The organism is Mesorhizobium sp. B2-3-11 (genome assembly GCF_006442215.1).
Lineage (GTDB): Bacteria > Pseudomonadota > Alphaproteobacteria > Rhizobiales > Rhizobiaceae > Mesorhizobium > Mesorhizobium salmacidum.
On record NZ_VFVS01000019.1, the window covers coordinates 113343 to 158242 of the forward strand.

51 protein-coding genes (1 of these 51 only partly in view) are annotated in these 44900 nt (G+C 62.4%); 35 read left to right on the forward strand and 16 right to left on the reverse strand.

Going from position 1 to position 44900, the window contains the following annotated elements; translation table 11 throughout:
- From dapA to FJ960_RS23585, 3 genes are all read left to right on the forward strand, one after another.
- Nucleotides 1–544, forward strand: the 3' portion of a protein-coding gene (dapA, locus tag FJ960_RS23575; RefSeq protein ID WP_140717180.1) for a 4-hydroxy-tetrahydrodipicolinate synthase. 338 nt of this gene lie to the left of the window's left edge; 544 of the gene's 882 nt are visible here — the last part of the coding sequence; the start codon falls outside the window, past its left edge; its stop codon occupies nt 542–544.
- A 247-nt stretch (nt 545–791) separates the two neighbouring features.
- Entirely contained in the window at nt 792–1271 is a 480-nt protein-coding gene (smpB, locus tag FJ960_RS23580; protein ID WP_027144197.1) for an SsrA-binding protein SmpB, read from the forward strand.
- Nucleotides 1272–1345: 74 nt separating this feature from the next.
- A complete protein-coding gene (locus tag FJ960_RS23585) occupies nt 1346–2110 on the forward strand; it encodes a GH25 family lysozyme (RefSeq protein WP_140717126.1) in 765 nt (254 codons plus the stop codon).
- A 6-nt stretch (nt 2111–2116) separates the two neighbouring features.
- Here FJ960_RS23585 and FJ960_RS23590 read toward each other — a convergent pair whose 3' ends face one another.
- Entirely contained in the window at nt 2117–3040 is a 924-nt protein-coding gene (locus FJ960_RS23590) for a DMT family transporter (RefSeq protein WP_140717128.1), read from the reverse strand.
- A gap of 136 nt (nt 3041–3176) precedes the next feature.
- On the opposite strand from FJ960_RS23590, the gene FJ960_RS23595 reads away from it, so the two are divergent.
- Nucleotides 3177–3650, forward strand: coding sequence for an Lrp/AsnC ligand binding domain-containing protein (locus FJ960_RS23595; protein WP_015318584.1), 474 nt, complete (start codon nt 3177–3179; stop codon nt 3648–3650).
- Between the two features lie 33 nt (nt 3651–3683).
- Here FJ960_RS23595 and FJ960_RS23600 read toward each other — a convergent pair whose 3' ends face one another.
- Nucleotides 3684–4340 (reverse strand): uracil-DNA glycosylase, encoded by a 657-nt coding sequence (locus FJ960_RS23600; RefSeq protein ID WP_140717130.1) that lies wholly within the window; start codon nt 4338–4340, stop codon nt 3684–3686.
- 11 nt (nt 4341–4351) lie between these two features.
- Nucleotides 4352–4933, reverse strand: a complete 582-nt coding sequence (locus FJ960_RS23605; RefSeq protein ID WP_027144193.1) for an NYN domain-containing protein — start codon at nt 4931–4933, stop codon at nt 4352–4354.
- A gap of 282 nt (nt 4934–5215) precedes the next feature.
- Between FJ960_RS23605 and rpoZ the strand changes: the two genes are divergently transcribed.
- The 19 genes from rpoZ to FJ960_RS23700 all read left to right on the forward strand — a co-directional run bounded on the left by rpoZ (nt 5216) and on the right by FJ960_RS23700 (nt 24243).
- Entirely contained in the window at nt 5216–5617 is a 402-nt protein-coding gene (rpoZ, locus tag FJ960_RS23610) for a DNA-directed RNA polymerase subunit omega (protein ID WP_027144192.1), read from the forward strand.
- A gap of 259 nt (nt 5618–5876) precedes the next feature.
- On the forward strand, nt 5877–8105 hold the full coding sequence (locus tag FJ960_RS23615; protein WP_027144191.1) for a bifunctional (p)ppGpp synthetase/guanosine-3',5'-bis(diphosphate) 3'-pyrophosphohydrolase: 2229 nt from the start codon (nt 5877–5879) through the stop codon (nt 8103–8105).
- A gap of 24 nt (nt 8106–8129) precedes the next feature.
- Nucleotides 8130–8708 (forward strand): orotate phosphoribosyltransferase, encoded by a 579-nt coding sequence (pyrE, locus tag FJ960_RS23620; RefSeq protein WP_140717132.1) that lies wholly within the window; start codon nt 8130–8132, stop codon nt 8706–8708.
- A gap of 10 nt (nt 8709–8718) precedes the next feature.
- Nucleotides 8719–9099, forward strand: a complete 381-nt coding sequence (locus tag FJ960_RS23625) for a VOC family protein (RefSeq protein ID WP_181174297.1) — start codon at nt 8719–8721, stop codon at nt 9097–9099.
- A gap of 261 nt (nt 9100–9360) precedes the next feature.
- Nucleotides 9361–9960, forward strand: coding sequence for a DUF2062 domain-containing protein (locus tag FJ960_RS23630; protein ID WP_140505999.1), 600 nt, complete (start codon nt 9361–9363; stop codon nt 9958–9960).
- On the forward strand, nt 9957–10370 hold the full coding sequence (acpS, locus tag FJ960_RS23635; RefSeq protein ID WP_015318576.1) for a holo-ACP synthase: 414 nt from the start codon (nt 9957–9959) through the stop codon (nt 10368–10370). The genes FJ960_RS23630 and acpS overlap by 4 nt, the downstream gene beginning before the upstream one ends.
- A gap of 78 nt (nt 10371–10448) precedes the next feature.
- A complete protein-coding gene (lepB, locus tag FJ960_RS23640; RefSeq protein WP_027144187.1) occupies nt 10449–11198 on the forward strand; it encodes a signal peptidase I in 750 nt (249 codons plus the stop codon).
- 4 nt (nt 11199–11202) lie between these two features.
- Nucleotides 11203–11928, forward strand: a complete 726-nt coding sequence (rnc, locus tag FJ960_RS23645) for a ribonuclease III (RefSeq protein WP_140505997.1) — start codon at nt 11203–11205, stop codon at nt 11926–11928.
- Nucleotides 11925–12845, forward strand: coding sequence for a GTPase Era (era, locus tag FJ960_RS23650; protein ID WP_140717136.1), 921 nt, complete (start codon nt 11925–11927; stop codon nt 12843–12845). The genes rnc and era overlap by 4 nt, the downstream gene beginning before the upstream one ends.
- Before the next feature lie 40 nt (nt 12846–12885).
- Nucleotides 12886–13776, forward strand: a complete 891-nt coding sequence (locus tag FJ960_RS23655) for an aminoglycoside phosphotransferase family protein (RefSeq protein ID WP_181166771.1) — start codon at nt 12886–12888, stop codon at nt 13774–13776.
- 510 nt (nt 13777–14286) lie between these two features.
- Nucleotides 14287–15459, forward strand: coding sequence for a porin (locus FJ960_RS23660; RefSeq protein ID WP_140505993.1), 1173 nt, complete (start codon nt 14287–14289; stop codon nt 15457–15459).
- A gap of 134 nt (nt 15460–15593) precedes the next feature.
- Complete coding sequence (gene recO / locus FJ960_RS23665; RefSeq protein WP_140717140.1) at nt 15594–16370, forward strand: DNA repair protein RecO; 777 nt, start codon at nt 15594–15596, stop codon at nt 16368–16370.
- A complete protein-coding gene (locus FJ960_RS23670) occupies nt 16367–16885 on the forward strand; it encodes a PaaI family thioesterase (protein ID WP_140717142.1) in 519 nt (172 codons plus the stop codon). Before recO ends, FJ960_RS23670 begins: the two co-directional genes overlap by 4 nt.
- An 82-nt stretch (nt 16886–16967) precedes the next feature.
- Nucleotides 16968–19706: a DUF2339 domain-containing protein gene (locus FJ960_RS23675; RefSeq protein WP_140717144.1), complete on the forward strand. Its 2739-nt coding sequence runs from the start codon at nt 16968–16970 to the stop codon at nt 19704–19706.
- Between the two features lie 172 nt (nt 19707–19878).
- On the forward strand, nt 19879–20397 hold the full coding sequence (locus FJ960_RS23680) for an RNA polymerase sigma factor (RefSeq protein ID WP_027144179.1): 519 nt from the start codon (nt 19879–19881) through the stop codon (nt 20395–20397).
- Nucleotides 20394–21185 (forward strand): anti-sigma factor, encoded by a 792-nt coding sequence (locus FJ960_RS23685; protein WP_027144178.1) that lies wholly within the window; start codon nt 20394–20396, stop codon nt 21183–21185. Before FJ960_RS23680 ends, FJ960_RS23685 begins: the two co-directional genes overlap by 4 nt.
- 208 nt (nt 21186–21393) lie before the next feature.
- On the forward strand, nt 21394–22491 hold the full coding sequence (locus FJ960_RS23690) for a GNAT family N-acetyltransferase/peptidase C39 family protein (protein WP_140505981.1): 1098 nt from the start codon (nt 21394–21396) through the stop codon (nt 22489–22491).
- On the forward strand, nt 22491–23954 hold the full coding sequence (locus FJ960_RS23695) for a RimK family protein (RefSeq protein WP_140717146.1): 1464 nt from the start codon (nt 22491–22493) through the stop codon (nt 23952–23954). Before FJ960_RS23690 ends, FJ960_RS23695 begins: the two co-directional genes overlap by 1 nt.
- Nucleotides 23955–23970: 16 nt before the next feature.
- Nucleotides 23971–24243, forward strand: a complete 273-nt coding sequence (locus FJ960_RS23700) for a DUF3303 family protein (protein WP_027144175.1) — start codon at nt 23971–23973, stop codon at nt 24241–24243.
- Between the two features lie 16 nt (nt 24244–24259).
- On the opposite strand, the gene FJ960_RS23705 is transcribed toward FJ960_RS23700, so the two are convergent.
- A complete protein-coding gene (locus FJ960_RS23705) occupies nt 24260–25177 on the reverse strand; it encodes a LysR substrate-binding domain-containing protein (protein ID WP_140717149.1) in 918 nt (305 codons plus the stop codon).
- Between the two features lie 112 nt (nt 25178–25289).
- On the opposite strand from FJ960_RS23705, the gene FJ960_RS23710 reads away from it, so the two are divergent.
- A complete protein-coding gene (locus FJ960_RS23710) occupies nt 25290–26180 on the forward strand; it encodes a fatty acid desaturase family protein (protein ID WP_140717151.1) in 891 nt (296 codons plus the stop codon).
- 15 nt (nt 26181–26195) lie between these two features.
- Here the strand turns inward: FJ960_RS23710 and FJ960_RS23715 are convergent, their stop codons facing one another.
- The 3 genes from FJ960_RS23715 to FJ960_RS23725 all read right to left on the reverse strand — a co-directional run bounded on the left by FJ960_RS23715 (nt 26196) and on the right by FJ960_RS23725 (nt 29892).
- Nucleotides 26196–28331: an EAL domain-containing protein gene (locus tag FJ960_RS23715; protein WP_140717153.1), complete on the reverse strand. Its 2136-nt coding sequence runs from the start codon at nt 28329–28331 to the stop codon at nt 26196–26198.
- A gap of 65 nt (nt 28332–28396) precedes the next feature.
- Nucleotides 28397–29032, reverse strand: coding sequence for an HD family hydrolase (locus FJ960_RS23720; RefSeq protein WP_027144171.1), 636 nt, complete (start codon nt 29030–29032; stop codon nt 28397–28399).
- Nucleotides 29032–29892, reverse strand: a complete 861-nt coding sequence (locus FJ960_RS23725) for a folate-binding protein YgfZ (protein ID WP_140717155.1) — start codon at nt 29890–29892, stop codon at nt 29032–29034. The genes FJ960_RS23720 and FJ960_RS23725 overlap by 1 nt, the downstream gene beginning before the upstream one ends.
- A 75-nt stretch (nt 29893–29967) precedes the next feature.
- Here FJ960_RS23725 and FJ960_RS23730 point away from each other — a divergent pair, with 75 nt between their 5' ends.
- Complete coding sequence (locus tag FJ960_RS23730) at nt 29968–31299, forward strand: dihydroorotase (protein WP_181174300.1); 1332 nt, start codon at nt 29968–29970, stop codon at nt 31297–31299.
- A gap of 212 nt (nt 31300–31511) precedes the next feature.
- On the forward strand, nt 31512–31937 hold the full coding sequence (locus FJ960_RS23735) for a nucleotidyl transferase AbiEii/AbiGii toxin family protein (RefSeq protein WP_246672915.1): 426 nt from the start codon (nt 31512–31514) through the stop codon (nt 31935–31937).
- On the opposite strand, the gene FJ960_RS23740 is transcribed toward FJ960_RS23735, so the two are convergent.
- From FJ960_RS23740 to FJ960_RS23755, 4 genes are all read right to left on the reverse strand, one after another.
- On the reverse strand, nt 31894–32682 hold the full coding sequence (locus FJ960_RS23740; protein WP_181174298.1) for a hypothetical protein: 789 nt from the start codon (nt 32680–32682) through the stop codon (nt 31894–31896). The genes FJ960_RS23735 and FJ960_RS23740 overlap by 44 nt on opposite strands.
- Nucleotides 32683–32752: 70 nt before the next feature.
- Nucleotides 32753–33010: a hypothetical protein gene (locus FJ960_RS23745; protein ID WP_015318556.1), complete on the reverse strand. Its 258-nt coding sequence runs from the start codon at nt 33008–33010 to the stop codon at nt 32753–32755.
- 353 nt (nt 33011–33363) lie between these two features.
- Entirely contained in the window at nt 33364–33741 is a 378-nt protein-coding gene (locus FJ960_RS23750; protein ID WP_027144167.1) for a TIGR02301 family protein, read from the reverse strand.
- Nucleotides 33742–33852: 111 nt separating this feature from the next.
- On the reverse strand, nt 33853–34275 hold the full coding sequence (locus tag FJ960_RS23755; protein WP_140717159.1) for an NUDIX hydrolase: 423 nt from the start codon (nt 34273–34275) through the stop codon (nt 33853–33855).
- A gap of 119 nt (nt 34276–34394) precedes the next feature.
- On the opposite strand from FJ960_RS23755, the gene FJ960_RS23760 reads away from it, so the two are divergent.
- The gene (locus tag FJ960_RS23760) at nt 34395–35156 is read left to right on the forward strand and encodes an SOS response-associated peptidase (RefSeq protein ID WP_140717161.1); all 762 of its coding nucleotides are present in this window, start codon (nt 34395–34397) and stop codon (nt 35154–35156) included.
- 79 nt (nt 35157–35235) lie between these two features.
- On the opposite strand, the gene FJ960_RS23765 is transcribed toward FJ960_RS23760, so the two are convergent.
- Nucleotides 35236–35391 carry a hypothetical protein gene (locus tag FJ960_RS23765; RefSeq protein ID WP_140505959.1) on the reverse strand — a complete coding sequence of 52 codons (156 nt, stop codon included), beginning with the start codon at nt 35389–35391 and terminating at the stop codon, nt 35236–35238.
- Nucleotides 35392–35502: 111 nt separating this feature from the next.
- On the reverse strand, nt 35503–35643 hold the full coding sequence (locus FJ960_RS29580) for a hypothetical protein (protein WP_181167474.1): 141 nt from the start codon (nt 35641–35643) through the stop codon (nt 35503–35505).
- Nucleotides 35644–35810: 167 nt separating this feature from the next.
- Here FJ960_RS29580 and cysS point away from each other — a divergent pair, with 167 nt between their 5' ends.
- The 8 genes from cysS (at nt 35811) to rarD (ending at nt 42620) form a co-directional block, all read left to right on the forward strand.
- Nucleotides 35811–37262 carry a cysteine--tRNA ligase gene (gene cysS, locus FJ960_RS23770; protein WP_140717162.1) on the forward strand — a complete coding sequence of 484 codons (1452 nt, stop codon included), beginning with the start codon at nt 35811–35813 and terminating at the stop codon, nt 37260–37262.
- A gap of 14 nt (nt 37263–37276) precedes the next feature.
- Nucleotides 37277–37690, forward strand: coding sequence for an endonuclease domain-containing protein (locus FJ960_RS23775; protein WP_246672916.1), 414 nt, complete (start codon nt 37277–37279; stop codon nt 37688–37690).
- Complete coding sequence (locus FJ960_RS23780) at nt 37687–38073, forward strand: VOC family protein (RefSeq protein WP_027144162.1); 387 nt, start codon at nt 37687–37689, stop codon at nt 38071–38073. Before FJ960_RS23775 ends, FJ960_RS23780 begins: the two co-directional genes overlap by 4 nt.
- Nucleotides 38074–38079: 6 nt before the next feature.
- Entirely contained in the window at nt 38080–38571 is a 492-nt protein-coding gene (locus FJ960_RS23785) for a GFA family protein (RefSeq protein WP_027144161.1), read from the forward strand.
- Nucleotides 38568–39044: a GFA family protein gene (locus tag FJ960_RS23790; RefSeq protein WP_027144160.1), complete on the forward strand. Its 477-nt coding sequence runs from the start codon at nt 38568–38570 to the stop codon at nt 39042–39044. Before FJ960_RS23785 ends, FJ960_RS23790 begins: the two co-directional genes overlap by 4 nt.
- Complete coding sequence (gene pip, locus FJ960_RS23795) at nt 39041–39991, forward strand: prolyl aminopeptidase (RefSeq protein ID WP_140717164.1); 951 nt, start codon at nt 39041–39043, stop codon at nt 39989–39991. The genes FJ960_RS23790 and pip overlap by 4 nt, the downstream gene beginning before the upstream one ends.
- A complete protein-coding gene (cimA, locus tag FJ960_RS23800) occupies nt 39988–41610 on the forward strand; it encodes a citramalate synthase (RefSeq protein ID WP_181174299.1) in 1623 nt (540 codons plus the stop codon). The genes pip and cimA overlap by 4 nt, the downstream gene beginning before the upstream one ends.
- Before the next feature lie 83 nt (nt 41611–41693).
- Entirely contained in the window at nt 41694–42620 is a 927-nt protein-coding gene (gene rarD / locus FJ960_RS23805) for an EamA family transporter RarD (protein ID WP_140505949.1), read from the forward strand.
- Here rarD and FJ960_RS23810 read toward each other — a convergent pair.
- The 3 genes from FJ960_RS23810 to FJ960_RS29585 all read right to left on the reverse strand — a co-directional run bounded on the left by FJ960_RS23810 (nt 42598) and on the right by FJ960_RS29585 (nt 44810).
- Nucleotides 42598–43596, reverse strand: a complete 999-nt coding sequence (locus FJ960_RS23810) for a transporter (protein ID WP_140717168.1) — start codon at nt 43594–43596, stop codon at nt 42598–42600. The two genes, rarD and FJ960_RS23810, sit on opposite strands and share 23 nt — an antisense overlap.
- A gap of 107 nt (nt 43597–43703) precedes the next feature.
- Nucleotides 43704–44486: a glucose 1-dehydrogenase gene (locus FJ960_RS23815; protein WP_140717170.1), complete on the reverse strand. Its 783-nt coding sequence runs from the start codon at nt 44484–44486 to the stop codon at nt 43704–43706.
- 153 nt (nt 44487–44639) lie between these two features.
- Complete coding sequence (locus FJ960_RS29585) at nt 44640–44810, reverse strand: hypothetical protein (RefSeq protein ID WP_181174301.1); 171 nt, start codon at nt 44808–44810, stop codon at nt 44640–44642.
- Nucleotides 44811–44900 lie beyond the last annotated feature (90 nt).

The following is a 44900-nucleotide window of genomic DNA, read 5'->3' on the forward strand; positions in this document are numbered from 1 at the left end:
CGGCCTGTACGAGCATTTCGCCGCCGTCGCCAGGGCGACCAGCCTGCCGATCATCATCTACAACATCCCGCCTCGCTCGGTGATCGACATGACGCCGGAAACGATGGGCCGGCTGGCGCACGACTTCAAGAACATCGTCGGCGTCAAGGATGCGACCGGCAAGGTCGAGCGCGTGTCCGAGCAGCGCATGACCTGCGGCAAGGATTTCATCCAGCTTTCCGGTGAGGATGCCTCAGCACTCGGCTTCAACGCGCATGGCGGCGTCGGCTGTATTTCGGTGACCTCGAACGTTGCGCCGCGGCTGTGCGCCGAGTTTCAGGAAGCGACGCTCTCAGGCGACAGCGCCAAGGCGCTGGAACTGCAGGACCGCTTGCTGCCGCTGCACAAGGCGATCTTCATCGAGCCCGGCGTGTCCGGTGCCAAATACGCGTTGTCGAAGCTGGGCAAGGTCGAGAACGTCGTGCGTTCGCCGCTGGTCATCATCGAGCAGTCGACGGCCGAAAAGATCGATGCGGCCATGAAGCACGCCGGCTTGATTAATTAACGAGTCCGTTTGGAAACTCTACTCCTGCGGCCATCTGAAGGCGCCACCTGCGCTTCCGGTGCTCGCGTACTATATGTACGCTCCGCTCCGGTTCCGCGCGTGGCCCCGAAAGCACCTCGCTTTCGGAAAGGACCATGCGCAAAGTCGGATTTCTAGAGCGTCCTTTGCGCGTTAAAAAACGCGCGGCGCTCTAGTAGCACCATCATCTGACTCGCAGGAGCGAGTTTCGAAACGGATTCTAGACGTTATGAACCAAGTCAGAAAAGCCGATCCCAACAACAAGACCGTTGCGGAAAACCGCAAGGCGCGGTTTTCCTATGAAGTGCTCGACACGATCGAGACAGGCCTGGTGCTGACCGGAACCGAGGTCAAGTCGCTGCGCCAGGGCCAGGCCAACATCCAGGACAGCTATGCCTCGGTCGAAGGCGGCGAGATCTGGCTGATCAATTCCTATCTGCCGGAATACCTGCAGGCCAATCGCTTCAACCACGAGCCGCGCCGGCGCCGCAAACTGCTGCTCAACAAGCGCGAGATGGCAAAACTATCGCAGAGCGTCGACCGCGAAGGGATGACGCTGGTGCCGCTGAAAATCTATTTCAACGACCAAGGGCGCGCCAAGCTGCTGCTTGCAGTTGGCCGCGGCAAGAAACTGCATGACAAGCGCGAGACCGAGAAGCAACGCGACTGGTCGCGCGAAAAGGGCCGGCTGCTCAAGGAACGTGGGTGATCAGGTGACAGTCTGAAAAAAGCCAACGATCGGGCTTCAAGGTCGAACATCGGCAAGTCCTACAGGGGATGGTCTTGAAGAAGCGGATTGTTCTCGGGGGCTTGGCCAGTCTTGCCCTGGCATGCGTCGTTGTGGTGGGCGCCGTGGTCTATTTCCACACCTACTCCCCCAACCGAGGCAAATATCCGGTCCGGGGCATCGACGTCTCCCATCATCAGGGCAAGATCGACTGGCGGCGTGTTGCCGCCGATGATGTGGCTTTCGCCGTCATCAAGGCGACTGAAGGCGGCGACCATGTCGATAATGCCTTCGCCGGCAATCTGCGCGAGGCCCGCGCCGCCGGGCTCGCCGTCGGCGCCTATCATTTCTTCACCTTCTGCCGGCCGGGCGCCGATCAGGCCAGGAACTTTATCTCGGTGGTGCCGCACGATCAGCCATTGCTGCCGCCGGTCGTCGACATCGAGTTCGGGGGCAACTGTCCGCAGCGCCTGTCACCCGAGCAACTGAATACCGAACTGAAGGATTTCCTTGGACCCGTCGAGGCTGCCTTCGGCAAGCCGGCGATCATCTATCTGACGGATGAAGACGAGGCTGCCTATGCCGGGCAAATCGCCGCTCGCCCACTCTGGCTACGCTCGCTGCTCATGGAACCGGACCGCCGTGACTGGATGTACTGGCAGTACCACAACAGCGGGCGCGTGGACGGCATAGAGGGGGACGTCGACCTGAACGTTTTGCAGGGTGGGCCGGAGAAGCTGGCGGCGCTGCTTGCCTCCGCACCTACGGACAGACCCGATCCGATGCCGGCTGGTTCTTCAGAAGCCTGCCATGCCGGCTGAAACCATTCACGTTCCAGCTGATGTCGAGACAGCCAGCTTTTCCCTGGTGCCGCGTCGGCCCATCGCCGAATAACCCATCCCGGCGGCCATGATGGCGATGGCCACGCATTGGATAGCCAGCGGGGTCTCGCCAAGCACGACCATGCCGACCAGCACGGTGGCGACCGGCACACCCGGCAGGAACAGCGATGCAGCCTGCGAGCCCAATCGGTCGACAACGTAAGTGTAGAGGAACATCGCGGCAGCGCCCGCGAGAAGACCTTGAATGACGATCTGGCTGGCGATTTCGGCGCCTGCGGCGGCATGGAGGCCGCTTGGCGCAAAGACATAGAGAAGTGGCAGTGGCAGGCAGGACAAAAGCACGACGCTCGCGGTCGCCGTGACCGGGTCGACACGCCATCGCTGCACAAGAATGGGATATGTGGAAAACATCGCGCCCGATCCGATAAACAGCAGGTCGCCGAACAGGACATCACTGGCGCCGGTGCGCGCCGGCGCTATGAACAGCAACAAGCCGGTGATGATCGTGGCGACGCCAATGATCCGCCGACGCGACGCGCTTTCCCTGAACAGCGACAATAGGAACGAGAAGAACACGATCGAGGCCGGGCAGAGCGCCGCGGCATGGGCGGCGGGCGCGTGGGTCAGGCCCCAGTTGATGATCAGTGGATAGGGCAATCCGGCCAGTGCCGCCAACGTCAGTCCACGCCGCCAGCCCAGCGCCTTCATGGTGGCCAGGCCGCGCCTCCAGACGATCGGCAGGAACACCGCGCCGGCACCGGCAAAGCGCAGGCTGGCCATGTCGGTGGCCGTCAGATGCTCCCTGAGGCTGAAGCGGGCGGCGACGAACTGCGCTGCATAGATGGCGATCATGACAAGGCCGGCGATCACCGCCAGTCTTGTGTCTCCGGTGTCTCGTCCGTCCGCCATGTCGGTTCCGCCGGATGTTCATGTCGCCAGGAGGAGACAGTTGCGATGAGCGCAGCCTATTGTCGAAATGGCCGCGACAAAATACGCTGTTTTTTACAATTTGAAGTGTAATTCACGCAAATAGGATGGCTTGAACGTGAATCCTGAACCAGTCGACCTGGACGCCGTCGACCGCAGTCTTCTGCGACTGCTGCAGGAAGATGGACGCCGCACCACGCTCGACCTGGCAGCGCGCGTCGGCCTGTCGCCGACCGGCGCCAGCCAGCGCGTGAAACGCCTGTTTCGCGATGGCTTCATCACCGCCGTCAGGGCGGTGCTCAATCCGGCAAAGATTGGCCGCGGCATGCTTGTCTTCATCGAGGTACGGCTCGATCACGCGGCCCCGCATATCTTTGACCGCTTCGCCGAGGCGGTCGCAAAGGCGCCCGAGGTCCTGGAATGCCACATGGTCGTCGGCGGCTTCGACTATCTCGTGAAGGCCCGCATTGCCGAGATGGCCGACTATCAGGACTTTCTCAAACGCGTCATCCTGCCACTGCCGGGGGTGAAGGAGACACATACCTATGCCTCGATCGGCGACGTGAAGCCGGATGCCTTGCTGCCGGTGTGAGCAGGCACCGGAGACCGCACGGTATCCGAGAGCTCAGTTCTTCAGGAATGCCGCGATCTCGCCAAACACCCTGACGAACATGTCTTCGGTCAACACACCGGTATTGGTGTTGTAGCGTGAGCAATGATAGCTCGAAAACAGCATGATGCCGCCGGCTTCCAACTGGCCGCCATGTTTGAACGGATAGGTGGCGACGCGCCCGCCCAGTGCCCGCACGGTCGACTGGTGCGCGATCGATCCCAGCGCCAGCACGGCGCGCAGGTTGGGAAAGCGAGCGATCGTCGGCACCAAGAATGTCCGGCAGGTGGCGATCTCGGCACCGACCGGCTTGTTCTCCGGCGGCACGCAGCGCACCGCGTTGGTGATCGCCGTGCCGACGAGTTCCAGCCCGTCATCGGGCCGCGCCTTGAACTCGCCGCGTGCGAAATTGTGGGCAATCAGTGTCGAATAGAGCAGGTCGCCGGCATAGTCGCCAGTGAAGGGGCGCCCGGTGCGGTTGGCGCCGCGCAGGCCAGGCGCCAGACCGACGATCAGAAGCTGGACGGTATCTTCGCCGCCCAGCGGCAGGAAGGTCGGCACCGGCGCGTTGAACCAGGACGGCTCGCGCTGCCGCCATTCGGCGATGAAATCATGCAACCGCGGGCAGAGTGGGCAGTCGCGGCTGGGTTCGGCAGCGGGGAGGGCGGTCAAGTCGACCGGCCTCAGTAGTCGTCCTCATCGACTTCAGCCGGTTCGGGCCGCCTTACGGGCCGCTCCGAGGGATCGCGGCCGACTTCGTTCTTCAGCGTCGCCAGGTCGATGAAATGGTCCGCCTGGCGGCGCAGGTCATCTGAGATCATCGGCGGCTGCGAGGCCATGGTCGAGACGATCGACACCTTGCGGCCACGCCGTTGCAGCGCCTCGACCAGCGTGCGGAAATCGCCGTCTCCGGAGAATATGACATAGTGGTCGACAACGTCGGCGAGTTCCAGCGCATCGACGGTGAGCTCGATGTCCATATTGCCCTTGATCTTGCGGCGGCCGGTCGAGTCGGTGAATTCCTTGGCCGGCTTGGTCACCACCTTGAAGCCGTTATAGTCGAGCCAGTCGATCAGCGGCCGGATCGAGGAGTATTCCTGGTCCTCGACCAGCGCGGTGTAATAATAGGCGCGCAGCAGGTAACCGCGCTTGTGGAAGCTCGCCAAAAGCTTGCGATAGTCGATGTCGAACCCGAGCGCGCGTGAGGTGGCGTAGAGATTGGCGCCGTCGATGAACAGGGCGATTTTTTCACGGGGATCGAACATGGAAATAGTCCTTTTCGAAATAACGGCCGTCTAACGAAATGCGGTAGCGACTAGCGGTCAGGCCCATAATAAACCGGCCGACCTTGGACCAACCGAGATAACGCCAGTTTGGTGGCAATCCAAGGGCGCGTGGCGCACTGCAAGCAATTGTGATCGCGGCGCCGAACCGTGGACGCGGGCTGCCCTGTGGGCACGCATTGCCATGATGCTTGTATTTTGGCGCTGTTCGGGTTATGGACCGCGCCTGTTTTCCATTACATCCAGGCATGAAAGGGGCAATCCATGGCCCGCGTAACCGTTGAAGATTGCATCGACAAGGTCGACAACCGCTTCGAGCTGGTGCTTCTAGCCGGCCACCGCGCTCGTCAGATCAGCCAGGGCGCACAGATCACCGTGCCGCGCGACAACGACAAGAACCCGGTCATCGCGCTGCGCGAGATTGCCGACGAGACGCTGTCGCCCGACGATCTCAAGGAAGATCTGATCCATTCGCTGCAGAAGCATGTCGAGGTCGACGAGCCCGAAGCCGATGGTGAAGTGATCGCCGACCAGACTGGCGGTGCCGTTGCCGCCGCCGACGCGGACGATACCGAGGATAACGTCACCTTCGATCGCATGACCGAGGAAGACCTGCTGGCCGGCATCGAAGGTCTGGTTCCCCCGGAAAAGAGCGACGACTACTAAGAGCTTTTGATAATTCTACCCAGCCGGTTGCCTAGCGCCGTTTTCTGTGCTTCCGGTGCTCACGGACCCAAATGTCCGCTCCGCTCCGGTTCTCGAAAACTACGCTATCCGACTCGGCTGAGCGAATTCTGAAAAGCCCCTTGGAATTGGCTGGAACAATCTTCCGGCACTTCCGTCCCGGCGGTTTCGTGGCTATCTATGACATGCGCCGTACAGCAGTGCGGCGCATGATTCATTTCATCGCCGAGAGATTTAGCCCATGATGCGTCAGTATGAGCTTGTCGAGCGCGTCCAGCGCTACAAGCCTGACGTCAACGAGGCGTTGCTCAACAAGGCCTATGTCTACGCCATGCAGAAGCATGGCCACCAGAAGCGCGCTTCCGGCGACCCCTATTTCTCGCATCCGCTCGAAGTCGCAGCCATCCTCACCGAAATGCATATGGATGAGGCCACGATCGCCGTCGCCCTGCTGCACGACACCATCGAGGACACCACGGCGACCAGGGCCGAGATCGATGAGCTGTTCGGTCCAGAAATGGGCAAGCTGGTCGAAGGGCTGACCAAGCTGAAGAAGCTCGACCTCGTGTCGAAGAAGGCGGAGCAGGCGGAAAACCTGCGCAAGCTTCTGCTGGCGATCTCGGAAGATGTCCGCGTGCTCCTCGTCAAGCTCGCCGACCGCCTGCACAACATGCGCACCCTCGACCATATGCCGGAGGCCAAGCGCCTGCGCATCGCCGAGGAAACGATGGACATCTATGCGCCCTTGGCCGGGCGCATGGGCATGCAAGGCATGCGCGAGGAGCTGGAGGAGATAGCCTTCCGCTTCATTAATCCGGAAGCCTATCGCGCCGTTACCGCCCGGCTCGCCGAAATCTTCGAGCGCAACAAGGATGTGCTGTCCGAGATCGAGAAGGCTCTTTCGGGCCTGTTCGAGAAACACGCCATCAAGGCCGGCGTCAAAAGCCGGCAGAAGAAGCCGTGGTCGGTGTTCCGCAAGATGGAGGCCAAGGCGCTGTCCTTCGAGCAATTGTCCGACATTTTCGGCTTCCGCGTCGTGGTCGACTCTGTCGAAGACTGCTATCGCGCGCTGGGAGCCATCCACACCACCTGGTCGATGGTGCCCGGCCGTTTCAAGGATTACATCTCGACGCCGAAACAGAACGACTACCGTTCGATCCACACCACCATCGTCGGTCCTTCGCGCCAGCGCGTCGAGCTGCAGATCCGCACCCGCGAGATGAACAAGATCGCCGAATATGGTGTCGCCGCCCATTCGATCTACAAGGACACTGGCGGCAAGACGAACGGCGCCGTGCACGCGATCTCGAAGGAGACCAATGCCTATGCCTGGCTGCGGCGCACCATCGAGCAGCTGGCAGAGGGCGACAACCCGGAAGATTTCCTCGAGAACACCAAGCTGGAGCTGTTCCAGGACCAGGTGTTCTGCTTCACGCCGAAGGGCATGCTGATTGCCTTGCCGCGCGGCGCCACGCCGATCGATTTCGCCTATGCCGTCCACACCGATGTCGGCGATACCTGTGTCGGCGCCAAGGTCAATGGCCGCATCATGCCGCTGATGACGGAATTGAAGAATGGCGACGAGGTCGAGATCATCCGCTCCAAGGCGCAGGTGCCGCCGGCCGCGTGGGAATCGGTCGTCGTCACCGGCAAGGCGCGCGCCGCCATCCGCCGCGCTACCAAGAATGCGATCCGCAAGCAGTATTCCGGCCTTGGCGCGCGTATCCTGGAGCGTGCCTTCGAACGAGCCGGCAAGACCTTCACCAAGGAAAGCCTGAAGCCCGTCCTGCACCGGTTGGCGCGCAAGGACATCGAGGATGTGCTGGCATCCGTCGGTCGCGGCGAACTGGCTTCCACCGATGTCATGAAGGCGGTCTTCCCTGACTACAAGGACGAGCGCGTCACCCCCGCGGCTCCCAAACAGCGCGAGGAGGGCTGGTCGAAGATCCGCAACGCCGCCGGCATGCTGTTCCAGATTCCGGGCCGGGCCGCGCGCAAGGACAAGGACCAGCCAGGCGCCGGCGCGGTGCCGATCCGTGGTGTGCGCGGCGACCTGCCGGTGCGCTTCGCGCCGGAAGGCGCGGTCCCTGGCGACCGCATCGTCGGTATCGTCCAGCCGGGCACCGGCATCACCATTTATCCGATCCAGTCGCCGGCGCTGCAGGCTTTCGACGACCAGCCGGAGCGCTGGATCGACGTACGTTGGGACATCGACGAACGCACCAAGGAACGGTTTCCCGCGCGCGTCTCGGTCACCGCCATCAACGCGCCGGGCTCGCTTGCCGACATCGCCCAAGTCGTTGCCTCCAACGACGCCAACATCCATACGCTGTCGATGGTGCGCACCGCGCCCGATTTCACCGAAATGCTGATCGATCTCGAAGTCTGGGACCTGAAGCATCTCAACCGGCTGCTGTCGCAGCTCAAGGACAATTCGAGCGTCAGCGATGCGCGGCGCGTCAACGGCTAGCGATAGCCGACCATGGGGGACGAGATGAATACCGACGAAGTGTTGGGCATATTCCGTGAGGCTGGCGCTGTTCTGGAGGGTCATTTCATCCTGACGTCGGGCCTGCGCAGTCCAGTCTTCCTGCAGAAGGCACGGGTGTTCATGCATGCCGACAAGACCGAGCGGCTGTGCAAGGCGCTGGCCGAGAAGATCCGCGCCGCGATCCCAGGCAAGATCGACTATATCGTCGGGCCGGCGATCGGCGGGCTGATCCCGGCTTACGAAACTTCGCGCCACCTTGGCGTGCCGGCGATCTGGGTGGAGCGGGAAGGGGGCGAGTTCCGCCTGCGGCGCTTCGAGATTGACCGGGGCGCGCGCGTCGTCATCGTCGAGGACATCGTCACCACCGGATTGTCGATCCGCGAAACCATCGATTGCCTGCGCGCCCTTGGTGCAGAGGTGGTCGCGGCCGCCTGCATCATCGACCGATCGGCCGGCAAGACCCATGTCGGCGTGCCGCTGATCGCGCTTGCCGAATATGAGGTCCCAGCCTATCCGCCGGACAGATTGCCGCCGGAGCTTGCCGCCATCCCGGCCGTCAAGCCCGGCAGCCGCAACATCTGAGGAGGTCGCATTGATCGTCGGTATCGATCATTTCGTGCTGACGGTGGCGTCGCTCGACGCGACCTGCGCCTTTTATCAGCGCGTGCTGGGCTTCGAACGCATCGACACGCCGGGCCGGCCTACGGCACTTGCCTTCGGCAACCAGAAGATCAATGTCCACGAGACCAGCCGCACCTTCGAGCCGAAGGCGAAGTCGCCGACGCCCGGATCCGGTGACTTCTGCCTGATCACCGACCGGCCGCTCGATGAATTCCTTGCCGGCCTCGAAGCCAATCACGTAACGGTGGAACTCGGGCCGGTCGAACGCATCGGCGCGCAGGGGCCAATGATGTCGGTCTACTTCCGCGATCCGGATGGCAACCTTGTCGAAGTCAGCCAGTACCTGCGGTAGCATAGCGATCATTGGCTGCGACAATTAGCCGAAACCACTTCTCAAATTCGCCGCGATTGTCCGATGTTGGAGAAGACGGACTTACCCGAATTTGGCGGTGCGGCCGCTGCGCGGACGGCCTCCAGTTGTTGTCGGGGTTGCGGATGGCTATATCAAAGTCGCGATTGCCTTCTGGCGACCGTAAAGCGCAAGATGTGGTGGTCGAAGCCCGGCTGGAAACAGCGGGCCTGTAAGCTGTGAATTGTCGGGAATAGGAAGAGAGTGCTTTTTCGTCGTCGCAAACCTGATGGTCTTTTCGAGCGGGTGCGCACCTATCTGTGGCCGCGCCGTTCGTTTTCGCGCTCGCTTCAATATTTCTCCAAGCGCATCCTGCGGCTGAAGGCCACCCCGCATGCGGTGGCGGCTGGCGTTGCGGCAGGTGTCTTTGCTTCGTTCTTCCCCGTCGGTTTCCACTTCATCATCGCCGCGGTTCTGTGTTGGGTGATCGCCGGCAATCTGGTGGCAGCGGCTCTCGGAGCCGTGTTTTTCGGCAATCCGCTGACCTTTCCGCTCTTGTGGGGCGCGTCCTGGGAAACCGGCAAGCTCATCTTGCACGATCGCCTGCCTACGCATGGCCCGCCGGCGCATCTGGGCGAGATGATGCACAAGCTTTCCTTCGCCAAACTATGGCATCCCGTGCTGGAGCCCATGCTGATCGGGGCGGTGCCGCTCGGGCTCGTGTTCGGCCTGGTATTCTACGGCATCACGCGCTGGGGCATGAATGTCTTCCGCGAACAGAGGCGCAAGCGGCTGGCAGAGCGCGCGAGACGCCGTGAGCATCCGCCTCATCCCGGCGGAAGCATCGGTTCCGCCACCCAATGATCATCGGCATCGGCAGCGACCTGATCGACATCACACGCATCGAGAAATCGCTTGAGCGTCATGGCCAGCGCTTCATCCAGAGGATCTACACCGAGGTGGAGCAGGCGCGTTCGGAGAACCGGCGCGCCCGCGCGGCTTCCTACGCCAAGCGCTTTGCCGCCAAGGAGGCTTGCGCCAAGGCACTGGGCACCGGTCTGGCGCAAGGGGTCTTCTGGCGTGACATGGGTGTCGTCAACCTGCCCAGCGGTGCGCCGACGATGGCGCTGACCGGCGGAGCGCTGGCGCGGCTGGAGAAGATCCTGCCGCAAGGTCATCGGGCAGCGATCCACCTCACCATCACGGATGATTTCCCGCTCGCTCAAGCCTTTGTGATCATAGAAGCGCTACCGGTCGAAGAAGCGCCACATTGATTGCATCTGACGACCGGCATTGACGTTGCCCAGCGCGCGCCGAGACTCTATACCATCCAACGCACAATCGAGGACGACATGAGCGTGGCTGAAAAATCCCAGAAGAAATCCGGCGGGCTTGGCGAAACCGTCAGCGTCATCGTCCAGGCGCTTTTGCTCGCCCTGGTCATTCGCACGCTGCTGTTCCAGCCGTTCTCAATCCCGTCGGGCTCCATGCGGCCGACGCTTCTGGAAGGCGACTATCTGTTCGTCACCAAATGGTCCTACGGCTATTCACGCTATTCGCTGCCTTTTGGACCGGACATTTTCTCGGGCCGCATCTGGGGCTCCGAGCCCAAGCGTGGCGACGTGGTGGTATTCAAGTTCCCGCCGGATCCGTCCGTCGACTATATTAAGCGCGTCATTGGCCTGCCCGGCGACAAGATCCAGATGAAGGATGGCCAAGTCTTCATCAACGGCGTCGGCGTGCCGCGCGTCAAGACCGGCCAGATCGACAATCCCGACATCACGGAAAAGGATTATCCGATCGATGTCTATCGCGAGACGCTGCCCGATGGCGTCAGCTACGACACGCTGGACCTGTCGCCGAACTCGATTGGCGACAACACCCGCGAATTCGACGTGCCTCCCGGCCACTATTTCATGATGGGCGACAACAGGGACAATTCCGCCGACAGCCGCTTCACCGTCGGCTACGTTCCAGCCGAGAACCTGGTCGGCCGCGCCAACCTTGTCTTCTTCTCGATCGCCGGCAAGGCAAGCCCGCTCGAAATCTGGAAATGGCCGTCGCTGATGCGCGCCTCGCGCCTGTTCCATTTCGTCAACTAGGGTCATGGCGGCACCAAAAAGGTTGACCGCCGATGCGCTCGCCGAAGCGCTTGCGGAACGCACGGGCCATGCCTTTGCCGACCGCCAGCGCCTGCAGCGTGCGCTTACCCATGCCAGTGCGCGAGGCGCCAATGCGGGCGCCGATTATGAGCGGTTCGAATTCCTCGGCGACCGGGTTCTTGGCCTTGTTGTCGCCGATATGCTGCTGGCTGCCTTTCCCGATGCCGCGGAAGGGGAGTTGTCGCTGCGGCTCAATGCGTTGGTCAATGCCGAGGCGCTGTCTGATATCGCCGAAGATATCGGGCTGCCGGACCTGATCCGTGCCGGGTCGGATGTGCGCGGGCTCGAGGGACGCAAGCGCGTCAACCTGCGCGCCGACGCACTGGAATCGCTGATCGCCGTGCTGTATCTCGATGGTGGTCTGGAAGCAGCCCGCGCATTCATCCATAGATACTGGCAGCCGCGTTCGCGGGCCTCGGGTGCCGCGCGCCGCGACGCCAAGACCGAATTGCAGGAATGGGCGCATCAGGCGGCGAGTGCTGTTCCCGCCTATCAGATCGACGGCCGGGAAGGCCCCGATCACGATCCGCTGTTTACCGTCAGCGTCAAGGTCGGCGCGTTTCAGCCGGCAACCGGCAGCGGCCGCTCCAAGCGCGAGGCCGAACAGGCCGCCGCTGCTGCCCTTCTGGTTCGCGAGGGCGTCTGGGTTCATGAAGGGAGTGCGGCATGACCGCCGAAGACACCGCAGCCGCTCCTGTCACGCATTCCGGCTTCGTCGCGCTGATCGGCGCGCCCAATGCCGGCAAGTCGACGCTGGTCAACCAACTGGTCGGCGCCAAGGTCTCGATCGTCACCCATAAGGTGCAGACCACACGCGCCATCGTGCGCGGTATCGCCACGCACGACAACGCGCAGATCGTCTTTGTCGACACACCGGGCATCTTCAAGCCCAAGCGGCGGCTGGACACCGCGATGGTGACCACCGCCTGGGGCGGCGCCAAGGATGCAGATATCGTGCTGCTGCTGATCGACGCCGAGCGCGGCATCAGGGGCGACGCCGATGCCATCCTCGAACGGCTGAAGGATGTGCGCCAGCCGATGTTGCTGATCCTCAACAAGGTCGATCGGGTGAAGCATGAGGCGCTGCTCGCCCTGTCCGCGGCAGCGAACGAGAAAGTGCCGTTCCAGCGCACCTTCATGGTCTCGGCGCTGACCGGCTCCGGCTGCAAGGACCTGCTCGACTACTTGGCCCAGGCGCTGCCGGCCGGCCCTTGGTACTACCCGGAAGATCAGATTTCCGACCTGCCTATGCGCCAGCTGGCGGCCGAGATTACCCGCGAGAAGCTCTATCTCAGGCTGCATCAGGAACTACCCTATTCCTCGCACATCGAGACCGAGAAATGGGAAGAGAAGAAGGATGGTTCGGTGCGCATTGACCAGACCATCTTTGTCGAGCGCGACAGCCAGAAGAAGATCGTGCTCGGCCACAAGGGCGAGACCATCCGTGCCATCGGGCAGGCCGCGCGGATGGAAATATCAGGCATATTGGAGCAGAAGGTGCACCTGTTCCTGTTCGTGAAAGTGCGCGAGAATTGGGGCGACGACCCCGAGCGCTATCGCGAGATGGGGTTGGAGTTTCCGCACTAGGCGTGATCCCGAGAAGTGAGCGCCGTTTTCGGGAAAGATCATGCTTGAGGTAGCGATCGATGCCGCCTTGGTGCGCCGGCTGATTGCCGCGCAATTCCCGCATTGGAAGAATCTTGCGGTCAGGCCGGTTGATTTTGGCGGCTGGGACAACAGGACCTTTCATCTCGGCGACGAGATGACCGTGCGATTGCCGAGCGCCGCCGCCTATGCCCTGCAAGTGGAAAAGGAACATCGCTGGCTGCCGAGATTGGCGCCGCTGCTGCCACTGCCCATTCCCGTACCGCTGGCGATGGGCGTTCCGGCCGAGGGTTATACCTGGCACTGGTCAGTCTATGGCTGGATCGAGGGCGAGATCGCGAAACCGGAACGTATCGCAAATCTGTCGGAATTCGCGGCGGACCTGGCTCGGTTCCTGGTTGCGTTGAAACAGGTGGACGCGACCGATGGGCCAGCGCCTGGGCAGCACAATTTCTTTCGCGGCGGACCGCTGACGGTCTATGACGGCGAGACAAGGCAAGCGATCTCGGCACTCGGCAGCAGCATCGATGCCGGCGCCGCCACCGCCGTCTGGGAGATAGCCCTTGCCGCGGCCTGGGAAAGTCCGCCCGTCTGGTTCCATGGCGATGTCAGCCGGGGCAACCTCCTTGTCGAAAAGGGCAGGTTGAGCGCCGTGATCGATTTCGGCACCTCCGGTGTCGGCGATCCATCCTGCGATCTGGCAATTGCCTGGACGCTGTTCGAAGGCGAAAGCCGGGACACTTTTCGCGCCTGCCTCGCGGCAGACGAAGCGACCTGGGCGCGCGGGCGCGGCTGGGCGCTATGGAAGGCATTGATCACCGCCGCCGGGCACATAGACGTGGCCTCGGCCGAGATCGAAGAATCGTGGCGAGTGATCGATGCTGTGCTGATCGATCGCGAGCGCCAGGCATGAGGCGAGACGCGTGGCGCCGTCATCGGGCGGCGCTGATGGATCAAAAAACCTGCTGTCGCCGGCAGCTTTCGCGTGGGCCTCTCGTCGGCCGAGCGCTCAAGAAATTGACCAGATTTGACTTGAGAATCTGATGTTGAAAAATAACTCATTCGACATTTTGTTAGACAGCGTGCGCAATTGACTTGAAAATAATGGAATAAAATGGAAATTTTACAGTATAAAGTAAAAGATATCAGGGATTATTACATAAAAACGACGATGTGCCATTTGTGCCGATTTGAAAATCGACATGAGCCGGTTAGTGTTATTTGTGCAACACCGATTTAATCTGTGGCGTGAATCCGGCATATTCGCGGAATTGTCATTGAAGGCGGAAGATTGGTGGGTATGTTCGCCGCGAAAAGGGGACGCAGTGCGAGCCTTTTTTCATTGTGGGGGTGAGGCGGGAAAACATATCCGCCAGCCACAATTCGGAAGCCATTTTATTAACTTGACTGGAGAGGTCAGAAAATGAACATCAAGAGCCTCCTTCTCGGCTCAGCCGCGGCACTGATCGCGGTGTCCGGCGCACGCGCCGCGGACGCTGTCGTCGTCGCCGAACCGGAACCGGCCGAATACGTCAAGATCTGTGACGTCTACGGCGCCGGCTATTTCTACATCCCGGGCACCGAGACCTGCCTGCGCATCGGCGGCTATGTCCGTTACGACATCGGTGTCGGCGATGCCGGCTCGCTCGATGGCGTCAACCACGTCCCGGATCATCAGGACGCCGGCACCACTCATTCGACCTACTACAAGAACACCCGCTTCACGCTGAAGACCTGGACCGGTCAGGAGACCGAGCTCGGTACCCTGAAGACCTACACCGAGACCCGCTTCAACTACGGCAACAGCTCCGGTGACTATACTAATCAAGCCGCCTCCAGCGCCGACGATTGGACGGGTCGTAACAAGTCGCTCTCGCTGCGTTTCGCCTGGATTCAGCTCGGCGGCTTGCGCGTCGGCAAGGACGATACGGCTTTCGATACGTTCATCGGCTATGCCGGCAACGTCATCCAGGACACGCTGGTTCCGTATGGCGGGCAGGAGAGCAACGTCGTTCAGTACTACTTCGACGCCGGCAACGGCTTCTCGGGGCTGGTCTCGCTCGAAGAGGGTGCTGGCAAGGTCGGCACCATCGACAGCTATGTTCCGCATGTCGTCGGCGGTTTGAAGTACAAGGGCGACTGGGGTTCGCTCACCGGCGTCGTGGCCTATGACAGCAACTATGAAGAAGTCGCTGGCAAGGTTCGCCTCGACGTCAAGGCAACCAACGAATTGTCGCTGTTCATCATGGGTGGCTACGGCACCGACGACAATCTCACCGACGATGCGAACAACGCCATCGATGCACACGGTCGCGGCTTCTACAAACAGTGGGGCGGCAACTGGGCGATCTGGGGTGGCGGCACCTACAAGTTCAACGACAAGACCTCGTTCAACGCCCAGATCTCCTATGACGACTGGAAGAATCTCGGCATCGCCGCGAACGTTGCCTATACCGTTGTGCCCGGCTTTACCGTCACGGCTGAAGTCGATTACCTCAATGCTGGAAAGTTCGACGACGCAGATTTCAGCAACTGGACCAAGGCCAACAAGAAGAGCAGTGTCGGCGGCATTCTCCGCTTCCAGCGCTCGTTCTAACGGATCGACTGACCTTACCAGACCGCCCGCAGCACATCGCTGCGGGCGGCTTTTTTACGCGTTGTTGCGAGAGCCGGCCAAGGCGGCAGGCCCATACCTTGATTTCGCCACCCGATCGGTGAAAAGCTCCTGATATGGAATGGCGCGACGAGGGAATCATTCTCGGCACCCGCAAGCATGGCGAAACCAGCGCCATTCTCGAGGTGATGACGCGTGCCCATGGCCGCCATCTCGGCCTCGTGCGCGGCGGCCGCTCGCGCAAGCTGCAACCCGTTCTCCAGCCCGGCAATCGCGTCGATCTCTTGTGGCGCGCGCGCCTCGACGAGCATCTGGGCACCTTCCAGGCCGAAGCGATCGAGATGAACGCCTCCCGGCTGATGGACAGTGCCATCGCCGTCTACGGCCTTCAGACGATGGCGGCGCATCTGCGCCTGCTGCCCGAGCGTGACGCCCATGGCGGCCTCTACGAGGCGCTTTCGGTGATGATCGTCCACCTGGACGATGCCGACGCCGCCGGGGAGCTGGTGGCGCGTTTCGAACTTCTGATCCTCGATGAACTCGGCTTTGGCCTCGATCTCAGCCAATGCGCCGCCACCGGCACCAAACAGGACCTTGCCTATGTCTCGCCGAAATCGGGACGCGCGGTGTCGCGTGAAGCTGGGGCGCCGTGGCACGACAAGATGCTGGTGCTGCCTGCATTTCTGCAGCGCGGCTCCGGCCTGCGCGCGAATCATGCGGCGATCGCGGATGCCTTCCGCTTGACCGGTTTCTTCTTCACCCGCCATGTCTACGAGCCGCGCGGCATCGATCAGCCCGACGCGCGCGCCGGTTTTCTTGCAGCGTTGCGCAAGCACCACGCAGCGCACAAGCCCATCGCTGGAGAGAACGCGGCCAGAGAAATCCTCAGATGAGCGAAATCGAACTCTATCCAGGCCGGGTCTCGCCGCTCGGCCTCGGCACCATTCCTCACGCCGACATCCTGAAATACACCGGCCTGGATTTGCTTCAGCGAATCATCGACGGCAAATATCCGGCACCGCCGATCTCCTTCCAGCTCAGCTTCGCGTTGACCGAAGTATCAGAAGGTCGCGCCGTATTCCGCGGCGTGCCGAACGAACGTCACCTCAACCCGCTGGGTGGCGTTCATGGCGGCTGGGCGGCCACGCTGCTCGATTCGGCGTTGGCCTGCGCAGTACAGACGTTGCTCGACAAGGGCGAGGCCTACACGACCGCGGAGTTCAAGGTGAACCTCACGCGGCCGATAACGCCCAGGACCGGCGAGGTGGTCTGCGAAGGCAAGGTGGTCCACAAGGGCCGCACGCTTGCCGTTTCGGAAGCGACGCTGAAGGACGCCGGCGGCAAACTGCTGGCTTTCGGCACCGAGACATGTTCGATATTTCCAGCCGCCAATCTGGCGGCACGTTGAGTTTTCAGCCGTTTGGCCGCCGCATTTGAATGTCAATGAGACGAAACGTCAGTGAACACTGGCCTGGTTTGGGGGAACCGCCATGTTTGAAAGCCTGATCGGCCTTGTCGCCATCATCGCCTTGTTCGTCATCATTTCGCGCCAGCAGAGCCGGATCGGCCTGATCGAGCGCGAACTTGGCGCGTTGCGCAGTCTCGTGCTTCCGGGCGCGGTGCCGTTCGCGGCCAGGCCGTCGGAACAGGAAGCGGCCGAAGGCGAGGCCTACACGGCACCGGTGGCCGCGCCCCCAGCCGATATCGCCCCGGCAGCAATCAGCGAGCCCGCGCCGGTACAGGCCACCGAGGCGGAAATCCCGGCCGCAGAGAGTGTGCCCGGTCCCTGGAGCACCCCCGAGGCAACACCGAAAACGCCAGAGGTCGCGCCGGCCGCGGTCGCCAAAGCCGCTCGCCAGTCCGACGTCGAAACCGCGCTCGGCACGCGTTGGGCGGTCTGGGTCGGTGGCATTGCGCTTGCTCTGGGCGGCTTGTTCCTGGTCCGCTACACCATCGAGGCCGGCATTTTCGGTCCCGGCGTGCGGCTCATCATGGCGGCCGTGCTCGGTTTGGTGCTGGTCGCCGCCGGCGAGTTCATTCGTCGCACCGGATTCAAGGTGCCGGTGCAAGGTGCTGCCGGCGCTTATATTCCGGCGATCCTCACGGCAGCCGGTGCCTTCATCCTGTTCGGCACCGTCTATGCCGCCCATGGTGTTTACGGCTTCATCGGCCCGGCGCTTGCCTTCACGTTGCTTGGTGCGATCGGCATTGCCACCATCGCCGCCGCTCTCGTCCATGGCCAGGCGCTGGCTGGCATCGGTCTCGTCGGCGCCATGGTGACGCCGGTGCTGATCGCTTCGCAGGCGCCCAATCCCTGGGCGTTGTTCGGCTATCTCGCAATCGTGCTCGCCGCCACCGGCGTTATCGCCCGCATGCGCGACTGGAAAGCGCTGATGGCGGCCGCCTTTTTCGGCACCGGCATCTGGACCATCCTCTACATGACCGACGCACCGGGCGCGAACCTCTCCGCGATCCTGTTCATCGACACTGTGACGCTGGCTGTGCTGGCCCTTGTCTGGCTGAGCAGTCGCGGCGACGGAACCGGACCAGCAAGATCCTTTGACTGGCCGTCCATCGTGCCTGGACTGTTCGTCGCCTTCTCGGCGCTGGGCCTCTCGGTTGACCTGGTCTTCGCCGCTGCCGGTGATGCCTTGCCGGGCGCGGTGCTGCTTATGGTGATGGTAGCGGTCGCGCTCTACCGCCCGCTGGCGCTGCCACTGCTTTATGCCGCCGGACTGGCGACGGTGCTGATCTATCTCGGCATTATCCCGCCGACCTCTATCGCTTCCGATTTTTCGAGCGGCGCTCTGGGTGTTGATGGGGTGCCTTTGGCCACGGCCAACGTGCTGAGCTTGCGCCTTGGCATCGGCCTTGGCGTAGTCTTCATTGCCGCCGGTCTCTGGGCCGCGCGCCGTTTCGCCGCCTCGGCGCAGATCCGAGCAGCCTCGTGGGCTGCATGGGGTGTCATCGCACCTCTGGTCATCCTGCTGGCGCTCTGGTTCACCTTCGGCAATCTCGACCGTGACTTTGTCTATGCCGCCGTTGCGGCCCTGCTGGTCGTGGTCTTCGCCGCCGGCGGCGAGTGCATCGCGCGGGCTGAGGAACCGCCGCTCAGGGGCGGCGTGGCAGTGTCATTTGCCTTGGGTGGCGCAGCGGTCGCCGGCCTCCTGATGCTGCATATGGCTTTTGATTCCGGCTGGACCACCACCTTGCTCGGTGCCACGGCAATCGTGCCGGCGCTCGCCACGCGCTGGCGCTCTTATCCTGTGCTCGGCTGGATTTCAGTCGCCGCCGTCATCGCGGTGCTTGGCCGCGTCGCCTTCGACCCGACGATCGTCGGCGCCGAGTTCCTGTCAATGACACCAGTCTTCAACTGGTTGCTGCCGGGCTATGGCGTGCCGGCGCTCGCCTTCGGCTTCGCGGCCTGGCAGCTCGCCAACACCACCGATGGCCGACCGCGCCTCGCCATGGAGGCGGCGGCGGCACTGTTCGCGCTGCTGACGCTCGCCATGCTGGTGCGTCACGCCATGCATGGCGGCGTCATCAACAGCGATGCGCCGACGCTCGCCGAACAAGCGATCTACACGCTGATCGCCATCGGTGCCGGCGCTATCCTGATCGCCATCGACAGGCGCTCGCCAAGCTCGGTGCTGCGCTATGGTTCGATGGCGGTGGGCGTGGTCTCGGTCGCCTTCGTCGTCATCCAGCATTTCCTGGTGCTCAATCCGTTGTTCACCGACGAATCGACCGGCCGGATTCCGGTCTTAAATCTTTTGTTCCTGGCCTATCTCCTGCCGGCCGTCGCCGCCGGCGGTCTAGCGCTCTATAGCAGGGGCAAGCGGCCGAAATGGTATTCGGCCATGCTGGCGCTGGTGGCGGCGCTGCTTGCCTTCGCCTATGCCACGCTGTCGGTGAGGCGCCTGTTCAAGGGTGAGTTCATCGGCTTGTGGAGTGGCCTTGGCCAGTTGGAGACCTATACCTATTCGGCACTCTGGCTGGTGATCGGCGTGGCGCTGCTCACGGCTGGCGTCTGGCTGAAATCGCAGGTTCTGCGCATTGCTTCGGCCGGGCTGATCGCGGTTGCCGTACTGAAAGTCTTCCTCTTCGACATGTCGGAACTGGAGGGTGTGCTCAGGGCGCTGTCCTTTATCGGTCTGGGTGCGGTGCTGATCGGCATTGGCCTGTTCTACCAGCGGCTTTTGACGCGGGCGGCGAAGGAAAAAGGATAATCGCCTGCGATCATTGGTTTTCCTTGCCGGTCGGGAATAAACCGGCACCCGCCGGCGTTATCTCGTTGCTTGGGTGACCGGAGCGGTGGACCGCTTCGCGCTGGCCGCTTGCGCCGTGCCGGGAAGGCGCGTTCAATCGAGATCAACAAGGGCGACCTCAGAACCAGCGGTCATGAACGAAAAGAAGGCAGCAATCCTTGGCGAAATACCGCGCCTGCGACGCTACGCACGCTCGCTTTTGCGCGACCGCGATGCTGCCGACGATCTCGTTCAGGACTGCCTTGAGCGCGCGCTGTTGCGGCTCGACAATTGGCAGACAGGAGAAAGCCCCAGGAGGTGGCTGTTTACGATCATGCATCATTTGTTCATCGACCAGATGCGCAAGGTGAATCGCCGCGGCGAAGCGGCGATGCTGCCGCTGGAGGCGGGCGAGACGGTTGCCCAGCCGCCCGAACAGTTGGAGGGCATCGCTTCGCGCGAGATCATCGACGCATTGCAGGCGATCAGCCCGGATCGCCGCGCGGCGCTGGTCATGGTCGCCATTGAGGGCTTTTCCTATGCCGAAGCCGCCAACATCCTGGGTGTGCCCGCGGGCACGCTGATGTCGCGCATCGCGCGTGGCCGTGAGGAACTGCGTGGGTTGCTGGACGACACAGCACGCCGCCGAGCCATAAGGATCGTCGAGAAATGATCCGCCGCGATTTTTCCGAACGGGACATCCACATGGCGCTCGACGGCGAACTGCCGCCCGATGAACGTGCCGCCTACGATGCCTGGCTCGACTCCAATCCCGAGATGAAGGCCAGGAGCGCCCGCTTCACCGCCGACCGGGAGGCATTGCGCTCGGCTTTTGCCGGCGTACTGGATGAGGCTGTACCAGTGCGCCTGCGCAAGGTGGTGCTCGGCGAAGCGCCTGTTAAGGTTGTGGTGCCACGCTCACGCTGGTGGCTTGCCGCCGCTGCGGCCGTGCTTCTCGCCACGGGCGGATTTGGCGGCTACTTTGCCGGCATCGGCGGCCTCGGGCAGGAGGATCCGGCGGAGGATCAGCTCGCCGAACAGGCGATCGCCGCCCACGTCATCTATGCCGCCGAGAAGCGGCATGCGGTGGAAGTTCCGGCCAGCGACAAGGATCATTTGCAGACCTGGCTGTCCAACCGGATCGGCCTGAATCTGGTGGTGCCGGACCTGAGCGCGAACGGCTTCCAATTGGTTGGTGGCCGGTTGCTGCCGGCCGGCGAAAGCAAGGCCGCGATGCTGCTTTACGAAGACGACAAGGGCGAGCGCATATCCCTCTTCGTGACGGCGGAATCGACCGAGAATGCCAAGGGTACCTACGCTTCGGCGCAGGACGGTCCGCAGGCCGTCTACTGGCTGGACAAGGGCTATGGCTGTGCCGTCGTCGGTTCGCTGCCGCGCGAGCAATTGGCGGTCGTGGCCAAGAGCGCGTATGGCCAGCTTTTAGCCGGGCTGGCCAGTTGAGCCGGTTGCGAACTTGCGCGGCCGACTGACTTGAAAACAGCGATTGCGTTCAAAGCTTGCCAGCTTCCCTGTCGTGGCGGAAACTGTCACAATTCGGCCCTAATCAAGGAGCGATAGCGCTTGATGAATACCGGCGCTTCGGCCGGTGTTTGCGACGCTTTTGACCGGGGCCGTTTTCCGCAACGCAATCGAGGTTTTCTCAAGCCGCATGCCTGCCGAGATCCGCAAGGCCCGCGCGTCAGACGTCGATGATCTCGCCGCCATCGAGAAAGCCGTGTTCTCGAGCGACCGCATTTCCCGCCGCTCCTTCCGCCAGTTCATCGAGCGGGAGACCGCCGAGACGCTGGTCGCCGAAATCGATGGCCGCGTAGGCGGTTATGCGATCGTGCTGTTTCGCAAGGGCAGTGGGGTGGCGCGGCTCTATTCCATAGCCGTCGGACCGTTCTTCGGCGGGCTCGGCATAGGCCGGCAATTACTGTCCGCGGCCGAAGAGGCAGCCTTCGAACACGACCGCATGATGCTGCGTCTCGAAGCGCGCGAGGACAATGGCCGCGCCATCCATATCTACGAGCAGGCCGGCTACCGCAAGATTGGCCGCGAGCCGGGGTACTACGAAGACGGCGCGACGGCGCTACGCTATGAAAAAACCCTGCGCGGCGACCTTCCGGTCGCCACCAGGGTGCCGTTCTACCAGCAGACCTGCGAGTTCACCTGCGGTCCATGCTGCCTGATGATGGCCATGGCCAATTTCGATGGTGGCTTCGTACCCGACCCGGTGATGGAAATCCGCCTCTGGCGCGAGGCAACGACCGTGTTCATGATGTCTGGACCAGGCGGCTGCGAACCATTCGGTCTGGCCGTTTCGGGGTACGAAAGCGGGCTTGCTGCGGAGATTTACGTTTCCTTCTACGGCGCATTGTTCCTGCAATCGGTGCGCAGCGAGGAGAAGCGCCGGGTCATGGAACTGGCACAGGTCGACTTTCGCCGCCGAGCGGAACTTTACGGCATCCCGGTGAATTACCGTCCGTTCACCATCGACGATATCAGGGCGGCTCTCGCTGGTGGCAAACTGGTTCTGGTGCTGATCAGCGGCTTCCTGATGTTTGGCAAGAAGGTGCCGCACTGGGTGCTGGCCATCGGCGATGATGGCGATCATATTCTGATCCACGATCCGTGGGTCGAGGATGAAAGGCAGGAAACCATCCTTGATGCCGCCAACATTCCCGTGCCTTACGGCATCTTCATGAACATGGCGCAGTTCGGTCGCGACGGACTGCGTGCCGCCATCACTTTGGGAAAGAGATAATGACCTGGGTCATTCTTACCGGCAGGCAGAGCGATCTCGACCAGGTGGCGACACCGCACAAGATCATCACCAATCGTGACTATCTCGCGCATCCCTCGCTGTTCCGCGGCCAGCGGCCGAAGGTCATTAACCTGTCGAACAACTACGGCTACCAGAGCCGCGGTTATTATGCGTCACTGCTGGCAAGTTCGCGCGGCCACAAGGTCATCCCGACCGTCGAGACGATGATTGACCTGTCGGAGCGCAAGCTCTACGAGCACGCCTTGCCGGAACTGGAACTGGCGCTCAACAAATGCCGCAAGGATCTCGGCGGTATATTCCCGGCGAAGGTCTGCATCTTCTTCGGCATCGGCCCGTCCAAGGTCTGGGACCGTTTTGCCAAGCTGTTGTTCGACTGGTTCCGGGCGCCGGCGCTCGAAGTCCACATCAAGGACAACGCCGAATGGGCTTCGATCCGCAAGATCGGCTTCCACCCGCTGGCGCGAATGACCGAGGACGAGGAAAAGAGCTTCATCCAGTGCCTGGAGACCTACACCAACCGTGAGTGGCGCGACACCAAGGGCCGCACGCCGGCGCGGTACACCTTCGCCACGCTCGTCGACCCGCATGAGGAATTGCCGCCCTCGGAAATCTCCTCGCTGCGCTACTGGGCCAAGATCGCCGAAAAGATGGGGGTCGAAATCGAGCCCATCACCAGGAAGGATCTCGCCAAGCTCGCGAATTACGATGCGCTGTTCATCCGCGAGACCACCTCGATCTCCAATCATACCTATCGTTTCGCCCGCCGCGCCCAGCAGGAAGGCATGCCTGTCATCGACGACCCGCTGTCGATGATCCGCTGCACCAACAAGGTCTATCTCAACGAACTGATGGCCTACAACAAGGTGCCGGTGCCGCCGACGGTGATGATCGCCGGCGCCTCCGATCTCGAACTCGCGGCGCAGACGCTGGGTTTTCCCCTGGTGTTGAAGATCCCGGATTCGTCATTCTCGCGCGGTGTCAAGAAATGCGCCAATTTCGAGGAGCTGAAGACGCTTGCCACCGAATGGCTCGAGGATTCCGATCTTCTGATCGCGCAGAAATTCATCCCGACCGAATATGACTGGCGTGTCGGCGTGCTCGGTGGCCAGCCGCTGTTTGCCGTGCATTATCTGATGGCCAAGAAGCACTGGCAGATCGTCAACCACAAGGCCAATGGCAAGCCCGACCAAGGCGGCATCAAGACCTTCACGCTGAAGGAGACGCCGCCTCATGTCGTCGAGACGGCAGTGAAGGCTGCGCGCTGTATCGGCGATGGTCTCTATGGGGTCGACCTCAAGGAGACCAAGGACGGCGTCTTCGTCATCGAGGTCAACGACAACCCCAACCTCGATCATGGCTGGGAGGATTCCGGCGAGAAGGATGAGGTCTGGGTGCGGCTGACGCAGTGGTTCCTGGAGCGGCTGGACAGGCCGGGACGGTAATCAACCGAGGGGAAACATGCAGTTCATTGTCATCGAGGATTTCACCGGCTGCGATCGCAAGGAAATCTATCGCCGGTTCCGCGACCGCGGCCGCCTGAAGCCGGAGGAGCTTGTTGTGCATCATAGCTGGATCGCGGCCGATATGAGCCGCTGTTTCCTGCTGGTGGAGACCGATGACGTCACGCTGCTGCAGCGATGGGTCATCGAATGGGCTGATCTGGTCGAATTCGAGATCGTGCCCGTGGCGGCCAACAAGGACATGGTGGCGGCCTTGAGCGCGCACCTCTGACCATGGCCCCACCCGGTCAGCGCAGCGCCGGCGAGCCCACGGCGCGCTGGCATTCATCGATCAGCCAATCGCGGAACGCGGCCACGACGTCGCGCCTCGCGCTTCGCTCTGGGACGGTCAGGCAATAGGGCTGTCGCAGGGCAATTGCGCTCTTGGCGGGGCGGACCAGCCGGCCGTCCTCCACCGCCTCGGCACAGTAGATCCCTTGCGCCAGTGCCACGCCCAGCCCCGAAATGGCGAGGTCGAGGGCCGCGCGCGACGAATTGGCCGAGAGCCCGCGCCGTACCGCCCGGCCAGATTGGGCGCCCGCCGCCTCGAACCAGTTGCGCCAGGACGGAAACGATGCGCCGGTCGGTCCCCAATCCGTGTGAATGAGCGGCAGCCCGGCGAGCGGCTCGCCGCCCGCCTTGATCATGCCGGCAAGCTTTGGCGCGCAGACGGGGTAGACCGCATCCCTGGCAATGTCCTTGGTCGGATGCTCGCGATAATGCGGTCCGTAGGAGAGCCTGATGTCGATCAGCTCGCGGTCGAACGGCACCGGGTCGTCATCGCCCCGGAGCGATATGTCGGCGGCGCCATGGCTTGCGACGAAGCCGGCCAGACGCTGCGAAAGCCAACCCATGGCCATGGATGGCGGCACCGATACCACGAGGCGCGGGCGGAATGCGTCGCCAGCAAGCTCGCGCGAGACGCTGCCGATCTCCTGAAAGGCCACGGTCAGCCGCGGCAGCATTTCCACGCCGGCCTCGGTGAGGACAACGCGCCGGTTGACCCGCTGAAACAGCTTGCGGCCCATCTGCTCCTCCAAGATGCGGATAAGCTGGCTGACGGCGGCGGCCGAAACCGACAGCTCCTCCGCCGCCGCGACAAAGCTGCCCGTACGTGCCGCGGCCTCGAAAGCCTGAAGCCCTTTCAGGGATGGAGATGTGACCATTGCCGCCCAATAAGATAAGCTTACCTTATCCAAATCGCAGGAATCGTCGTTTTTGGAAAGCTTTTTTGCCACTAGAATGGTCGTCGTCAATATCCAGCCTGGATCGAAGCCGATGGACCATCGCGACATCATCGCGTCACTGACACCGGAAGAGCGCAATCGCCTGACGACCAAATCCGATGTAGCGGGCCTGTTCCAGCTCGGCGCTCACTTGGGCGCGATTGTCATCATTGGATCGTTGATCGCGGCCAAGGTGCCGTTCTGGCCATTGCTGGTGTTGCCGCAGGGCATTCTGATCGTGTTCCTGTTCACGCTGTTGCACGAGACGGTTCACCGCACGGCTTTCGAAACACAGCGGCTGAACGACGGCGTGGCGCGGCTGTGCAGCCTGGCGATCGCGCTGCCGGCCGACTGGTTCCGCTACTTCCATTTCGCTCACCACCGATACACGCAGGATCTGGAGAACGATCCCGAGCTCGCTTTCCCCAAACCCGAGACCTTGCAGCAATACATTGTCCACGTCTCGGGCCTCCCGGTGTGGTGGGGGCATGTCAAGACGCTGTACACCAATGCAGGTGGTGGCAGTCAGGAGAGTTATGTGCCGCCGAAAGGTCGACCCAAGGTACGGGCCGAGGCGCGCGCCATGATTGCCTTCTACGCTGTGGTCATTCTGCTCACTGTCTATTTCCGGCTCACCGTGCTGCTCTATGTCTGGATCATTCCCGCACTACTCGGGCAGCCATTCCTGCGCCTGTATCTGCTGGCCGAGCATGGCCGCTGTCCGTTCGTCGCCAACATGCTGGAGAACACAAGAACCACGCTGACCAATTGGGTGGTGCGCAAGCTGGCCTGGAACATGCCGTTCCATGCCGAGCATCATGCCTATCCCGGAGTGCCGTTTCACCAATTGCCGCGGTTTCACGCGCTGATCGAGCGGCATCTGAAGGTGGTCGAGCCCGGCTACGTCAGCTTCCACGAGAAATACCTGGAAACATTGAGCTGACATGTCCCGATGCCGTCAGCCGGTTTGGCTGCGCGTCGCACGCGACTTCAATAGGCGCTGGATCTCGGCCGGCTTCGATGGCACGCCGATCAGATAGCCTTGCGCCTCGACACAACCATTGTCGCGCAGCATGTCGAGTTGCCTCTCGGTTTCGACGCCCTCTGCCGTGACCACGATGCCAAGCTCGGCACCCAGCCCGATGATGGTGCGAACGATCGCCGCCGTGTCGCGGTTGCCCATGTCGCGGATGAATGATCGGTCGATCTTGATCTTGTCGACCGGAAACCGTCTGAGGTAGCCGAGCGAGGAATAGCCGGTGCCGAAATCGTCCAGCGCAATGCGGATACCGAGTTCACGCAACTGGCGCAGCGTTTTCAGCACGGCTTTGCTCTCGTCCATCAGCACGGTTTCGGTGATCTCCAGTTCCAGCTGTCCGGCCGGCACGCCGGAAAAAGCCAGCGCCGAGATGACGCTGCGGGCAAATCCGCTGCTTTTGAGCTGCACCGCCGAGACATTGACCGCGATGCGCAAACCCGGCGGCCAGCTAGCCGCCACCGCGCAGGCTTTCCTCAGCGCCCATTCGCCAAGCGGCACGATCAGTCCTGTCTCTTCGGCGACCGGAATGAAGTCGTCCGGCGCCACCCTGCCGCGCGCTGGTGAATGCCAGCGCATCAAGGCCTCCGCGCCGATGATCTCGCCCGAGGCGATGTTCATGATGGGCTGGAAATCAAGATCGAATTCCTGGCGCGGCAGTGCCACCTCCAGATCGACTTCAAGCGCTCGGCGGGCCTGCACCACGGCGTCCATTCCAGGTTCGAAGAAGCGATAGAGGTTTCGCCCATCGTTCTTTGCCCGATAGAGCGCCGTATCGGCGTTCTTCAGCAGCGTGTCGGCGTCACGGCCGTCGGCGGGGAAAACGGCGATGCCCAGGCTGACGCCGACATGCATGTCCCGGCCCTTGTCGCGAAATGGTTTTGCGATTGCCTCGACGATGCGTTTCGCCAGTTTCTCGGCATCGGCAATGCCCTCGGAGTTGGATTGGATGACGACGAACTCGTCGCCGCCGAAACGGGCGATCATATCTGCATCATTGCGCAGGCAGCGCTGCAGTCTTTCGGCCACACTCTTCAACAGCCAGTCGCCGGCGGGGTGTCCCCAGGTGTCGTTGACCGCCTTGAAGCGGTCGAGGTCGAGCGAGAAGATCGCGAGCGGTGTAGCGGCCACATCCTCCAGCGCAAGGTCGAGCCGCTCGCGAAACATCGATCGGTTGGGCAGTCCGGTCAGCATGTCGTGATGCGCGAGATGGGTCATGCGCTCTTCGGCCAGGCGGCGTTCCGTGACGTCTTCGAACGTCGCCACCCAACCGCCGCCACTCATTGGCTGGCGCACGACCAGAAATGTCCTGCCGTCGGCAAGATGGCGATAGGTCGAATGCATTTTTCCCGCCCGCCGGCAGGCTTCGGTCTTGGCGACTTCGCTGTCGACGTCGATCTTCGTGTAGGTGCCGAGTTCCAGCAGTCGTTCGAGCGCGTCGCGATGCGTCGTTCCAAGCGGGAAGTCGGCCGCCGTGACGTTGTACAGTTCCAGAAAACGCCCGTTGCGCACGATCATTTTGCCGTCGGCGTCGTACATCAGCAGGCCTTGCGACATGTTGGCGAGCGCTGCGTCGAAGCGGCGATGCTGCTCCTTGAGATCCTGCTCGGCGCGCCGCTGTTCAGTAATATCCTCGTAGATCGAGACCCACCCGCCCGAAGCCAGCGGCCGGTGCGAGATAAGGATGATGCGGCCGTCCGACAGGATTTCTTCGTAGGTCGAAGGCTTCGCCTGGTCGATATAGGGCTTGCGGATGGCATAGAGCTCGTCGGCGCTTTGCGAGGCGACGCCGAGGTCGACGCTGTGCCGCAGGATATCGAGGAAGCGGATGCCTGGCCGTATCAGCTTGGCGTCGAGGTGGAAGATGTCGATGTAGTTGCGGTTGCAGATGATCATGCGTTCATCGGCGTCGAACATGCACAGGCCATGCGACATGTTTTCGACAGCGGCTGAAAAACGTTCGTTCTGCTCGCGCAGCTCATCTTCAATGCGGCGCGACCGCTCCACGCCTCCGGCCACCCGTTCCGGGACGATCGAACCATCCTTGACGACGGGCATGAGGCGCCCCTGCGGTGTTTGATCGAACACCACACTGTTGACGCTTTCGGTTAATTTAGCGTTTTCTACCCTAGCGCAGATGTCGCAACGTGATGTCTTGAGGTCTCGATCGCCGAAAACCGCTTCAGGAACGCATTCTGTGCCCAGATCACCGAGCGTGGCGTGAAGTCGAAACGTTCGGCTGAAAAACCGCGCGGGCGGCCGAAGAATTCGGTCGCCTCCGCGGTCGAAAAGCCGGCGAGCAGCGTAGCCTCGAAATAGGCGGCGATCTGGTCGGCGCGCTTGATCTCCTTGCGCAGGGCAGCGGCCGGTTCGGGAGGCAGCGAGAAACGCAGATGGATGGCGCGTTGCAGGCGCAATTCGCAGTCCTTGTAGCTGCCGCCCATCACCGACTTGAATGGCGAGATCATGTCGCCGATGACATATTCCGGCGCGTCGTGCAGCAGTGCCGCCAACTGGTCGTCGGCCGAAGCCTGCGGCACCAGCTCGTTGAACAGCGCCTCGACCAGCAGTGAATGCTGGGCCACCGAGAAGGCGTGCTCGCCGCTGGTTTGGCCGTTCCAGCGCGCGACGCGGGCAAGCCCATGGGCGATGTCCGAAATTTCGATGTCGAGCGGCGAGGGGTCGAGCAGGTCGAGCCTGCGGCCGGACAGCATGCGCTGCCAGGCGCGTGGTGGCGCACCGGCGCGGTCTGCCGCCATCAGGCTTCCTCCGCGCCGGCGATTTCCTGCGGGAAACTGAATTTGGCCCAGGCGGGGATGGTGAGCGTCACTGGCACGTTGTCCGCCAAGACCGGCTGGCCGGCGTCGAGCGCCGCCTTGACCCTGTCGATGCGGGCGATGGCGAGCCCGGTCAGGGTGACGGTCGAGCCGAGCGTGCCGACGGGTCGCCCGCCGACGGTGAGTTCGGCACCCGCGGCGGGCAGAGGAAGCCCAGCCTGGACGATCAGCACGCGCCGCCGGGCTGTGCCCCGATGCTGCATGCGCGACACGACCTCCTGGCCGACATAGCAGCCCTTCTTGAAGCCGACACCGCCCATCTCGTCGAGCAACACGTCATGCGGGAACGCATCGCCGAGTGCATAGTCGGACCCGCTCTCGGCAATACCGTGGGCGATGCGGAAGGCCTGCCACGCGGCGATGTCGCCGGCCTCCGCTGTGCCGGCATGGAAGCGCGTGACGCCTTCGTAGCCAAAGCGCCTGTCGGCAACTGCGGTTGAATCATTTTCTGAGGCGATTGACTCTTTTCCCCATGCGACAGTGACAAGCGTTTGTTCCGACTTGGCAATCTCGACCTTGGCGCGAAGCCTGTAGAGCATCAGCCGGCGAATGAAATCGTCTGAAACGTCGGCACGGCATTCGATGCGGAAGGCGTTTTCTCCTGCCCGTGAGATCAGGAAGTCGAACAGTATCTTGCCTTGCGGCGTCAGCAGCGCGCCCGGCTTGGCCTCACCATTGCCAAGCGCATCGAGATCGGTGGTCAGGATGTTTTGCAGAAAATGTTCGGCATCCGGGCCGGAGACGGAGATAAGCGCGCGGTTTTTCAGCAGGGCAAAGGGCATGGAGCGGATAGAAGCCTGATCTTGCAAAACGGTTGGCCATTACGTAAGCCGCTGACACTCCCCCCGCAAGAGAGCATCACCATGACCTATGACCTCATCCTGACAGGCGGCACAGTGGTCAATCATGACGGCGAGGGGTTGCGCGACATTGGCATGAAGGGCGGTCGCATCGCCGCGATCGGCGATCTGCGCCAGGCCTCGGCCGGCGAGACGATCGACTGCCGGGGCCTTCATATCCTGCCCGGTGTCGTCGACACCCAGGTGCACTTCCGCGAGCCGGGACTGGAGCACAAGGAAGACCTGGAAACGGGATCGCGGGCTGCTGTGCTCGGCGGTGTCACCGCCGTCTTCGAGATGCCCAACACCAACCCGTTGACAACCAGCGAGGCAACGCTTGCCGACAAGGTCCGGCGCGGCAGCGGCCGCATGCATTGCGATTTTGCTTTCTGGGTCGGCGGTACCCGCGATAACGCCAGGGATGTCGGCGACCTCGAGCGTTTGCCGGGAGCTGCCGGAATAAAGGTCTTCATGGGGTCGTCCACCGGCGATCTGCTGGTCGAGGACGACGAAAGCGTCGCGTCGATCCTGAGGAATACCCGCCGCCGCGCCGCTTTTCATTCGGAGGACGAGTTCCGGCTGCGCGAGCGCCTGGGCGAGCGCATTGAGGGCGACCCGTCATCGCATCCCGTTTGGCGTGACGAGATCGCCGCCTTGCGCTGCACCGAACGGCTGATACGCATCGCGCGCGACGTCCGTGCCCGCATCCATGTCCTGCACATTTCGACCGTCGAGGAAATCCTGTTCCTCGAACAGCACAAGGATGTCGCGACCTGTGAGGCCACGCCGCACCATCTGACGCTGAGCGCCGACGATTATGCGCGGCTCGGTACGCTGATCCAGATGAACCCGCCGGTGCGGGACAAGCGCCATCGCGACGGCGTCTGGCATGGTATTGCGCAGGGCATTGTGGACGTGCTCGGCTCCGACCACGCGCCACACACATTGGCGGAGAAGGCAAAGCCCTATCCGGCTTCGCCCTCGGGCATGACCGGCGTGCAGACGCTGGTGCCGATCATGCTCGACCACGTCAACGCCGGCCGGCTGACCCTGCAGCGCTTCGTCGATCTCTCCAGCCATGGCCCGCAGCGCATCTTCGGCATGGCCCGAAAAGGCCGTATCGCCGCCGGCTATGACGCCGACTTCACCATTGTCGACATGAAGCGGCGCGAGGCCATCACCAACGCGCAAGCCGGCTCGAAAGCCGGCTGGACACCTTATCACGGCAAGGAGGTGACCGGTTGGCCGGTCGGCACGGTCATTCGCGGTCAGCGTGTCATGTGGGAGGGCGAAATCGTTACGCCCGGCCAGGGCAGGGCGGTGGAGTTTTCCGAGGCATTGCCCGGCTAGACGGCCATCGCGGACGCGTCAGGTCGCCGACGCGTCACGTCTTTGATTTTTAAGCGCTCTGCACTATGTTCAGAGCACTATGAAGCACAATTCGCGCCTATGATTGACCCCGCCGAGTTTCCAGAGCTGCAAACAATCGTTCGTGAAGCCCGCATCTCATTACAAGGTCGTTTCGATGAAGATCAAACGTACCTTCTTTGATCCCCTCGGACATGTTCGCCGAGAAGTTATTGGCGAATGCCGACCGATGCCAAGACCGTGCTGTCGGCTATCGCGATGCTATTGATCTTGGGATGTTGGTCAGTGCCTGTCGGGAGATCCCGAACGACGCCGTAGCGAAGGCTCAGGCTACATATGGACAGGATGTCCAGCACAAGGTTGCGTGGGTAGTCAACAAGCTTCGGGAAACGGTAGAGCTGAGTTACGCAGCCGAGATTCTGCAGATGCAGGCTGATAAGGCTAGCGATGCCATCTCGTTTCTTCGAACGAAAGCATTCGCATTTGGCCGAATGCTGACATCATTGCATAGCCCGCCAGCCCGCTTAATGGCAACATTGTCTACAATGCTGCTCGCCCGCGAGCAGGCAGGCACCTTCAATCGCCCGCGACGAAGAAGGTCCATTGCCCGGCGGGCGTGATGCCGACGCGGTAGAAGATGTAGGCGCCGAACTGCTTCATGTCGTCGAAATCGCCGGCGGTGACGATCTTGAACAGCTCGACCCGCTGCTTGGCGTCGAGCCTATCGAGCGGCAGCGCGAAGAAATACGGCCAGACATAGAGTTCCTGTGGCGTACCCGCATCGACATGGACGTAGCCGGCGCTAAGCACCTCCTCCAGAATGGCCAGGATCTCCTGGCCGTCAGGGTCGCCGGACAGCCCTTTGAGGAAGGTGATGGCATCGCCATCGATGTCGGCCAGCGACAGCTGGGTCATGCTGTCGCCCTTGCCGATTAAAGGCCTGAGCTTCTCGATGTCGCCGCTCTTGCAAGCTTCGATGATGAGGTCATGCATGCGTCGCACGGACTCGGGCAGCTTGCCGAGGTCATAGACGACCTCGGGCAAGGGCGCCTGGGGATCGACACGCGGCCTGTTGCTGCCGCCATCCGACGGAATGTCCGGCTCCGCGGCGTCGGGAGCGGCCGGTTGGCTGGCCGAAGGCGGCGTTCCCAGCGGGCCAGGCACGGGAATCGCGCCCGCGGGCGACGACGCGTCGTCGTCCGTCGAGGGTGTGACCGGCGAGGGGAGTTCTTCGCTTTTGATCTCGCTCAGCGCATAGGCAGGGCTGCTGGCCAGGCACGTCACCAAGGCAATCGCGCCACAGCAAGCAGCGTGGCGGATGTAGAGGACAAGGCCCTTCGGCCTGCCTGACATCGGAAAATTCACTGCCCCTATCTCCCTGCTCCGGGGCATGGTGCCCGGTCGGCATCTACTCGTCAAAGAACCTGATGTTGGTTCAGTGCCGCAGCCGCTCGGGTTCGAAGGCGCCAGCAATCACCTTTTCACGCATACGGTCCAGCAGGGCAAGGGCCGAGGTTTCGCCGTTGGCGCGCAGCATTTCGCCGAATGCCGTTTCGAGCGCCGCCTCGGCAATGATCTCGGGCTCGATGCCGGCCGAAAGGCCTTCCGCCCAGGCTTCGCTGTGGCTCTCAACCGCCGTCAGGCGCTTCTCTTCCCTGACCAGCGCGTCGATGTCGTTGGCAGCATGTTCCATAAGCGATGTCCACCCTTTCAAGCGGCAACCCATCAGTGGTGGATCAGGCTTGATCTGTTCCATTCATAAGCAGCGCCAAGTAAGTATCTGTAAATACGACATTTTTTTGGTCGCGTTTTACAGGGGCCAATTGTATTTGGCGAAGCTGCGTTTCAACCCGGATCAAACTTAGCCGATTAGGCCGGCCTGCGGGGCGAAAACCTTCAGTTTGAGTTAATTCCGCATTCGCGTGGTAACGTTTGATTAACGCTGTTGCAGAAGTGCAACATCAGAATTGCACCAAGACATGGACAGGCACAAGTAGGATATGCCGACGATCCTTGCCGACGCGCCTAATATCTGTTGATGGATGCTCAGTTGCCATAACGCGAGGCGATGTCGCGCGACAGCGTCTCACCTTCCTTCATATAACGGCTGATGGCTTCAGCGGCCGAAGCGGTGCACTGGGTGTAGGTGCCGCCGAAGGAGCGATAGCCGCGGTTGAAGCTGGCGATGAAGCGGGCGCGGCGTTCTGGATCGGGATTTTCCGAATCGAGCAGTTTTTCCATCTCGCCCCGCCACTGGTCGCCTTTCTCCCCGCACAGATTGCGCAGGAAATGCAGCGACCCCAGAACCTCCGCCAGTCGCATCAGCCCCGGCTCGAACGGCGACTCGGCACTGAACGCGGGCCGTACCGGGACGGCCGCGCTGACGGCAAGGCAAATGGCGAGGAGTATTGACGGACGGTTCATAAGCCCAAAGCCGATATGGTCCGCCGAACGGCCTAAATCGTGGCTGGCGAGACAACATAAGCGTTGTGACGAAACAATTTGTCGCCTGCAAGGCGATTTTTCAGTGCTGCGTCAGCGTGTTTGAATGTGACCGAGGAGTTCCTCGGCGACCGCCAACACCGAGCCGGCAAGCGGCAACAGGGTCATCTCTTCAAGTGTGTAGAAGGCAGCTGTCTCGGCGTCGTCGCTGGCCACGGCCTCGCCACCGGCATAGGCGGCGCCGAACACCGTGAGGAGATAATCGACCGGGTGGCCGTCATCCCTGCCGTCGATGTGGATTTCCCGAAGCGGGCGCAAACCGGTGGCACGCAAGCCGGTCTCTTCCATCAGTTCACGCCGTGCCGCGTCCTCCAGTGTCTCGTCGCCTTCGACCTTGCCGCCGGGAAAGGCGTAGAACCCTTGCGAAGGCGGCCGTGCCCGTTTCACGAGGAGTAAGCTGTCGCCGCGCACGACGGCGACCGAGACGGCGGGAAGTGTCTTGCGTGCTTCGTTCATGATCAGGCTCATTCGAGGACCGGTCTGTTGTGGACCGCCCGGTAAGGGGAAGCATTACCGGTTGCGCAACACCGGTTCCATAGCCACTTTCGAAGCCGAACCATTCGAAAGGCTCCATTATGTGCGGACGTTTTGCCTTGACCGCCACGCCGGACCAGACCGCCGCCTTCCTGGGCCTTGCCGAGCTGGAGGATTTCCCGGCCCGCTACAACATCGCGCCGACACAGCCGGTCCTGATGGCGACCGCCGGCGCGCCCCGGGCTCCAGGCTCTAACCTGCCGGACCGGCAGCCGATGCTGGTGCGCTGGGGCCTCCTTCCCGCCTGGGTCAAGGACACCAGGGAATTTCCGCTGCTGTTCAACGCGCGCTCCGAAGGTGCGATCGAAAAGGCCTCGTTCAAGGCCGCCATGCGCCATCGGCGCGCGCTGGTGCCGGCATCCGGCTTTTACGAGTGGCGGCAGACCGGAGGCAAGAAGGGGCAACCCTATTGGATCCGGCCGCGGCATGGCGGGCTGGTCGCCTTTGCCGGTCTGATCGAAACCTATGCCGAGCCGGGCGGCTCGGAGATGGACACCGGCGCCATCCTGACCGTGAACGCCAATGCCGACATCGCCCATGTCCATGACCGGATGCCGGTAGTGATCGATATCCCCGACTTTGCCCGCTGGCTGGATTGCCGCACTCGCGAACCGCGCGAGATCGCCGATTTGCTGCGGCCGGCGCGGCCCGATTTCTTCGAGGCGATTCCTGTCTCCGACCTCGTCAACAAGGTCGCCAACACCGGACCGGAGATACAAGAGAGGGGCGAGATCGGACCTGAGCCCGAGAAAGCCAGGCGCAAGAAACTCGGCGCGGACGACAGTCAAATGACGCTGTTCTAGCGAAGCCCGTCGAGGACTTAAATCAGGGCGCTTGTTCGTGCCCCTCGGTGCCGGCAATTGCGTCGGCTGGAGCGCCGCTTCAGGCGGCGCGGGGCGATACGATCTTCTGCGCCGGCTTGTTCTTCTTGGCGGTGTGAAGAAGGGCGGCGACGATAGCTGCCGGGCCGATCGCACGATAGTGGTTGGTCAGCGCCGGTTGCTTGGCGCGGTTGGCTTCCTGCTTGCTTCGAGGCATGTTTCTCTTCCCAGATAACGTTTTCGTGTATGCGATTTGGTCGCTGAATCAGACCAAATCGTGACGCTTGGTGATCTAGCCGGCGAATGTTTCATGACTGTGCCGACATGTTTAATAAAATGTTTCATTGGCTGATTCCGTGTGATCGGGCGATGCGTTTGCCAGTCTTTGCGACGTTTTTCCCGGGATCAGCGACTTGACGGCAACACCTGCCAAGGCGATAAAGCCGCCCATGAAAACGTCTTTCGCCATTTGTGGCATTTGCACTATTGGCTAGCCTCGCGCTGGTCCGGACGTTTTCGCCTCATCTTTCCCCAGATTGGACAAACGCCCCGGCCAGCAGGCTGGAGCCAGATTTGCGCCTCGGCGCTGGGCTGGCTCCATCCAGACAAGAAGTTCTGAAACCGGGAAGGCATGGAATGTCTGACGCATCGCAGGGCCTGCGCCTCTACAACACGCTGACGCGCACGAAAGAGGACTTCGTGCCGATCGATCCGCGAAATGTGCGCATGTATGTCTGCGGCCCGACCGTCTACGACTTCGCCCATATCGGCAACGCCAGGCCGGTGATCGTCTTCGACGTGCTGTTTCGTCTGCTGCGGCATCTCCATGGCGAGACGCACGTCACCTATGTGCGCAACATCACCGACGTCGACGACAAGATCAACGCGCGCGCCTTGCGGGACTTCGGCGGCGAGATCGCTTCAGGGGCGCTTTCGCTCAACGAAGCGATTCGGCGGGTTACCGAAAAAACGGCCGATCAGTTCCATAGGGATGTCGCGACGCTTGGCTGCCTGGAGCCGACGGTCGAGCCGCGCGCCACCGAATTCGTCGAGCCCCGCGCCGACGGCAAGGCTGACATGATCACCTTGATTCAAAGCCTGATCGGGCGCGGCCATGCCTATGTCGCGGCAGGCGAAGTGCTGTTCGATACGGCGTCGATGCCGGACTACGGGCAATTGTCGAGACGCAATCTCGACGAGCAGCAGGCCGGCGCCCGCATCGCCGTCGACGCGCATAAGAAGAACCCCGGCGATTTCGTGCTGTGGAAACTGTCGTCGCCGGAGGAGCCCGGTTGGCAAAGTCCATGGGGCAGGGGCCGGCCCGGCTGGCATATCGAGTGCTCGGCCATGTCGGCCGCCTATCTCGGCGAGGTCTTCGATATCCATGGCGGCGGCCTCGATCTGATCTTCCCGCACCATGAGAACGAGATCGCCCAGTCGCGCTGCGCCCACGGCACGTCGGTCATGGCCAATGTGTGGATGCACAATGGCTTCCTGCAGGTCGAGGGCCAGAAGATGTCGAAGAGCCTCGGCAATTTCTACTCGATCCACGAGTTGCTGGAGACCGACACTTTTGGTGGTCGCAAATGGCCCGGCGATGTGCTGCGGCTGGCGATGCTGATGACGCATTACCGCGAACCGATCGACTTTTCCGTGCGCAAGCTGGAGGAGGCGGAAAACACGCTGCGCAAATGGAAACGCGCGGCGGATCTGGCGCCGGCCGCGGGAAGTCAGTTGCCGGTTGAAGTCGTGGAGGCGCTGTCGGATGATCTTGCGACCTACGCGGCCTTCCAGCAACTCACCCAGCTTGCCGGCGAGGCGACCGACTTTGACGGTAGCGGCGACAACGCCGCCGCCGTCGCATTAAAGACCGCGCTCACCTTCCTTGGCTTCGATATTGGCGCGATCAAGGTGGACGACACCGTGGTCGCCAAAGCGATTGCCGAGCGCCTGACGCTTATCGCTGCGAAAAATTGGACAGAGGCCGACCGCGTGCGCGATGAACTTCTGGCGCAAGGTGTACAGTTGAAGGACGGCAAGGACCCGGTCACCGGCGAGCGCGTGACGACGTGGGAGATCAAGCGGTGAGGCTAATGGCGGGAATGGAGACCCATCATCTCGTATCTCCCCTTAATCGTGGCAATGCGCGCAAGATGCGCAAGGCAATGACCGATGCCGAACTCAAACTTTGGAATGAGATACGTGCACATCGCCTTATGGGGCTGGCTTTCAGGCGCCAGATGCCGATCGCTGGCTACATCGTCGACCTTGCTTGCCCGACCAGAAAACTGATCGTCGAGATTGACGGCTCCCAACATGCAACGGCCAAAGCCTCGGAGATGGATGCGGCGCGTGCCGCGAAGCTTGAAGCGCTGAGCTGGACCATCCTGCGCTTCTGGAATGACGACGTCATCCGCGATATCGACAATGTCTGCCAGCACATCGTGATCGTGGCCGGTTTGGCCGATGCTGTGATGCCGGCAAGCCAACCAGCAACGGAGGAGCTCGTTCCATGATCGATCATCTTGGCATCGCCGTTTCCGATTTCGATGCCTCCAAGGCCTTCTACGACAAGGCGATGGCGCCATTGGGCGCCTCGCTGCTTTACATGGTGCCGCAGGAATATACCGGCGGCACCAAGGTCGGCGGTTATGGCCGCGACCGGCCGGTGTTCTGGCTGAGCGCGGCAAGGGAAAAGCCCCGGGATCACCAGCACGTCGCCTTCACAGCGCGCAGCCGCGCCGAGGTCAACGCCTTCCATGCCGCCGCCCTTGCAGCTGGCGGCAGGGACAATGGCGGGCCGGGCCTGCGTCCGCACTATCACCCCAACTACTACGGCGCCTTCGTCTTCGATCCCGACGGCAACAATGTCGAGGCGGTCTGTCATGATCCGGAGTGAAAACCGATGAGCCTCGACAACCGGCCGGTCTACACCGGCGGCTGCCAGTGCGGCGCGGTGCGCTTCCGCGTCGAAGGCGCGCTTGGCGACGCCTCGGTCTGCCACTGCCGCATGTGCCAGAAGGCGAGCGGCAATTTCTACCTGCCGCTGGTCTCGGTGCGGGGCGCCAAGGTCGACTGGACGCGCGGCGAGCCCAAGCGTTTCCGTTCCTCCAATGCCGCCTGGCGCGGCTTCTGCGCCGACTGCGGCACGCCGCTGACCTTCGAGGCGCCCGACGGCATGGCGCTGGCGATCGCGGCCTTCGACGATCCGGCTGGTATCGCGCCGACCATTCAATGGGGCACGGAAGCAAAACTGCCCTATGTGGATTCCATTCCGCGATTGCCGGGCGAGGATACGATGGCGGATATTGGCTCGGCCCCCTATCTCGCCGAACTCGTCTCCTATCAGCATCCCGACCACGACACCGACCAATGGCCGCCGGAGGAGAGACCATGACCGAGACCGTCCGAACCGGCGGGTGCCAATGCGGCGCCGTGCGCTTCCGCATCAAGGGGGCGCTTGGACGCGCGTCCATCTGCCATTGCCGCATGTGCCAGAAACAGTTCGGCTCCTTCTTCGGCGCCTTGGTGACGGTGCCCAAGGACGGCGTCGAATGGACCCATGAAGAACCAAGTTATTTCCAGTCTTCGGTCAACATCGATCGCGGATTCTGCGCCCGTTGCGGCACGCCGCTGACCTATCGCCAGCCCGGCGGGCTCGAGATCGCCATCGGCGCCTTCGACGACCGCTCGGATCTGGCGCCGCGGATCCAGGTCAACTACGCGGCACGGCTGCCTTGGGTGGAGACGATCTTCGATCAGCCTGTCCACGATGATCCCGACTATTACGCGCGGCAGGAGCAGATCATCTCCTTCCAACATCCTGATCACGAAACGGCCAATTGGCCGCAACAGGGCCTGAAACTATGAGCTTGCGCACCCTCTATCCGGAAATCGAACCGTTCGACTCGGGGATGCTCGACGTCGGTGATGGCCATAGGGTTTATTGGGAGCGGTCAGGCACCAAAGGCGCCAAGCCGGCCGTGTTCCTGCATGGCGGGCCGGGCGGCACCATCTCGCCAAAACACCGGCGGCTGTTCGACCCCAAGCTTTACGATGTCATCCTGTTCGATCAGCGCGGCTGTGGAAAGTCGACGCCGAACGCCTCGCTGGAGGCCAACACGACCTGGCATCTCGTTGCCGACATCGAACGCCTGCGCGAAATGGCCGGCTTCGATAAATGGCTGGTGTTTGGCGGCTCCTGGGGCTCGACGCTGGGGCTCGCCTATGCCGAGACACACCCTGATCGCGTCAGCGAACTGGTGGTGCGCGGCATCTATACGCTGACCCGCGCGGAGCTCGAATGGTACTATCAGTTCGGCGTCTCAGAGATGTTCCCAGACAAATGGGAGCGCTTCCTGGCGCCGATCCCGGAGGCCGAGCGCAGCGACATGATGGGTGCCTACCGCAAGCGGCTGGTCGGGTCCGATCGCAAGGCTCAGATAGAGGCCGCCCGCGCCTGGAGCCTGTGGGAAGGCGAGACGATCACCCTGCTGCCGGAGCCTGAAACCAGCGGTCCGTTTGGCCAGGATGACTACGCCGTCACCTTCGCCCGCATCGAGAACCATTATTTCGTCCACGCCGGTTGGCTGGAGGAGGGGCAGTTGCTGCGCGATGCCGGGAAGCTCAAGGACATCCCCGGCGCCATCGTCCATGGCCGTTACGATATGCCGTGCCCGGCGCGCTACGCCTGGGCGCTGCACAAGGCATGGCCCAAGGCCGACTTTCATCTGATCGAAGGCGCCGGCCATGCCTATTCGGAGCCGGGCATCCTCGACCGACTGATCCGCGCGACGGACAAGTTTGCAGGCAAATGACCATGCCCCGCGAGCGTCTCTATCTCTTCGACACCACGCTCCGCGATGGCCAGCAAACGCCGGGCATCGACTTTTCGGTCGAGGACAAGATCGCGATTGCAAAATTGCTTGACGAGTTCGGCTTCGACTATGTCGAAGGGGGTTATCCCGGCGCCAATCCGACCGACACGGCCTTCTTCCGGGAAAAGCGCACCGCACGCGCAAAGTTCGTCGCCTTCGGCATGACCAAGCGCGTAGGGGTATCGGCCTCCAACGATCCGGGGCTGGCGGCGCTCGTTCAATCGAAGTCGGACGCCATCTGCTTCGTCGCCAAGAGCTGGGACTATCATGTCCGCGTGGCGCTCGGCTGCACCAACGACGAGAACCTGGGATCCATCAAGGCCTCGGTCGAAGCGGCGGGCGCTTCGACCAAGGAAGCGATGGTCGACTGCGAGCATTTCTTCGACGGCTTCAAGGCCAACCCGGACTATGCGCTGGCCTGCGCCAAGACCGCCTATGATGCGGGCGCGCGCTGGATTGTGCTTTGCGACACGAATGGCGGCACGCAGCCCTCGGAAGTGCGGCTAATCGTTGAAAAGGTCATCGCCGCGGGCATTCCGGGCGAGCATCTCGGCATCCACGCCCATGACGACACCGGCCAGGCGGTGGCCAATTCCCTTGCCGCCGTCGAGGCCGGCGTGCGCCAGGTGCAGGGTACGCTGAACGGCATCGGCGAACGTTGCGGCAATGCCAATCTGATCTCGATCGTGCCGACACTGGCGTTGAAGCCGGCTTTCGCCGACCGCTTCGAGACTGGAATTTCAGCTGAAGCGTTGACCGGCATCTCTAGGCTGTCCCGCGCCTTCGACGAATTGCTGAACCGCGCCCCGGAAGCGCAGGCACCCTATGTCGGCTCGTCCGCCTTCGCCACCAAGGCCGGCATCCATGCTTCCGCACTGGCCAAGGAGCCGGCGACCTATGAGCATGTGCCGCCGGAATCGGTCGGTAACCGACGCCGTGTCATGGTCTCCGACCAGGGCGGCAAGGCCAATTTCATCGCCGAGTTGAAGCGGCGCGGCATCGATGTGCCGAAGGACGATCACCGGCTCGATGCCCTGATATCCGTGGTCAAGGAGCGTGAAGCGTCGGGCTATGCCTATGAGGGCGCCGACGCCTCCTTCGAGCTCCTGGCGCGCAAGATGCTACATGGCCTGCCCGAGTTCTTCCACGTCACCTCGTTCCGCTGCATGATCGAGCGCCGGTTCGATGCCAATGGCCAGTTGAAGACCGTGTCGGAAGCGGTGGTCAAGGTGCTGGTCGAAGGCGAGGAGAAGATGTCGGTGGCCGAGGGCCATGGCCCTGTCAACGCGCTCGATGTCGCGCTGCGCAAGGATCTCGGCAGATACCAGAACGAGATCGCCGATCTCGAACTCGCCGACTTCAAGGTGCGTATCCTCAATGGCGGCACCGAGGCCATCACTCGCGTGCTCATCGAATCGCATGACGGCACCGGTGCCCGCTGGTGGACGGTCGGCGTTTCCGAAAACATCATCGATGCCTCGTTTCAGGCGCTGATGGATTCAATCATCTACAAGCTGATGAAGAACCGCGAGATGGCGGGGCTGGTGGCGGCGGAGTAAGTTTGAACCATCAGCGAAAGTCCATTGATCCATCAGAACTTTGCGATGGTCTTGCCAAGGTTACTGGGCCATAGCGTAGGGCCATGGCCGCAGAAGCAATTACCCCCGATGCAGATTCAAAAGCCCGCCGCGGCTTCTTGCTGGCGCTGGGTGCCTATCTCTTGTGGGGGTTGCTGCCCTTCTACATGAAGGCGGTGGCGCATCTGCCGCTTGCCGAGGTGATTGCACATCGCATCGTCTGGTCGGTGCCGATTGCCGCGGCGGTCCTGATCTGGGCCGGCCGCACGGCGGACTTCAAGGCGGCAATCCGTTCGCCCCGCACCATCGCCATGGCGGCGCTGACGGCGGCGCTGATCTCGGTCAACTGGGGCATCTATGTCTGGGCGATCGCCGTCGATCGCACCGTCGAGACCGCGCTGGGCTATTACATAAACCCGCTGGTCAGCGTCGTCGTCGGCGCGCTGCTGCTCGGTGAGCGCCTCAATCGGCTGCAGATCGCGGCGGTGGCGCTTGCTGCGGTTGCCGTTGGCGTGCTGACAATCGAGGGCGGCAAGCTGCCCTGGGTGTCGCTGGCATTGGCGTTTTCCTTCGCCGCCTACGGCTTCTTCCGCAAGACCCTGCCGATCGGTCCCAGCCAGGGTTTCCTGCTCGAAGTGCTTTTGCTGTCGGTGCCGGCGTTGGGCTACATCATCTTCCTGATCGCCACCGGACAGGATCATTTCGTCTCCGGCAGTGGCACCGACACCGCGCTGCTCATCGGCTGCGGGCCGGTGACCGCCGTCCCGCTGCTGCTGTTCGCCTTCGGCGCCAAGCTGCTGCGCCTATCGACCATCGGCCTCATGCAGTACATCGCGCCAACCATGGTGTTTCTGATCGCCGTGCTGATCTTCGACGAGCCGTTCGGCACCACGCAGGCCATCGCCTTTGCCCTGATCTGGACGGCGCTTGCGATCTATTCATGGTCCATGCTGGCGACGGCGCGTCGGGCTACATCTGTCCGAGCCGCCTGACGAAAAGATAGGTCACGCCCGCGATCAGTAGCGATACGGCCGTGACCACCCAAAAGCCCAATGGGGTGTTGACCAGCGGCAAGCCGCCGACATTCATGCCGAACAGGCCCGAGATGATGGTCATCGGCAACAGCACCGCCGTCATCACCGACAGCACATAGAGCAGCCGGTTCGACTGCGTCGTCAGCTTGGCCATCAGCTCGTCCTGCAGCAGCCGCGTGCGCGCCTGCAGCTGCTCGCCATCATAGTGCAACGTCTGGGCGCGGTGCGACAGCCGCGCCGCCATGTCGTTGATCGAATCCGGCAGGTCGTTGCGGTGCGAATGATCGAGATGGCGAAACAGATTGGTCAGCGTCGCCATCTGCCGATGGATGACCACCAGGTGCCGGCGTGCATCGACCAGCGCTTGCCGCTCATTGTGCCATGCGTCGCAGACGATACGGTCCTCGATGCCGTCGAGACTGTCGCTGAGTGTCGCGAGTTCGGCGGCCATTCCGTCGAACGACTGGCCGACGACAGCCTCGATCAGCTCGGCCGGAGAGCGGAATTTGCGCGATCCGTTCTCGATCGCCTTGCGGATGTTGTCGACCGATTGCAGCGGTTGTTTGCGGGCGCCGACCAGCATCGTATCGTTGAGAGCAAAGCGGAAATGACCAAGCCCGCCGGCTTCCGCCGAATAGTCATGGCGCAGGTCCGGCAGATCGCCATAGAGCCAGTCATCCTCGAGATCGATGTGGCAGCCATGGCTGGCGCTCAGGAAGGCTTCGCGCACCGGCGCCGGCAACGCCTGATCGGCGCCGATCTCGTGACGGGCGCGCATGTCGGAAAGCTGGTAGCTGCGCCATGTCCAGTGCGCGGCGGCGGCATCCCTGGTACGCACACCCTCGGTGGTAAAGTGATAGATGAAGAACAGCCCGCGTTCATCGGGCAGATAAGGCGACAGGTCAGTGCCTTCGGAGGGGAGGGCGATGTTCATGGCGGCTTCGCCGGTCTCTGATGCGGTCGGGGTTGCGGGGGCGGCCAAGCGCGATTTCTAGCATGGCATGCCCGATTTAGTGTGACTGTTTGGTGACGGCGTGCCGCCTACAGGACGCTGGTGATCCCGCCATCCACCAGCAGCGTCTGTCCGCTCACGAAGCTGGCGGCGCCGGATGCCAGGAATACGGCGGCCCCCGCGAGTTCCCTCACTTCGCCCCAGCGCCGCATCGGTGTGCGGCCGGTCAGCCAGGCGGAGAATGTCTCGTCGGCGACCAATGCGGAGTTGAGCTCGGTCATGAAATAGCCCGGCGCGATGGCGTTGACGCGCACGCCGTGCTGGCCCCATTCGCCGGCCATCGATTTGGTCAGCATGGTGATGGCGCCTTTGCTCGCCGCGTAAGGCGCGATCGAGGGGCGCGCGAGCACGCTCTGCACCGAGGAGACATTGATGATCGCCCCCCTTTGGCGGGCGATCATGCCCTTTACGACGGCCCGGCTCACCTTGAATACGCCGTCCAAGTTGGTGGCCATCAGCGCGTCCCAGTCGGCGTCGCTAAAGGTCTCCAGCGGCGCCCGTCGCTGGATGCCGGCATTGTTGACCAGGATGTCGATCGGTGCGGTGCCGGTTTCCGCCGCTGCGATCGCCTGGTCGACCGACTTCGTGTCGGTTACGTCGATCACTGCTTCAGCGATCGAATGGCCCGCGGCGCGCAGCCTGTCTGCGGCCGCTTTCAGATCGTCGGCCTTGCGGCCGCCGATCGTGACGCGAGCGCCCGCGCTCGCAAGCGCTTCCGCGAAGGCCAGGCCCAGGCCGCGGCTGGCGCCGGTGATGAAGGCATGCTTGCCCTCGAGGCCGAACAGGCGGCCGAGATAGTCAGTCGAATGCAATTTTGCACCTTCATCGATTGCGATTTATCGCCGCCAGCACGAAGGCTCGTCTGACCTCGGCAAGCGGCAGCACCAGCCTGCCGCGTGGCTTGATGACATGCAAGGCGCTTTGTCGCGCCTGGCTGACGGCCTCGGTTGTCGCGGCCGTCAGCCTCAGCGTTTCGGCCCAAACCCCGGATAGGGGTTGAGCGGCACGATCGCGGCAATGTCCATCATGCCGGCCTTGATCAGCGGCAAGGTGGCGAGATGGCCGCGCACATCGGCATCGCTGCCGGCTTCGATCCTGTTCCGCGACATGCCATGGTTCGGGCGCATGGTTTCCATCCACCTCGCCTGGCGGCGGCAGGACCGGCGCGTGGTGATCACTGACCTGCGGGAGGCTGCCCGGAGGGAGGGAGTAGGGGAGTAGGGGAG

Coding starts and splice junctions, on each gene's coding strand:
- smpB (WP_027144197.1), top strand. CDS start 792: ATGAACCAAGTCAGAAAAGCCGATCCCAACAACAAGACCGTTGCGGAA.
- FJ960_RS23590 (WP_140717128.1), bottom strand. CDS start 3,040: ATGGCGGACGGACGAGACACCGGAGACACAAGACTGGCGGTGATCGCC.
- FJ960_RS23605 (WP_027144193.1), bottom strand. CDS start 4,933: ATGTTCGATCCCCGTGAAAAAATCGCCCTGTTCATCGACGGCGCCAAT.
- rpoZ (WP_027144192.1), top strand. CDS start 5,216: ATGGCCCGCGTAACCGTTGAAGATTGCATCGACAAGGTCGACAACCGC.
- FJ960_RS23615 (WP_027144191.1), top strand. CDS start 5,877: ATGATGCGTCAGTATGAGCTTGTCGAGCGCGTCCAGCGCTACAAGCCT.
- pyrE (WP_140717132.1), top strand. CDS start 8,130: ATGAATACCGACGAAGTGTTGGGCATATTCCGTGAGGCTGGCGCTGTT.
- acpS (WP_015318576.1), top strand. CDS start 9,957: ATGATCATCGGCATCGGCAGCGACCTGATCGACATCACACGCATCGAG.
- lepB (WP_027144187.1), top strand. CDS start 10,449: ATGAGCGTGGCTGAAAAATCCCAGAAGAAATCCGGCGGGCTTGGCGAA.
- rnc (WP_140505997.1), top strand. CDS start 11,203: ATGGCGGCACCAAAAAGGTTGACCGCCGATGCGCTCGCCGAAGCGCTT.
- era (WP_140717136.1), top strand. CDS start 11,925: ATGACCGCCGAAGACACCGCAGCCGCTCCTGTCACGCATTCCGGCTTC.
- FJ960_RS23655 (WP_181166771.1), top strand. CDS start 12,886: ATGCTTGAGGTAGCGATCGATGCCGCCTTGGTGCGCCGGCTGATTGCC.
- FJ960_RS23660 (WP_140505993.1), top strand. CDS start 14,287: ATGAACATCAAGAGCCTCCTTCTCGGCTCAGCCGCGGCACTGATCGCG.
- recO (WP_140717140.1), top strand. CDS start 15,594: ATGGAATGGCGCGACGAGGGAATCATTCTCGGCACCCGCAAGCATGGC.
- FJ960_RS23670 (WP_140717142.1), top strand. CDS start 16,367: ATGAGCGAAATCGAACTCTATCCAGGCCGGGTCTCGCCGCTCGGCCTC.
- FJ960_RS23675 (WP_140717144.1), top strand. CDS start 16,968: ATGTTTGAAAGCCTGATCGGCCTTGTCGCCATCATCGCCTTGTTCGTC.
- FJ960_RS23680 (WP_027144179.1), top strand. CDS start 19,879: ATGAACGAAAAGAAGGCAGCAATCCTTGGCGAAATACCGCGCCTGCGA.
- FJ960_RS23685 (WP_027144178.1), top strand. CDS start 20,394: ATGATCCGCCGCGATTTTTCCGAACGGGACATCCACATGGCGCTCGAC.
- FJ960_RS23690 (WP_140505981.1), top strand. CDS start 21,394: ATGCCTGCCGAGATCCGCAAGGCCCGCGCGTCAGACGTCGATGATCTC.
- FJ960_RS23695 (WP_140717146.1), top strand. CDS start 22,491: ATGACCTGGGTCATTCTTACCGGCAGGCAGAGCGATCTCGACCAGGTG.
- FJ960_RS23700 (WP_027144175.1), top strand. CDS start 23,971: ATGCAGTTCATTGTCATCGAGGATTTCACCGGCTGCGATCGCAAGGAA.
- FJ960_RS23705 (WP_140717149.1), bottom strand. CDS start 25,177: ATGGTCACATCTCCATCCCTGAAAGGGCTTCAGGCTTTCGAGGCCGCG.
- FJ960_RS23710 (WP_140717151.1), top strand. CDS start 25,290: ATGGACCATCGCGACATCATCGCGTCACTGACACCGGAAGAGCGCAAT.
- FJ960_RS23715 (WP_140717153.1), bottom strand. CDS start 28,331: ATGCCCGTCGTCAAGGATGGTTCGATCGTCCCGGAACGGGTGGCCGGA.
- FJ960_RS23720 (WP_027144171.1), bottom strand. CDS start 29,032: ATGGCGGCAGACCGCGCCGGTGCGCCACCACGCGCCTGGCAGCGCATG.
- FJ960_RS23725 (WP_140717155.1), bottom strand. CDS start 29,892: ATGCCCTTTGCCCTGCTGAAAAACCGCGCGCTTATCTCCGTCTCCGGC.
- FJ960_RS23735 (WP_246672915.1), top strand. CDS start 31,512: ATGTTCGCCGAGAAGTTATTGGCGAATGCCGACCGATGCCAAGACCGT.
- FJ960_RS23745 (WP_015318556.1), bottom strand. CDS start 33,010: ATGGAACATGCTGCCAACGACATCGACGCGCTGGTCAGGGAAGAGAAG.
- FJ960_RS23750 (WP_027144167.1), bottom strand. CDS start 33,741: ATGAACCGTCCGTCAATACTCCTCGCCATTTGCCTTGCCGTCAGCGCG.
- FJ960_RS23755 (WP_140717159.1), bottom strand. CDS start 34,275: ATGAACGAAGCACGCAAGACACTTCCCGCCGTCTCGGTCGCCGTCGTG.
- FJ960_RS23760 (WP_140717161.1), top strand. CDS start 34,395: ATGTGCGGACGTTTTGCCTTGACCGCCACGCCGGACCAGACCGCCGCC.
- FJ960_RS23765 (WP_140505959.1), bottom strand. CDS start 35,391: ATGCCTCGAAGCAAGCAGGAAGCCAACCGCGCCAAGCAACCGGCGCTG.
- FJ960_RS29580 (WP_181167474.1), bottom strand. CDS start 35,643: ATGGCGAAAGACGTTTTCATGGGCGGCTTTATCGCCTTGGCAGGTGTT.
- cysS (WP_140717162.1), top strand. CDS start 35,811: ATGTCTGACGCATCGCAGGGCCTGCGCCTCTACAACACGCTGACGCGC.
- FJ960_RS23775 (WP_246672916.1), top strand. CDS start 37,277: ATGGAGACCCATCATCTCGTATCTCCCCTTAATCGTGGCAATGCGCGC.
- FJ960_RS23780 (WP_027144162.1), top strand. CDS start 37,687: ATGATCGATCATCTTGGCATCGCCGTTTCCGATTTCGATGCCTCCAAG.
- FJ960_RS23785 (WP_027144161.1), top strand. CDS start 38,080: ATGAGCCTCGACAACCGGCCGGTCTACACCGGCGGCTGCCAGTGCGGC.
- FJ960_RS23790 (WP_027144160.1), top strand. CDS start 38,568: ATGACCGAGACCGTCCGAACCGGCGGGTGCCAATGCGGCGCCGTGCGC.
- pip (WP_140717164.1), top strand. CDS start 39,041: ATGAGCTTGCGCACCCTCTATCCGGAAATCGAACCGTTCGACTCGGGG.
- cimA (WP_181174299.1), top strand. CDS start 39,988: ATGACCATGCCCCGCGAGCGTCTCTATCTCTTCGACACCACGCTCCGC.
- rarD (WP_140505949.1), top strand. CDS start 41,694: ATGGCCGCAGAAGCAATTACCCCCGATGCAGATTCAAAAGCCCGCCGC.
- FJ960_RS23810 (WP_140717168.1), bottom strand. CDS start 43,596: ATGAACATCGCCCTCCCCTCCGAAGGCACTGACCTGTCGCCTTATCTG.
- FJ960_RS29585 (WP_181174301.1), bottom strand. CDS start 44,810: ATGGAAACCATGCGCCCGAACCATGGCATGTCGCGGAACAGGATCGAA.